General features: G+C 72.8%; 37 protein-coding genes (1 of these 37 running past the window's edge). 13 read left to right on the forward strand and 24 right to left on the reverse strand.

Features of this window, described 5'->3' with window-relative positions:
- Positions 1 to 1,397: condensation domain-containing protein (locus GA0115234_RS04455; protein WP_237541090.1), on the reverse strand; the 1,397-nt coding region annotated here is incomplete at its 3' end.
- Between the two features lie 1,140 nt (positions 1,398 to 2,537).
- On the opposite strand from GA0115234_RS04455, the gene GA0115234_RS04460 reads away from it, so the two are divergent.
- From GA0115234_RS04460 to GA0115234_RS04495, 8 genes are all read left to right on the forward strand, one after another.
- Entirely contained in the window at positions 2,538 to 3,872 is a 1,335-nt protein-coding gene (locus tag GA0115234_RS04460) for a cysteate synthase (RefSeq protein ID WP_256088606.1), read from the forward strand.
- 31 nt (positions 3,873 to 3,903) lie between these two features.
- Entirely contained in the window at positions 3,904 to 5,223 is a 1,320-nt protein-coding gene (locus GA0115234_RS04465; RefSeq protein ID WP_370803808.1) for an aminotransferase-like domain-containing protein, read from the forward strand.
- Positions 5,224 to 5,293: 70 nt separating this feature from the next.
- Positions 5,294 to 6,055 (forward strand): thioesterase II family protein, encoded by a 762-nt coding sequence (locus GA0115234_RS04470; protein WP_256088607.1) that lies wholly within the window; start codon positions 5,294 to 5,296, stop codon positions 6,053 to 6,055.
- Positions 6,056 to 6,108: 53 nt separating this feature from the next.
- A complete protein-coding gene (locus GA0115234_RS42200) occupies positions 6,109 to 6,321 on the forward strand; it encodes an MbtH family protein (RefSeq protein ID WP_093539522.1) in 213 nt (70 codons plus the stop codon).
- Between the two features lie 144 nt (positions 6,322 to 6,465).
- Positions 6,466 to 7,563 (forward strand): 4-hydroxyphenylpyruvate dioxygenase, encoded by a 1,098-nt coding sequence (gene hppD, locus GA0115234_RS04480; RefSeq protein WP_093539523.1) that lies wholly within the window; start codon positions 6,466 to 6,468, stop codon positions 7,561 to 7,563.
- On the forward strand, positions 7,560 to 8,738 hold the full coding sequence (locus tag GA0115234_RS04485) for an alpha-hydroxy acid oxidase (protein ID WP_093539524.1): 1,179 nt from the start codon (positions 7,560 to 7,562) through the stop codon (positions 8,736 to 8,738). The genes hppD and GA0115234_RS04485 overlap by 4 nt, the downstream gene beginning before the upstream one ends.
- 69 nt (positions 8,739 to 8,807) lie before the next feature.
- Positions 8,808 to 9,824, forward strand: coding sequence for an AfsA-related hotdog domain-containing protein (locus tag GA0115234_RS04490; RefSeq protein WP_093539525.1), 1,017 nt, complete (start codon positions 8,808 to 8,810; stop codon positions 9,822 to 9,824).
- Positions 9,825 to 10,085: 261 nt separating this feature from the next.
- A complete protein-coding gene (locus GA0115234_RS04495) occupies positions 10,086 to 12,800 on the forward strand; it encodes an AfsR/SARP family transcriptional regulator (RefSeq protein ID WP_093539526.1) in 2,715 nt (904 codons plus the stop codon).
- A 68-nt stretch (positions 12,801 to 12,868) separates the two neighbouring features.
- On the opposite strand, the gene GA0115234_RS04500 is transcribed toward GA0115234_RS04495, so the two are convergent.
- From GA0115234_RS04500 to GA0115234_RS04555, 12 genes are all read right to left on the reverse strand, one after another.
- Complete coding sequence (locus GA0115234_RS04500) at positions 12,869 to 13,915, reverse strand: alpha/beta hydrolase (protein ID WP_093539527.1); 1,047 nt, start codon at positions 13,913 to 13,915, stop codon at positions 12,869 to 12,871.
- A 119-nt stretch (positions 13,916 to 14,034) separates the two neighbouring features.
- Positions 14,035 to 14,865, reverse strand: a complete 831-nt coding sequence (locus GA0115234_RS04505) for a 2-oxo acid dehydrogenase subunit E2 (RefSeq protein ID WP_256088608.1) — start codon at positions 14,863 to 14,865, stop codon at positions 14,035 to 14,037.
- Complete coding sequence (locus GA0115234_RS04510) at positions 14,862 to 15,089, reverse strand: acyl carrier protein (RefSeq protein WP_093539528.1); 228 nt, start codon at positions 15,087 to 15,089, stop codon at positions 14,862 to 14,864. The genes GA0115234_RS04505 and GA0115234_RS04510 overlap by 4 nt, the downstream gene beginning before the upstream one ends.
- 27 nt (positions 15,090 to 15,116) lie before the next feature.
- On the reverse strand, positions 15,117 to 16,157 hold the full coding sequence (locus GA0115234_RS04515; RefSeq protein WP_093539529.1) for a 3-oxoacyl-ACP synthase III family protein: 1,041 nt from the start codon (positions 16,155 to 16,157) through the stop codon (positions 15,117 to 15,119).
- A 26-nt stretch (positions 16,158 to 16,183) separates the two neighbouring features.
- Positions 16,184 to 19,183 carry a type I polyketide synthase gene (locus GA0115234_RS04520; RefSeq protein ID WP_093539530.1) on the reverse strand — a complete coding sequence of 1,000 codons (3,000 nt, stop codon included), beginning with the start codon at positions 19,181 to 19,183 and terminating at the stop codon, positions 16,184 to 16,186.
- A complete protein-coding gene (locus GA0115234_RS04525; RefSeq protein WP_093539531.1) occupies positions 19,183 to 19,479 on the reverse strand; it encodes an acyl carrier protein in 297 nt (98 codons plus the stop codon). Before GA0115234_RS04525 ends, GA0115234_RS04520 begins: the two co-directional genes overlap by 1 nt.
- 42 nt (positions 19,480 to 19,521) lie before the next feature.
- Complete coding sequence (locus GA0115234_RS04530) at positions 19,522 to 21,297, reverse strand: acyl-CoA dehydrogenase (protein ID WP_093539532.1); 1,776 nt, start codon at positions 21,295 to 21,297, stop codon at positions 19,522 to 19,524.
- Positions 21,291 to 23,123, reverse strand: a complete 1,833-nt coding sequence (locus tag GA0115234_RS04535; protein WP_093539533.1) for an acyl-CoA dehydrogenase family protein — start codon at positions 23,121 to 23,123, stop codon at positions 21,291 to 21,293. Before GA0115234_RS04535 ends, GA0115234_RS04530 begins: the two co-directional genes overlap by 7 nt.
- 1 nt (position 23,124) lies before the next feature.
- The gene (locus GA0115234_RS04540; RefSeq protein WP_093539566.1) at positions 23,125 to 24,891 is read right to left on the reverse strand and encodes a fatty acyl-AMP ligase; all 1,767 of its coding nucleotides are present in this window, start codon (positions 24,889 to 24,891) and stop codon (positions 23,125 to 23,127) included.
- 106 nt (positions 24,892 to 24,997) lie between these two features.
- Positions 24,998 to 25,261 carry a DUF6059 family protein gene (locus GA0115234_RS04545; protein WP_141718394.1) on the reverse strand — a complete coding sequence of 88 codons (264 nt, stop codon included), beginning with the start codon at positions 25,259 to 25,261 and terminating at the stop codon, positions 24,998 to 25,000.
- A gap of 5 nt (positions 25,262 to 25,266) precedes the next feature.
- Positions 25,267 to 27,204, reverse strand: coding sequence for an HAD-IIIC family phosphatase (locus GA0115234_RS04550; protein ID WP_093539535.1), 1,938 nt, complete (start codon positions 27,202 to 27,204; stop codon positions 25,267 to 25,269).
- A 227-nt stretch (positions 27,205 to 27,431) separates the two neighbouring features.
- On the reverse strand, positions 27,432 to 29,624 hold the full coding sequence (locus GA0115234_RS04555; protein WP_093539536.1) for an MMPL family transporter: 2,193 nt from the start codon (positions 29,622 to 29,624) through the stop codon (positions 27,432 to 27,434).
- A 269-nt stretch (positions 29,625 to 29,893) separates the two neighbouring features.
- Here GA0115234_RS04555 and GA0115234_RS04560 point away from each other — a divergent pair, with 269 nt between their 5' ends.
- On the forward strand, positions 29,894 to 31,168 hold the full coding sequence (locus tag GA0115234_RS04560; protein ID WP_202553361.1) for an FAD-dependent monooxygenase: 1,275 nt from the start codon (positions 29,894 to 29,896) through the stop codon (positions 31,166 to 31,168).
- Positions 31,169 to 31,200: 32 nt separating this feature from the next.
- Complete coding sequence (locus tag GA0115234_RS04565) at positions 31,201 to 32,427, forward strand: cytochrome P450 (RefSeq protein ID WP_093539537.1); 1,227 nt, start codon at positions 31,201 to 31,203, stop codon at positions 32,425 to 32,427.
- Positions 32,428 to 32,675: 248 nt separating this feature from the next.
- On the opposite strand, the gene GA0115234_RS04570 is transcribed toward GA0115234_RS04565, so the two are convergent.
- The 4 genes from GA0115234_RS04570 to GA0115234_RS04585 form a co-directional block, all read right to left on the reverse strand.
- The gene (locus GA0115234_RS04570) at positions 32,676 to 32,858 is read right to left on the reverse strand and encodes a hypothetical protein (RefSeq protein ID WP_093539538.1); all 183 of its coding nucleotides are present in this window, start codon (positions 32,856 to 32,858) and stop codon (positions 32,676 to 32,678) included.
- A 76-nt stretch (positions 32,859 to 32,934) separates the two neighbouring features.
- Positions 32,935 to 33,222 (reverse strand): phosphopantetheine-binding protein, encoded by a 288-nt coding sequence (locus GA0115234_RS04575; RefSeq protein ID WP_093539539.1) that lies wholly within the window; start codon positions 33,220 to 33,222, stop codon positions 32,935 to 32,937.
- A 7-nt stretch (positions 33,223 to 33,229) separates the two neighbouring features.
- A complete protein-coding gene (locus GA0115234_RS04580) occupies positions 33,230 to 34,507 on the reverse strand; it encodes a decarboxylase (RefSeq protein ID WP_093539540.1) in 1,278 nt (425 codons plus the stop codon).
- 48 nt (positions 34,508 to 34,555) lie between these two features.
- The gene (locus GA0115234_RS04585; protein WP_093539541.1) at positions 34,556 to 35,614 is read right to left on the reverse strand and encodes a ketoacyl-ACP synthase III family protein; all 1,059 of its coding nucleotides are present in this window, start codon (positions 35,612 to 35,614) and stop codon (positions 34,556 to 34,558) included.
- 217 nt (positions 35,615 to 35,831) lie between these two features.
- On the opposite strand from GA0115234_RS04585, the gene GA0115234_RS04590 reads away from it, so the two are divergent.
- The 3 genes from GA0115234_RS04590 (at position 35,832) to GA0115234_RS04600 (ending at position 38,418) form a co-directional block, all read left to right on the forward strand.
- Positions 35,832 to 37,391: an MFS transporter gene (locus tag GA0115234_RS04590; protein ID WP_093539542.1), complete on the forward strand. Its 1,560-nt coding sequence runs from the start codon at positions 35,832 to 35,834 to the stop codon at positions 37,389 to 37,391.
- A 113-nt stretch (positions 37,392 to 37,504) separates the two neighbouring features.
- Positions 37,505 to 38,029 carry an SRPBCC family protein gene (locus tag GA0115234_RS04595; RefSeq protein ID WP_093539543.1) on the forward strand — a complete coding sequence of 175 codons (525 nt, stop codon included), beginning with the start codon at positions 37,505 to 37,507 and terminating at the stop codon, positions 38,027 to 38,029.
- Entirely contained in the window at positions 38,026 to 38,418 is a 393-nt protein-coding gene (locus tag GA0115234_RS04600; RefSeq protein ID WP_093539544.1) for a YrdB family protein, read from the forward strand. The genes GA0115234_RS04595 and GA0115234_RS04600 overlap by 4 nt, the downstream gene beginning before the upstream one ends.
- A gap of 67 nt (positions 38,419 to 38,485) precedes the next feature.
- Here GA0115234_RS04600 and GA0115234_RS04605 read toward each other — a convergent pair whose 3' ends face one another.
- From GA0115234_RS04605 to GA0115234_RS04635, 7 genes are all read right to left on the reverse strand, one after another.
- Entirely contained in the window at positions 38,486 to 40,039 is a 1,554-nt protein-coding gene (locus tag GA0115234_RS04605) for a class I adenylate-forming enzyme family protein (protein WP_370803824.1), read from the reverse strand.
- 151 nt (positions 40,040 to 40,190) lie between these two features.
- Positions 40,191 to 40,976, reverse strand: coding sequence for a thioesterase II family protein (locus GA0115234_RS04610; protein ID WP_237541092.1), 786 nt, complete (start codon positions 40,974 to 40,976; stop codon positions 40,191 to 40,193).
- Positions 40,977 to 41,235: 259 nt separating this feature from the next.
- Positions 41,236 to 42,042, reverse strand: coding sequence for a thioesterase II family protein (locus tag GA0115234_RS04615; protein WP_093539546.1), 807 nt, complete (start codon positions 42,040 to 42,042; stop codon positions 41,236 to 41,238).
- The gene (locus GA0115234_RS04620; protein ID WP_093539547.1) at positions 42,030 to 43,568 is read right to left on the reverse strand and encodes a GMC family oxidoreductase; all 1,539 of its coding nucleotides are present in this window, start codon (positions 43,566 to 43,568) and stop codon (positions 42,030 to 42,032) included. Before GA0115234_RS04620 ends, GA0115234_RS04615 begins: the two co-directional genes overlap by 13 nt.
- A gap of 4 nt (positions 43,569 to 43,572) precedes the next feature.
- Positions 43,573 to 46,944 (reverse strand): non-ribosomal peptide synthetase, encoded by a 3,372-nt coding sequence (locus tag GA0115234_RS04625; RefSeq protein ID WP_093539548.1) that lies wholly within the window; start codon positions 46,942 to 46,944, stop codon positions 43,573 to 43,575.
- Positions 46,945 to 46,963: 19 nt separating this feature from the next.
- Entirely contained in the window at positions 46,964 to 51,145 is a 4,182-nt protein-coding gene (locus tag GA0115234_RS04630; protein ID WP_093539549.1) for a non-ribosomal peptide synthetase, read from the reverse strand.
- 201 nt (positions 51,146 to 51,346) lie between these two features.
- Positions 51,347 to 57,671, reverse strand: partial view of a type I polyketide synthase gene (locus GA0115234_RS04635; RefSeq protein WP_161275570.1) — the 3' portion only. It continues 998 nt past the right edge of the window; 6,325 of the gene's 7,323 nt are visible here — the last part of the coding sequence; the start codon falls outside the window, past its right edge; its stop codon occupies positions 51,347 to 51,349.

The following is a 57,671-nucleotide window of genomic DNA, read 5'->3' on the forward strand; positions in this document are numbered from 1 at the left end:
AGATCCGGCAACGTCACCGCCGGAACCTCACGCACCGTGTCATTCCACCCCGACAACACCAACTCCCGCTCCCGCTCCCCCAACACCTCAACCCGACCGACCGGGGTGTCAGGAGTGGCCTCGGCCATCGCGATCAGGGCGTTCCGGAAGTGCTCGACCTTGCTGCGGTTCGACTCGCTGTCGTAGAGCTCGGGGTTCGCGTCCGAGGCGATTCCGATGAGGCCGTCGGAGGAGTTGTCGTAGAACGAGAGCGAGAAGTCGTTGAAGTGACTGCCCCCCAGCGGCTTCAGCTGTACGGAGCACTCCCCGAGGGCGAGGTCGTAGTCGAACGGCATGGCGCTCACCACGAGGCTGAAGAGGTTGCCCCGGCCGACGAGCTTGAGGTCCCTGAGCATGTCCTCGTAGCGGTACCGCTGGTGGCGCAGTGCGGTCCGGATGGACGATCCCACTCGGCGGACGAGTTCCTGGAGGGTGAGGTCGTCCGACACGGCCACGCGGATCGGCAGCATGTTCGCCGCCATGCCCGGGACGTCGATTTCCTTGCGGGTCCGGCCGAGGACGGGGACACCGATGATGACGTCCTCCGCGCCGGTCATGCGGTGGAAGTACAGCACGGCGCCGGCGATGGCGAGCCCCGACACCGTGGTCCGCAGTTTCCGTGCGGCGCGGCGGAGGTTCGCGGAGGTTTCGGTGTCGATGGTCTCGACGTGCCGTGCCAGGGCGTGCGGGGTGCCGGTGGGCGGTCGGCCGCCGCTGAGGCTCGGTATGTCCGGACGGTCGGCCAGTACCTCGGTCCAGTACGCGCGGTCCTCGGCGTAGTTCTCCGAGGCGCGGTACTCGACGTCCGTGTCCAGCAGGGTGGCCAGCGACGCCGTCATCTGCTCGGGCACGGGGGCGTCGGTGGCGAGGGCGGTGTAGAGGGCGGCCACGTGGGAGCTGACGATCGCCCCGCTGAATCCGTCGGCGGCGATGTGGTGGGCGCGTTGGTACCAGAAGTAGCGGTCGGCCGCGACGCGGAACAGGGCGTGGGTGAAGAGGCGGTCGCCGTCCAGGCGGATCGGCCGGGCCATGTCGGTGTGCATCCAGGCTTCGGCGGTGGCGACGGGGTCGCTCTCACCACTGACGTCGAAGGTGTGCAGGGGCCAGTCGTCCGTGACGGCCACGTACTGCCGCAGCGAGGTCCCGGAACCGGTGAAGCGCGCATGGAGGGGTTCGGTCCGGCGGATGACCTCCCGCAGGGCGGACTCGAACAGCCGCGTGTCCAGGTCGCCCGTGATCTCCAGGTACTGGGCGACGCTGTAGATGGGGTTGTCCGGGTCGATCTGCTGAGCGTTCCAGATGCCTCGCTGCGCGGCAGAGAGCTCCTTGTACACGGCGCCGACTTCTGACGTGCTCATACCGCTCCATCATCCCGTTGATAAAGAGTTTTCACGCATGCGTGAGTGCAGGGCTGGGGATTGTTCGTCCCTGAAGACCTCCCCGTGGGAGGTGGGCGTGGCCGAAGTGCGCGTGGTTGCCGAAGGGAAGTGACCGCTTGGCTTTATGAGGGGCGCACAATCCGCGAGGGACGCACAATCGTCGTGGTGAGGCGGCGCATCCGGGCCGCAGAGAATTCGATATCAGCCGTGCCGGGCTTCGGCAACGGTTTTAATGGGAGCTGTGCGGGCCGGCCGTCGCAGTCATGCCGAAAGAGGGCTTTTGTGACGGACGTTCGGGACGGCCGAGTCCCGGAACTTCCCGTGTCCGGTTTCGGCTCGACGTGGATGGCTCTTCGCACCTACGGAGCGGAATGGCGGATTCCGCCGAAGCGCAGCGCTCCTGGGTGCGGGGCATCTGTCCACTGCCCTCAACAAGACATGCCAAATTTGCTCGTGCACACATAGCTTCCCCCGTGTAGCTGTCGTGTTCGCCGTACAGAAAACCACGTCGTGAATGAAGCGTGACGATGGCCCATATCACTCCTGAACCACATAAGTGGCAGGATTCAGGCAAGTTCTGAGCAGGCGTCAGGCCAGTTAAGTTGATCGCCTCGGCGCATGCAATGTGATCTAGATCATATGAAAGCCTCTGGTGCGACGTCTATGTTGTCCACTGCACGCATGCGAACGTACATGCGGCTAGCGGGGGACAACGGGGGGAGTACGGCCATTTTTCGGTTCCTTTTCACCAGGGCTGACGTCAGGCGATCTTCTTGAGATTGCCTCGCCCGAGTACGTGTTCCAGACTCTTCTGGCGCGGCTTCGATGGTGATCAAGTGTGCTCGGTGAGCGAGCATTCGGCCGGCGCGGGAACGCGTGTGACGATTCACGGCCGAGTGTCTTTGCCATAGCTGGAACTACTCTCACTCCATAGGTCGGCGAAGGAATTATTCAGCGCCGTTTTCCCTTTTTGCATGCCGATGTCACCCCGTCATGTGGGCTTGATGCCGGTGTGCCCGTCGAGTTCGCGCCGCGGCATGTGTAATTGGCCGGGGGCGCAAACCTCCCGCAATGTGCAGGCGCCTGTCCGCGCTAAATCGGTGGACAGGTGTGTGCCCCATGGCGAGAACATCGTTCGATACGAAAGGAAAGCGCTCCGTGGACCCTGCTTGTCCCTACTTGCTCGTGTGCGCCGGCTGCGATTGGCGGAGTTCCGACGACGGGCTCTGCATGAGCTGTCCGCGATGCGGGGACGACACCCTGCTGCGTACTGAGTACATGGCGAAGCAGTTCACCGTCGCGCCGGAGAAGTCCGGGATCTTCCGCTACGGATGGCTTCCCGTACGGCGTGAGATCGACGGCTCCAGCCGGCCCGTGGTGTATCGCAGTGAAGGACTCGGGAGAGCGCTCGGTCTGACGGACCTGTGGATCTCCTTCAGCGGGTACTGGCCCGAACGGGGCTGCCGCATGGTGTCCGGTTCCTTCAAGGAGCTGGAGGCCTTCACGGTGCTGGGGCGCACTCCCCAGCGGGCCGGTGTGATGGTGGTCGCGTCGGCGGGCAACACCGCGGCGGCCTTCGCCGCCGCCGGGGGCGAAGGCATCCCGCGCCTGCTCATCGTCCCGAGCCAGGCGCTGCCCGTGGTGCTGGCCGCAGCCGACGGTGCCTCAGCCGACCTTCAGGTAATGGCACTTGAGGATGCGACGTACAACGACGTCATCGGCTTCAGCCGTAAGGTCGTCGCCTGCACCCCCGAGTTCTTCGCCGAAGGAGGCGTCCGCAACGTCGGCCGCCGGGACGGTCTGGGCGTGGTCGCCCTGGCCGCCTTCGAGGAGATGGGAACACTTCCCGAGTTCTACTTCCAGGCGGTGGGAAGCGGCGCCGGGGCGATCGCCACCCACGAGGCGTGCGAGCGCATCATCGCGTCCGGCTCGGCCGACGGTCGTTCCGTTCCGCGGATGTTCCTGTGCCAGAACGCCGACTACCCGCCCCTGAGCCGGGCGTGGAAGCGGGAGCCCGACCTCGGCGACGCCGAGGCGCCGCTCGATCTCTACGCGCCGGAGCTGGCCAACGCGACCCCTCCCTACCTCGTCGGCGGTGGTGTCCGGGACATCCTGCGGTCGAGTTCGGGCGACATGCTGGTCGCCGACCGGACGGAAGCGGCGGCCGCCCGTGCGATGTTCGAGGAGCTGGAGGGGATCGACATCGAGCCGGCCCCCGCGGTCGCCGTGGCGGCGCTGCGCAACGCCGTACGGGCGAAGCTGCTGCCGCCGGACGCGAAGTGCCTGCTCAATGTGACCGGTGGCGGCCGCAAGAAGCTGAGCACCGGCACCACGGCAGAGAAACCGCAGGTCTGGCTGGTCAAGAAGACCGACTCCCCCGACGAGGTCGCGGCGAGAGTGCTGGACGCCTTCGCGTCCGGCAGCCGACCGCACACCCTCGCCCCCGCGGGCTAGCGCGCATGTCGTCAGAAGGGAACCAGGAATCGTGAGCAACCCGGCCGTGGAACGCTCTTGCCCGCAGCTCGACGTGCGGGATCTGCACGACTCGCTGAACTCCCCGGTGAGCGCGTCCATGAACTTCCTCAACGAAGTGGCGCAGGAGTACCCGGACGCCGTGTCCTTCGCCGCGGGCCGTCCGTTCGAGGGCTACTTCGACCTCGACGACGTCCACCGCTACCTCGACCTCTACCGCCGCTGTCTGTCCGAGCGGTTCGACGGTGACGAGGCGCAGGTCCGGCGCACCGTCCTGCAGTACGGGCGCACCAAGGGAGTGATCCACGAGCTGGTCGCGGCCCACTTGGCCGTCGACGAGGGCATCACGGTGGACGCGGAGTCCATCGTGGTCACCGTCGGCTGCCAGGAAGCGCTCTATCTGACCCTCCGGGCCCTGCGTGCCACCCCCGAGGACGTGCTCCTGGCGGTGTCGCCCTGCTATGTCGGGGTGCACGGGGCGGCGCAGCTCGTGGACATGCCGCTGCTGCCGGTCGAGGAGTCCTCGACCGGTGTCGACCTGGACGATCTCGCCGCCGTGGTCCACAGGGCGAGGGCAGAGGGCCTGCGCCCGCGGGCCCTGTACCTCGTGCCGGACTTCGCCAACCCCACCGGGGTGCGGATGAGCGAGGAGGAGCGCCTGCGAACCCTGCGGGCCGCCTCGGAGCTCGGTCTCCTGGTGCTGGAGGACAATCCGTACGGTCTGCTCGGCGACGACGGGCCACCGACGATGAAGGCCCTCGACACCGAGGGACGCGTCGTCTACCTGGGCTCGTTCGCCAAGACCGGGCTGCCGGGTGCCCGGGTCGGGTACGCCGTCGCGGACCAGCGCGTCATCGACGCGCGGGGCGGGACCGGTCTGCTGGCCGACGAACTGGCGAAGATCAAGAGCATGACGACGGTGAACACCTCGCCGATCGCCCAGGCCGTCATCGCCGGGAAGCTGCTGGAGAACGGGAACAGCCTGCGGGCGGCCAACACCCGTGAGCGGGAGACGTACCGCGGGAACCTCCGGCTGATGCTGGACGGCCTGGCCGCGCGCTTCGGCGACGGGCAGGTGCCGGGCGTGTCCTGGAACACCCCGGGCGGCGGGTTCTTCCTGCTGCTGACCGTGCCCTTCGCCGCGAGCGACGAGCTGCTGGAGTTCAGCGCCGGGAAGCACCAGGTGTTGTGGACGCCGCTGCACCACTTCTACGCGGGCTCCGAGCCGCGCAATGTGATGCGGCTGTCCTTCAGCCATCTGCTTCCCGCGGAGATCGACGAGGGGCTGGACCGGCTCGCCGGTTTCGTCCGGGAGCAGACGGAGGCTCCCTGACACGACGCCGGCGCCCGCTCCACCACCGTGGGCGCCGGGGCCCATCGACACCGAGGCCGAGAGGAATGACGTGCGCCCAGCACAGCAGTGGTTACGAATAGTGAAGCCGTCGGCGAACCCCCGGACACGCATCGTCTGTTTCCCGCATGCCGGTGGCACGGCGGGTTTCTACCAGGCGTGGGGGCCGCTCGTCCCCGACGACGTGGAGTTGCGCGCGGTGCGGTACCCCGGGCGGGAGGACCGGCTGGTCGATCCGCTCGCGGAGACGATGGAGGCCCTGGTGGCGCCGACGGTCGCGGAGTGCCTGCCGCTGTTGGACCGGCCGCTGGCGCTCTTCGGCCACAGCATGGGCGCGTCGGTCGCCTTCGAGGTCGCCAGGCGGCTGTACGAGGTGCACGGCGCCCGGATCGCGGGGCTGTTCGTCTCCGGGCGGTCCGGCCCGGGGCGGGAGTCCACCCCGGAACAGGTCTACTCGACCGCATCGGACGCGGAACTAGTCGAGCATCTCAAGGAGTTGGGCGGCACGGACGCGGCCGCACTGGACCACCCCGACCTGCTGGAGCTGGTCCTTCCCGCCATCCGCTCCGACTACCGCATCGTGGAGGAGTACCGGGCCGGGCACACCGGTGCCGTCCTGGACACGCCCGTCGTCGCGTACTACGGCGATGACGACGACGAGGTCGACGCCGGTTCGGTGGCGGCATGGGCATCCGTCACCCGTGCCCGATTCACCGCACGGTCCTTCGAAGGCGGGCACTTCTACCTCTCCGACCACCGGGCCGGCCTGCTGCGGGACGTACTCTCCCGCATCGGTGCGCCGGCCGTCACCTGACCCACGGGCCGTCAATCCACGGACCGTCAACCCACACCGCAAAGGACACGACAGTGACGAACCCGTTCGAGAACAACAACGCCCCGTACTTCGTGCTGCGCAACGCGGAGGGCCAGCACTCGCTGTGGCCCGCCTCCGTGGACGTGCCCGAGGGCTGGGACACCGTATTCGGCGAGGCCGGCCGCCAGGAGTGCCTGGACTACGTGGAGAGCTCCTGGACCGACATGCGTCCCAAGAGCCTGGCCGACGCCATGGCCGACAGCTGACCGGCAGCGTTCCTGCATGCCTCGCCCGGAGGCACCGGCCCCCGGGCGGGAGGGCGTACGGCCGACGTCCCGCGTTCGGTTCCCGAGCCGGGACGTCGGCCTCGCACCGGCGGAGCACCGCGACATTTCTGAGGAGAGAAACACGTGAGTGGGTTTGCAGGTTACGGCGATCTCGGCATCGACTACGTCGAGCTCGGCGTGGAAGACCTCGACGCGAGCACGGCCGCGTGGGTCGAGCAGTACGCGTTCCAGGTGGTCGCCCGTGAGGTCTCCACCGGAAACGGCCTCAGAAGCGTTGCCCTCGCCCAGGGAGGCATCACGCTCGTCCTCACCGAGAGCCGGGCGCAGGACCATCCCATCGGCGCGTACACCCGGCGCCACGGCGACGGGGTGGCCGACATCGCCGTACAGGTCCCCGATGTGGGCGCGGCCTTCGCCGAGGCCGTCCGGCGGGGGGCGCGGCCGGTGGCAGCCCCGGCGCCGCATCCGGCGGGCGGGGAGACCGCGACCGTCAGTGGTTTCGGCGATGTCGTGCACACCCTTGTCCCGGACGGCGGCAGCGCGGCGCCGACGCTGCCCCGGGGGCTGGTCGCCGATCCGGCCGCCCTGGCGGCGGCGCGCGCCGTCACGCCGCCCGTCGGTCTCCAGGAGATCGACCACTTCGCGGTCTGTGTGAACGCGGGCGAGCTGCAGCCGACCGTGGATTACTACTGCGAGGTGCTGGGCTTCGACGCGGTCTTCGAGGAGCACATCGTCATCGGTGCCCAGGGGATGAACTCCAAGGTCGTCCAGAACGCCTCGAAGTCGGTGACCTTCACCGTCATCGAGCCCGATGTCACCGCCGAACCCGGGCAGATCGACGAGTTCCTCGCCCGTCACGGCGGCTCCGGAGTCCAGCACATCGCGTTCTCGGTGGAGGACGCCGTGCGCTCCGTCGGCGCGCTGTCCGGACGCGGAGTGCAGTTCCTGGACACCCCCGGCTCCTACTACGACCTCCTGGGTGAGCGGGTGTCGCCCAAGAACCATCCGATGGACGACCTGCGCAGGTGGAACCTCCTGGTGGACGAGGACCACGCGGGCCAGCTGTTCCAGATATTCACCCGCTCCTCGCACCCGCGCCGCTCTCTCTTCTTCGAGGTCATCGAGCGTCTGGGTGCGGAGACCTTCGGCAGTTCCAACATCAAGGCGCTGTACGAGGCGGTCGAGCTGGAGCGGGCCAGGCAGGGCGGTACCGCGCGATGACCACATCCTCCTCGTACTCCTCCGTACCCGGGCCGGTCCGGGAGGAGGACGCCGCCCGGTGGCAGCCCGAGCCCGCCTGTCTGCAGGATCTGGAGCGGGCGGCCGCCGCGGTCCTGCCGCCCGGCATCTGGGACTTCGTCACGGGCGGCAGTGGTACGGAGTCCTCGCTCCGCGCCAACCTCGCGTCCTTCGAGCAGCTCCACCTGGTGCCGCGGGTCCTGCGGGACGTCGCCGGCTGCTCGACCGTGTCCCCGCTGCTGGGCCGGGAGGCATCGGCGCCGCTGGCCATCGCCCCCATGGCCTACCACCGGCTCGTCCATCCCGACGGCGAACTGGCCGTGGCCCGCGCGGCCCGGGACTCCGGGGTGCCCTTCGTCACCGGCACACTGAGCAGTTGTCCGCTGGAGGAGATCGCCGCACAGGCCGGCCGTCTGTGGCTGCAGCTCTACTGGCTCAACGACGAGGCCCGCCTGTTCGACCTCGTGGACCGGGCCGAGGCGGCCGGCTGCGAGGCGCTGATGCTGACCGTGGACCTGCCGTGGATGGGGCGCCGCCTGCGCGACGTCCGCAACCGGTTCACGCTCCCGCCGGAGGTCCAGGCCTCGCACCTCGGTGACGGCGCCGCGTCCCGGGCCCACGCCCACCGGTCCCGGACGTCCGCGGTGGCGGAACACACCAAGGCGTTCATGACGGCATCGCTCTCCTGGGAGCACATCGAACGGCTCCGCGAGCGCACCGGCCTCCGGCTGGTCCTCAAGGGGGTCCTCGACCCCGGCGACGCACGACAGGCGGCGGACCGGGGAATCGACGCGATCGTCGTCTCCAACCACGGAGGGCGCCAACTCGACGGCGCGGTACCGCCGATGGCGGTGCTTCCGGAGATCCGGGACGCCGTGGACGGCCGCTGCGAGATCCTGGTCGACGGCGGGGTGCGCACCGGCAGCGACATCGTCAAGGCCGTGGCGCTCGGCGCCTCCGGCGCCCTCGTCGGCCGGCCCGTGTTCTGGGGGCTCGCCACGAACGGTCAGGCCGGAGTCGGCGATGTCCTGCGCATGCTGACCGAGGAGCTGCGGGACGCGCTCGGGCTGGCCGGCTGCGCTTCGGTCGAGGCCGCGCGCTCCCTGCGCGTGGTCACCTCCACGCCTTTCCGGACGGTGTCCGCGCCTCGCGGGTAGCCCCTGCGCAAAGGCCGCCGCTCCCACTCGATCCGACGCTCCGAGCGCCGCCAGTCTGAGGACCACTCCATGGATATTGCGCTCCCGTTCCCCTCCGACCGTCCGCACTCCCACGGCTCGGGCCGTGCCACCACGCAGGCCGCGCCCGCGCCGCTGCATCTGCTGCGCCGGCCGGCCACCGCCGAGGGCTTCGTCCTGGACGCCACCGCGCCCGAGGAGCAGTGCTTCGTCCTGTCCACGGAACTGCCTGACGACCATGACCTGTTCACCGACGGGCCGGGGATCTTCCACGACGTACTGTTCCCCGCGGAAACGATGCATCAGGCCGCGCACTTCGTCGCCCAGCAGTACTTCCGGGTGCCCCGCAACCGGCCCGGGGCCTTCGCCTCCAGCAGCACCGACATCCTCGACCTCACCCCGTGGCGCCGCACCGGACGCGCCGCCCACCTGGCCATGGACCTCACCCTCACCCCGAGCGACGTGGTCAACGGCGTCCCGCGCTGTCTGGAGTCGGTGGCCAGGGTGGCCATCGACGGGGTGAGCTGCGGGCTGAACCGGACCCGGCTGGTGTTCGTCATGCCGGGGGCCCTCCAGAGCCACCGCGCACGGGGCAGGCGCGAGAGTCTCAACGACACCTGCCCGATGACTCCCGCCGACGCGGGCCAGTCGCTCCGTCCGGCCCGCGTCGGCCGCGACGACCCGCGCAATGTGCTGGTCGGGCCACCGCTCCGGGTGCTGGACGGGGAGTTCATGCTGCCGGTCGACCCGGCCCCGGAGCACGAGGTCTTCCACCCGACGGCCGGGGGGCCCATTCCGGGATCGCTGTTCCTGGAGGCGTCCCGGCAGGCGTCCTTGCTGGTGGCCGCGGAACTGCACGGCTTCGAGCCGGGCCACGCCGTCCTGACGCACTGGCGGACCTCCTACCGCGGTCTCGGGGACACGGACCTGCCGCTCACCTGCACGGTCTCCTCCCGCCGCGCCAGCCGGGACGCCGTCGGCCGTCCCGTGGCCCGGATGCGGGTCATCTTCAGTCAGGGCAGCCGGATCGTGGCCAGCACCTCCGTCTCGCTCCTGCAGGACTGCTGACCCGGTCCCGCCACAGAACCACGCACCTGCCAGGACGCCGGGCCACGGCGTCCGGCTCCACCGACAAGGAGGTCAACGCGCGTTGATCGTCGAACCGCTGCCACGTCCGAGGACCTGGGGTCCGCGACGTCCCGAAGTCGCCGGAGGCGACCGGCAGTCCGTCCGGCAGCCCTGTGAACGGGCCGCCCTCGAACCGTCCGTTTCCCGAACCGCTCGCCCCCGAACCACCCACTCGCGAACCACATGCTTAGGAATCACCTGATGCGTTTCCGGATCCTGGGGCCGGTCTCCCTGTCCCCCCGCACGCCGTCCGCCGCCAAACCGCGCGCGCTGCTGGCGACCCTCCTGGTGCGAGCCGGGGAGGTCATCTCCGCGAACAGCCTGATCGACGAACTCTGGGGAACCGAGCCGCCCCGCACCGCGACCACCACCCTTCAGGTGTACGTCTCGCAGCTGCGCAAGCTCCTGGCCGAGGCCGAACACCCCCACCAGGCGACCGAAGGGCTCCTCCTCACCCGCTCGCCGGGGTACCTGCTGCGGGTGCCCGACGAGGACTTCGACCTGGCGCGCTTCGAGACACTGCGCATGGCGGGCCGTACCTCCTACGAGAAGGGCGAGTACGCCGACGCCTCCCGACTGCTGCACGACGCCCTGGGGGTGTGGACCGGACCGGCGCTCTCCGGGGTGCCGCACGGCGTACGCCTGGAGAGCACCGCCATCCGGCTGGACGAGCTGCGGATGGAGGCCCTGGAGCAGCGGATCATGGCGGATCTGCGGCTCGGGCGGCACCGGGAACTCGCCGGGGAGCTGATGGCCCTGGCCACGGAACACCCCCTGCGGGAGTCGCTGCACGGACATCTGATGGTGGTGCTGTACCGCACCGGCCGCCAGTCGGACGCCCTGCGCATCTACGCCAGGCTGCGGCGCTCGCTGGTCGAGGAGCTCGGTGTCGAACCCGGGCGCGCGGTCAGGCGGTTGCAGGACCGGATCCTGCACTCGGATCCGTCCCTGGACTGGAGACCACCCGGACCGGGCGGCGCGGCCGTCGCCCCGTCCGCCGGGCCGCTGCGGGGGCTGCCTGTCGAGACGACCGGGTTCATCGGCCGCCACGAGGCGACCGCCTCGGCCGAACGGATGCTGCGCGGCGAGGCCGGAGGGCGTCCGGTGCGGCTGCTGACCGTGGCCGGGCGGGCCGGCGTGGGCAAGACGGCGCTGGCGGTGCAGCTGAGCCGGCAGGTCGCGGACGCGTTCCCCGACGGCCAGGTGCTGCTCCGGCTGCGCGGTGCCCTCGGCCGGGCACTGACCGCCGAGGAGGCGGCGGCCTCGCTGCTGCGGCTGCTCGGTGCCGCGGGCGACCAGGGCTCGGTGGGTCCGGTCCCGGCGGACCGCGGGCGGCTCACCGCGGCCCTTCAGGATGCGGTGCGGGGCCGGCGGCTGCTGCTGGTGTTCGACGACGCCGGTTCGGAGGAGCAGGTGCGGCCGCTGCTGTCGGCGGTCGGCGACTGCTCGGTGATCGTCACCGGCCGGAGGACCCTGTCGGCCCTGGACGGTGCCAGGCACCTCATGCTGGAGCCGCTGCGCCCGGACGAGGCGATGGAGATGCTTCATGTCAACGGGGGCGAGCCGATGGCGGCCGACCCGGTGGCCGCCGCCGAGATCGCCGGGCTCTGCGGCTATCTGCCGCTGGCCCTGCGGGTCGCGGCCGCTTCGCTGGTCGCCCGTCCGCACACCACCGCCGCGGACCTGGCGGCCCGGCTGCGTGACGGGCGGACCCGGTTGCAGCGGCTGCACGAGGGTGACCTCGACCTGCGGGCCTGCCTGATGACGGCCTATCTGGAGGCGAAGCCCGAGCAGCAGCGGGCGTTCCGGCTGCTGGGGCTGGCGCCCGCGCCCGATTTCGCGCTGTGGACGGCGGCGGCGCTGCTCGGTGTCTCCCTGCCCGTCGCCGAGGAGCTGGTGGAGGGGCTGGTCCGGGCCCAGCTGCTGGAGACCAGGCCGCAGCCGGACGGGCGGCAGGTCCGCTACGGCTTCCATGAGCTGCTGCGGGTGCTGTCCGTGCAACTGCGCCAGGACGAGAGCGAGGAGTCGCTGCACGAGGCGACGAGGCGTCTGTGCGGCGCCTTCCTGACGCTCTCCCGCCGTGCCGACGCGCTGCTCGCACCCGGCCGGATCCCGCGGACCGGGGATCCGGCACCGGAGCCCTCGCCGTACGCCGCGGATCCGGTACTGGCCCGGTACTCGCCGCTCACCTGGTTCCGGGAGGAGGCCGCGGGGCTGGTGGAGTCGGTACGGCTGGCGCACACGGCCGGGCTGGGGTCCATGGTGTGGGAGCTGGCGGGCAGTGCCGCCGGGTACTTCCACACGTGTGCGGCCTGGGAGGAGTGGGAGGAGACCCACCGGCGTGCGCTGGACGCGGCGCGCCGGGCGGATTCGCGGGCGGCCGAGGCGGCGGTGCTCCGTTCGCTGGGCGATCTCGCCTGGCAGCGGAGCGAGGCGGACCGGGCGCTCGGCCGGTACGACGAGGCCCGGCGGCTGTTCGGCCTGGTCGGCGACCAGCTCGGCGCCGCGCGCTGCCGGATCGGTGAGGCCGACGTACTGCTCGGCCAGGGCCGTCTGCCGACCGCCGCCAGGCGGTACGGCAGAGCACTGGCGGTCTGCTCGGCCGGCCACGACCTGCGGGGGGTCGTGGGCGCGCTGAGCGGTCTGGCGATGGTGGATCTGCGTCAGGGGCTCCCTCAGGACGCCTTGCGGCAGCTCGCGGAGTGCGGTCGGGCGGCGCGGCGGCTCGGTGACCGCAGGTGGGCGGAGTACGCGCGCCGCACGGCGGAACGGATCACCGCTCCGCAGGAGCGGGTGGCGGCCGTCGAGGTCGGGCCGGGCATGTGGCTGCTCGACCCGGGCCGGCTGTCGTTCGCTCCGGCGGCCGCGGACCGCACCGTCGGCGTCCCCGCCCAGCGGCTCCCGCAGCGCCTCTGATCTCCGGCCGGCCGCGCGGCGGGGCGCCCGTCAGGGCGGTTCCCCGCCGCGCGGCCTCTCCTCTTCCCTCAGCCGGTCCGGGATGCCCGTCGTCCGCCGAGGCGGGCGCGCAGCAGGGAGAGGACCAGCCAGCGGCGCATCGCGCCCACGTGCTCCGGGGAGCCGTGGACGTCGTCGAACACCTTGAACCGGGCCTGCGGCAGCAGCAGGGCGAGCAGGCGGTGTTCGGTCTGCGGGATGATCTCGTCGCGCGAGCTGGCGACGTATCCGACGGGGATGTCCAGCGAGCCGAGCCGGGGCGGGGTGAGCGGGAAGTCGGCGAGCACGCCCCGGAGTTCGTCGTCGTCCCCGGTACGGGTGAGGCGGCGCAGGGTCTCCACGGTGATCCCGGGCACCGCCGGCCACCAGGCGGGGTCGGTGAAGAAGTCGGAGACGGGGGCTCCGACCGTGTGGATGCTGCGGATGCGGGGGTCCTCGGCGGCGGCGCCCAGGGCCAGGTGCCCGCTGAAGCTGAGGGCGAGCATCGCCGTCTCGGCGACCCGTGCCCGGCCCGCCAGTTCGTCGAGCAGATGGGGCAGCAGGCGCCAGGAGTCGGCCCGGTACGGGAGTGTGTTCTCGCCGACCCCGGGCATCTCGGTGGCCACGGCGGCGAAGCCGAGCCGGGCGAACAGCGGGAGCAGTGGCGCCCACTGCTCCTTGACGCTGACGATGCCTCCCATGATCAGCAGCAGGGGGCGCGGCCGGTCGGCCGAGAGTCCGGCCGCCCAGGCGGCCACGGTGCCGTCCGGGTGGTCGAACTCCAGCCGCTCGATGCCGCCCCGGGCGCCGCGCCGCCAGGTGTCGAAGGCCTCGACGCAGCGGCGCTGGGCCAGCAGGCGGTCCTCGTCGCCGTGGTGGGGGAACCGGGCGAGCGCGTAGTGGCGGCAGGCGTCGAGCGGATGGCCGCCCTGCATCAGGGCGTCGCCCTCGGTGGTCCACACCTGTGCCCAGGAGTGGGGGTCGCCGGGGCGGTCGCCGGTGATCCGGGACAGTACGGCCTGGACATGCTGCTCCGTCAGGCCTTGGCCGCGTCCGTGCAGCCGGGCGAACTCCTTGAGTTCTGCCAGATGGTCCATGGTGCGTCCGTCTCCGAGTGGGCGGGGGGCGAGCGGGGTCCGGTGGACGGGGCCGTGCCGGGTGCGGGGCAGGGCAGCCCGGCACGGCGCCCGTCGGGAGCGATGGTGCGGGTGGGGGCTTAAGCCGTCCTTGCAGCCGTCGTCCCGTCCGGGGCCCGGTGCTCGGCCTGCCGTCCGGGGCCGTTGTCGAAGGTCTCCATGGTCTGCTTGAGATCGGCGAGGACGTCGGCGGCGGCCGCGCCGTCGATGACCCGGTGGTCGAAGGTGAGGCCGAGCCGCATCAGTGGGGCCGCCACGATCCGGCCGTCCCGGACGACGGGGCGGTCGAGCACCTGTCCGGCGTTGAGCGTCACCGCGGTGCCGCCGCCGGCGTGGAAGCCGTCGACCGGGCGGTGCCCGAGCGAGCTGACCGCGACGGTGCCCAGCACGGTGGGGCGGCGCCGGGGGTCGCGCAGTGCGGCGGCGAAGGCCGTCCGGCCGAGCGGGACCGGCAGCCGGCCCAGCATCCGCACGCCGCGGAATTCGGGGAGATCGGCCGCGGCCGGGTCCCGGTAGCGGTCGATCCGCTCCTGGATGGCGGCCAGGTCGGCGCTCTCCAGGCCGGGCAGCAGGGCGGAGAGTACGGTGCGTTCGCCGTCCACGGTGCGGTCGAGGGCGAGTTTGGCGGTGACGCCGGTGAAGCGGACCGTTCGGGGGCCCCGCAGGCCGGGCCAGCCCGGGGCCAGTACGGCATTGGCCTCGGGGTGGCGGTCCAGCACGCGGCCGGCGGCGTGCAGCAGGTAGGCGACCACGGAGAAGCGGCGCCCGGACTCCCCGGCCTCGGCGCGGTGGTGCTGGATGCGGGTCATGTCGACCTCGGTGTCCAGGTGCACCAGTCGCTGCCGGGCGGCGTACTCCAGGAAGTAGAGGGTGTGCCGACGACGGCGTTCGGGGTGCGGGCGGGCGGTCACGGCTTGACCGCCAGCTGGTAGATCGCTTCCAGGCTGCGGACCTCCAGCACCCGCCCCACCGGCAGTTTCCGGCCCGTGGTGCGTTCGAGGGCGGTGACCAGCTTGAGCATGTAGAGGGAGTCCCACTCGGGGAGCCGGTCGAGGTCGGCGGCCAGGTCCCCGTCCGCCAGGGGGATGCCCAGTTCCTCGCGGACCAGGCGGGCGAACTCGTCGATGGTCTGCATCAGCGTTTTCCAATCAGTGACGGTGTGTCAGATCTTTTCGAGGGCGAAACCCGCCTTGATCCACTTACTGGACTCCACGGCCACCGCGAGCGCCTTCTGGCCGCTGGACATCTGCCCCAGCAGCCGCTCCAGTTGGAGGAACGGCAGCGCGTTGCCGTTGTTGCCGGTGTCGGCGACGCAGGACACCTCGATGGCGCCGGGCACGTCGAGTTCCTCGTGGATGCGACGGGTCATCCGGCCCGAGAGCTGCGGCGGCAGCAGGTAGTCGAGCTCCTCGGCGGACCAGTCGAGATCGCCGAGCATCTCCCAGAGGATCTCCACCGCCATCACGGGGACGAACTCCTCGATGGCCTTGTAGTCCTCCCGGACCGCCTGCCGGTCCTCGTACCGGTCGGCGAGACCGAACCAGTCGATGACCTGGCCGGGCTCCCGGCCGAGACCGGTGAACCGGTTGAGCACCCGGCGCAGGGCCACCGCCTCCGCCGCGGGCTCTGCGGTGAGCACCGCGGCCCCGGCGCCGTCGCCGAACAGGACGTAGTTGACCAGGTCGCTGGGCGCGGCGTCGGCGAGGTCCCGGTTGAGGTCGAGGTGCTTGCTGCAGACGTCGCCGCCGATGACCAGACCGGCCCGGTGCCCGTCACCGGCGATCAGCGTCCGGCCGAGGCCGAGTGCCTGGACGGCGCCGGCGCAGCCGGACTGGAGCTGGTACGTGGGCACCTGGTCCAGGCCGAGCTGGTCGGCGATGTGATTGACGGTGGCGGGCATCAGGTTGTCCGGGGTGGCGGTGCCGAGCACCACGAAGCCGATCTCCGCCGGGTCGACCCCGGAGGCGGCGAGTGCCCGCGCACCGGCCTGGGCGCACAGGTCGGCCAGTGACCAGCGCACCGTCCCGGTCCCGAGGTCCCGGGCGAAGTGGCGGGTGCGGGTGCCGATGAAGTGGTCGATCCACTCCTCGTTGACTTTCAGCACCTTGGCGAGGGTGGCGTTGTCGACCGGGTCGCCGGGCAGGGCGGTGCCGACCGAGGCGAGGTACACCTGGGCGGGATCGCGGTCGGGCGGTGACTGCATGGTGGGGTCCTTTCCACGGGACGGGTTCAGGCGGCGGCGGAGCGTCGTTCGCCCACGTAGCCGATCAGGTCGCCGATCGAGGAGAGCCGGGGCAGCAGCTCCTCCACGCTCAGCGGTTCGAGGTCGGGCAACCGCTCCTCGATCCGTTTCTTGAGCTCCATCACCATCACCGAGTCGAAGCCGAGGTCCTCGTAGAGCCTCGAACGCGGGGTGATCGCCCCGGGCGCGTAGCTGCCCACCTGGGCGACGGCGTCCAGTACGGCCTCGGCCACCGGATCGGCGGCGGTCCGGCGGCCCTGGGAGAGCACGACGGGCCGCGCCGCTTCCGGCCGTTGGCCGGCCGTCTGCACGCCCTCCTGCTGCGGGGCCGTGGCGGGCGGGGCGGCGGAGACCGGCCGGCGGGCCCAGAACCGGTGGTCGTCCGAGAAGGCGTACGGGGCCAGCCGGTGCGCCACCCGGTCCTGATCGGCGTAGACCGCGTCCCAGGCGATGTCGACACCGCCGCGGAACAGTTCGGCGACCGCCTCGGCCAGCTCCCGGCCACCGGCCTGTTCGCCGGGGACCGGGTGGACGCTGCGCACCCCGGCCCCGTCGGGGGCGGTGAGCAGCCGGCGCGTCATGGGAGCGAGCACCGGCCGCGGGCCGATCTCCAGCAGATGGGTCGGTGCCTCGTCCAGCAACTGCCGTGCGGCGTCGGCGAACAGCACGGGGGCCCTGACGTGCTCCACCCAGTACGCGGCGTCCATCGGCTCGTCCCGCAGCAGCCTGCCGCGCAGCGTGGAGTGGACCGGCAGGGCGGGAACGGTGCCACCGGCCTGCTCCGCCACCGCGGCGAAGCGTTCCAGCATGGGGTCCATCAGCGGTGAGTGGAACGCGTGCGAGACCTCCAGGCGGCGGGACCGCACTCCGGCACGGGTCAGCTCCTCCTCGATCCGGGCCAGCGCCGTCAGGTCGCCGGAGAGCACGGTGGACGCCGGTCCGTTGACCGCGGCGATCCCGACCAGAGGCTCGGCGTCGACCCGCTCGGCCAGCTCGGTGGCGTCGGCCCGGACGGCCAGCATCCCGCCGCCCTCGGGGAGTTCCTGCATCAGCCGCCCGCGAGCGGCGATCAGCCGGGCGGCCTCCTCCAGGGGGAGCGCCTCGGCGACCACCGCGGCCGCGTACTCCCCGACGCTGTGACCGAGCAGCAGCGCGGGGCGCACCCCGAGTTCGGTGAGGGTGGCGGCCAGTGCGTAGCCGACGGCGAACAGGGCGGGCTGCGCCCAGCCGGTGCGGTGCACCGCCGGGTCCGCGGAGAGCAGCAGTTCGCGCACCGAACCGCCGGTGTGCGGGAGCAGCGCCTCGTCCGCCCGGTCGAGGAACCGCCGGAAGAGCGGGGCGTCGCGGTAGAGACCGGCGGCCATGCCCGGGTACTGCGAGCCCTGGCCGGTGAAGAGCAGTGCGGGCCGCACCGGCCCGGCGGACTCCGCGGTGAGGCCCGCCGGCTGGTCCTCGTCCCCGGCGGCCCGGCGCAGTGCGGTCACCAGGTCGCCGGTGCTGTCGGCCGGTACGGCGAACCGGAACCGGTGTCCGGTCTTGAGCCGGTTGCTGCTCCAGCCCACCGCACCGGCCGGCACCACCCGGTGGCGCTGGAGGGCGTCGGCCTGTGCCACGAGGTTGCGGCGCAGCGCCTGGGCGGTGGGGGCGGTCAGGGTGAACACCGCGGTGCCGATTCCGGTGGACCCGGCAGCGGCCCCGGCCTTGGGGCGGGCGGCGTGCGCGGGCGCGGATTCCAGTACCGCGTGGGCGTTGGTGCCTCCCATGCCGAAGCTGCTGAGGCCTCCGACGGTGGCTCCGGCGGCCAGCCGCAGTGGTGCCTTGAGCAGCCGCAGGCCGTACCGGGAGAGCTTCAGTGCCGGGTTCTCCCGGGCGGCGAACCGGCTGGTGGGCACCACGCGGTGGTGCAGGGAGAGGGCGACCTTGATGAGCCCGGCGACCCCGGCTGCGCCTTCGGTGTGGCCGAGGTTGCCCTTGACCGAGCCGAGTGCCATCGGTTTGCCGGTCCGGTCGGCGTGCAGTCCGCCGAGCGCCTTGACCTCGATCATGTCGCCCAGCACGGTGCCGGTGCCGTGGCCTTCGGTGAACGCCACGTCGGACGGTTCCACTCCGGCCCGCCGGTAGGCCGCGGTCAGCACCTCCTGCTGGGACCAGCGGTTGGGTGCGGTGAGGCCGTTGCTGCGGCCGTCCTGGTTGACGGCGGTCCCGCGGATCACCGCGTAGACCGGCTGCCCGTCGGCGATCGCGTCCTCCAGTCGGCGCAGGACCACCGCGCCGACGCCCTCGCCGCGGCCGATTCCGTTCGCGTCGCTGCTGAAGGGTTTGCACCGGCCGTCGGGCGCGGAGAGCCCGGCCTGGGTGTAGAAGATGCCCAGGGCGGGGGTGAGGGCCACGTTCACACCGGCCGCGATGGCGGTGTCGCACTCCCCCGCCAGCAGGGCGTTGCAGGCCAGGTGGACGGCGACCAGCGAGGAGGAGCAGGCGGTGTCCACCGCGAGGCTCGGGCCCTTCAGGTCGAGGTGGTAGGAGATCCGGTTCGCGGTCATGCAGTAGCCGTTGCCGGAGCCGACCTGTGCGGTGACCCGTGCGTAGTCGGTGAGGTGGAGGTGGGCCCACTCGTTGCCCATGACGCCGACGAAGACGCCGGTGGCGGTTCCGGCCAGGCTCCGCGGCGCGACTCCGGTGTCCTCGACCGCGCGCCAGGCGCACTGCAGCAGCAGCCGCTGCTGCGGGTCCATCGCGGCGGCCTCGCGGGGCGAGATCGCGAAGAACTCGTGGTCGAAGGCGTCGGCGTCGGTGATGAAGCCGCCGCTGGTGGTGTTGGAGTGCCCGTCGGCCCCCGCGGCCGAGTAGAAGTCGTCGGCGTTCCACCGCTGTTCGGGCACCGGTCCGACGCCGTCGCCGGACCGCATCAGCAGGTCCCAGTACGCGGCGGGGTCCGGGGCCCCGGGGAAGCGGCAGTCGATGCCGACGATGGCGACGGGCTGCATCACGCCTCTCCCACGGTGGCGCGCAGCTCCTCCACCAGGTATCCGGCGAGCGCGTCGATCGTCGGGTAGTCCCAGGCCACGGTGGGCTCCAGGACGAGGTCGAAGTCCTCCTCGATGTCGCCGCACAGGCTCAGTGCGGCGACCGAGTCCAGGCCGTACTCGGCCAGGGGCACGTTGGACGCGATCTCGTCGGCCGGGCGCTTCAGATAGAGCGAGATCCGGTTGGCGATCCACTCGCTCAGCGTCTCGACGGTGTGCTCGCGGACGGTGGCCGGGCGGCCGGTGGGGACAGTCATGGCGTACTCCTCGCTGCGTTGGGACGTCTGGCCGGCGGCTGATCAGCCGGCGAGTGGGGTGTCGTACAGGTCGTAGCTGCGGTGTTCGTGGAAGCGCCGCAGCACTTCCCGGTGGACCCGTTCCGCGCAGCCGGCGGGCAGCTCGGCCGGGTGCTGTCCGAGTCGTCGGGCGAGCCGGTGCAGCGCGGCCGCGGCCCAGGCGGGGTCGGCCAGGAACGGGTCGGTGCCGTCGGCCCGTGCCGCGCGCCGGACGCCCAGGACGGCGGCCGCGGCGAGGAGCACCGCGTAGCGGTCCACGAGGGCGAAGGCGGTGGGGGCGGCGAGGGCGGTGCGGTCCTGCGGGGAGAGCGCGAGGCTGTCCTGCTGGATCCGCCGCAGCTCGTCCGCCATCCGCAGGGTCAGGGTGCGGACGGCCTGTTCCTCGGGGGAGCCGTCCGCCGGGTCGTCGCAGGCCGCGACCAGCGAGGCGCTGAGGCTGTCCCGCCCGCTCGCCAGGGTGAGCCGCTCGAAGGGGATGGCGGGCAGGGCGGTGCGGGGCTCGAAGAGTTCCGCCGGAGCCTGGTCGCCGGAGAACCAGGACCGCCGGGCCAGCCGGGCCAGTTGCGGGATGACGGTGGCCTGGCAGGCCGCCGATCCGGCGTGGCCGAGGCTGAGCACCGGCAGGTCCCTGACGTGCTTCTGGAAGATGCCGAACTCGCCCTCGCGGACGTAGAAGCGGGCGCCGAGCACGATCGACAGGTCGTGCATGGTCTCCGTCAGCATCCTGGGCACCAGGTACTTCACGACGGCCGCGTAGACGCTGGTCTCCTCCGGCAGCAGGTGCACCGCGCGGGTGGCGGCCAGCGAGAGGCTGTCGCAGATCAGCAGGTCCAGGAAGGCGTCGGAGAGGGTGTCGCGGGCGTGCGGGATCTCCATCACCGAGCGCCGGTAGAGCTGTCGTCCCCGCGCGAAGCCGACGACGGTGCGCAGGCTGGTGTCGGCGGCTCCGAGTGCCATGCCGGGCAGGGCGCTGCGGGTGATCTGGAAGGAGCGCAGGGCCAGCTCCACGCCTTGGCCCCGCTCGCCGACGAGGGCTCCGGCCGGGACGTGGCAGTCGTCGAACTCCAGCCCGGAGATCCGGCAGCCGCGTACCCCGGCGGTGGTGTACCGGGGCAGGGTGCGGAAGCGGGCCGGGTCGAGCGCGTCGCGCTCGGCCAGCAGGACGGAGTGGCTGCGCGAGCCGGGCGCGTCGTCGGTGCGGGCGAACAGTGCGAAGGCGGCGGCCCGTTCGGCGTTGTTGATGACCTCCTTGCGGCCGTGCAGCCGGTAGCCGCCGGGCTCCGGGCGGGCCAGGAAGCCGTTGCGGACGAAGTCGTTGCCGTGCGCCAGCTCGTGGTAGGCGACCGATACCCTGGCGCCGCCCAGCAGCAGATCGGCCAGCCTGCGCCGCTGCTCCTCGCTTCCCGCGGTCCACACGTTGACGGCCGCCATGAACGAGGTGACGCCGTAGCCGAGGCCGAGCGCGACATCACGGCGGAAGACCGGTCGCAGGACCCGGGTGAGGGTGTCGATCCGGGTGAGCCGTCCGCCGAGGTCGGCGGGGACGAAGTCGGCGGTCAGCACCGCGTCGTCGAGCAGGTGCTCACCGTCCCGGGACAGTTCGCCGGCCTCGTCGGCGGCGAGCAGCCGTTGGGTGCCGACCGGGTTGGCCGGGTCGCCGGGATCGCCGAAGCGGCGCTCCAGTTCGGCGACCCGGGTCTGCGCGGCCGCTTCCTGGGCGGTGTCCGGGGCCGGGGCCGCGGGGCGGCGGGCCCCGGGGACCGCGGAGTTGGTCAGCATGGCGCCCCCTCGGCTGGACGGGTGTCGGTGGGTACGGCCTGTTGGGCGGCGTCGTGGTGGGCGGGGTGCCCGGCGGCGTCGTGGTGAGCCCCGCTGTGCAGCTTCAGCGGGAGCAGCGAGAACAGCTCCCCGGCCGCGCGGGCCTCGCGCAGCTGTGCCAGCAGCTCCGGGTAGGCCTCCGGTTCCGGGCCGTCCTGCTCGCCGAGCCGGACCAGCAGCCGGTCCAGGGCGGGCCAGAGCCAGGTGCCGTCGCGCCAGAGCCCGCCGGTGCGGCCCCCGAGGGCCTCCCGGTGGTTCTGCGCCCACAGGCCCAGGCAGGCGGCGCCCGCCAGGCAGAGGGAGTACCGCCGGGCGACGTCGAACGCGGCGGTCGGTACGTCGGAGACCAGTGCGCGGTACGGCGCCATGTCGGCGTGGACGCGGTGGGTAGCGGCGAGCAGTCGTTCGGCAGCGGCGAGGGCGCCGTTCAGCGCGGGGTGGTGCCCGGCCTCGGTGCGCAGCTCGGCCAGGGAGGCCGGGAGGGTGGCGAGGATGCCGCTGCCGCCCTTGGCGACCAGGGAGAGCCGGGACGGGTCCAGCGGCGGCAGCGGTACGGCGAGGTCGAAGGCGGCGGTGGCCCCGGCGGTGTCCCCGGTGCCCCGGTCCCATCCTCGGGAGAGCGAACGGAACTGGTTGATGAGGGAGTTGAGGTTGACCAGGGTGTTGCCGTCGAAGAGTCCGACGACCCGGTGGTCCCGGTCGACCTTCTGGAACATGCCTCCGGCGTGCACCCCCTTGAGGAAGGCGCGCGCGCCCAGCAGCCGGGTCAGCTCGGCGATCACCTGCTCGGTGCCGGTGGGCACCAGGTATTTGGTGGCGGCGGCGGCCACGCCGAGCTCGGCGGTGAGGGTGTGGACCGAGCGGATGGCCACCGTCGCCAGCGCCTCGCCGACCAGTACGTCGGCGGCCGCGGCGGCGAGCGACTGCCGTGCCTGGGGCAGGTCCACCAGCCGCCGGGCGTAGAGCTCGCGCTCCTCGGCGAAGTCCAGGGCCAGCCGCAGCGCGTGGTCGGCGGCGCCCAACGACAGGGCGGCGCACATGGTGCGGGTCAGCTGGAGCGCCTTGAGCACCGTCTCCAGGCCGCCGCCCTCGGTTCCGACCAGGGTGGTGGCGGGCACCGGGGCCCGGTCGAAGGCGATGCCGCTGATGTCGGCGCCCCGGATGCCGTGGGTACGGATCTTGTCGAGGCAGCGGTAGTGGTCCGGGCCCAGTTCGCGCTTGTCGATCAGCAGCACGCTGAACCCGCGCGGCCCGCCCGCCGGGTCGGTCCGGGTCAGCACGGACAGCAGGCTGCCCCGGGTGGCGTTGTTGATCAGCCATTTCTCGCCGCTGACCAGCCATCCTCCGGCGCCGTCGGGCTCGCCGCGCACCTCGTCGGCGAGCAGGTCGCTGCCGTGTGCCCGTTCGGTGAGGCCCAGCGACACGGGGACCCCGTTCCGGATGTCCGCGGCCAGCCGGGCGGCCTGCTCGGCGGTGCCCGACACCCAGACGCAGACCCCGCCCAGATAGGTCTTGCCGTGCCCGACGGCCACGGTGAGGTCGCGGCGGGCGACCGTCCGCATGACCTGCATGACGGTCTCGTAGTCGGTCAGCCGGCCGCCGTGCTCGACCGGCACGTAGAAGTCCTGCAGGTGCCAGTCCTCCAGGACCCGGCAGATGTCGGCCGGGAACGCCTCGGTCTCGTCCAGCTCCAGACTGCGGGCGTGGGAGAACACGGTGCCGGGGTCGTCGGGGTCGCCCAGGAACTGCTCCAGTTCCTCGGCGCGCAGGTAGGGCGGATGGTCCATGTCAGCCCACCGGTTCCAGCTCGAAGGACCCGACGAGTTCGCGAACCGCCGGGTCGAGTACGGCGTGCAGCGGGGTGACCGCGCCGTCCAGGAAGAGCTTGCGCATCAGGGTCCGCTGGATCTTGCCGCTGGTCGTCCGGCGGACGGTACCCGGGCGCACCAGCAGGACGTTGCCCGCGGGGACGGCGAACTCGCGGCTGATCAGTGCCTGGACGGTGGAGGTGGCGCTCTTGAGGTCCTGACCGGCGAGGGCGCTCGGGCGGACCTCGTGGATCACCACCAGGTGTTCCTGGTCGGTGTCGACGGCGAAGACGGCTCCGGAGCCGAAGGCCGGGTCCAGTGCGCGCACCGCGCTCTCCACGTCGTAGGGGTAGATGTTGCGCCCGTTGATCAGGACCATCTCCTTCAGACGGCCCGTCACGAACAGTTCGTCGCGCTCCATCGCCCCCAGGTCGCCGGTCCGCAGCCAGGGCCCGAGCTCCTCGGCACCGGCGATCCGGGCGCCGAAGATCTCGGCGTTGGTCTCGGGGCGCCTCCAGTAGCCGACGGACACGCTGGCGCCGCGCACCCAGATCTCGCCGACCTCGCCCTCGGGGCGCTCCTCGCGGGTCTCCGGGTCGACGATGCGTACCTCGAAGTCCTCCGGGTGCACCATGCCGCTCGATGCCAGGGTCCGTGTCGGTGCCTGGAGGAACGGCCCCTCCAGTCGGCCGGCCTCCAGCCCGGCGGAGTCCACCTCGCGCAGCACCGCCGGGCGGCCGGGCCGCTTGCCGGAGACCAGCAGTGTGGTCTCGGCCATGCCGTAGCAGGGGAAGGAGGTGTCGGCGCGGAAGCCGTACGGTGCGAACCGCTCGGCGAACGCCCGCAGGGTGTCGGCCCGGACCGGCTCCGCGCCGTTGCAGGCGACCCGCCAGCTGGACAGGTCGATGCCTTCCAGATGCGCATCGGAGACCCGTCGGACGCACATGTCGTAGGCGAAGTTGGGGGCGGCGGAGACGGTCACCCGGTGCTCGCTTAGCAGTTCCAGCCAGCGCTCGGGGCGGCGGAGGAAGGAGGTGGGTGACATCAGCACGGCGCTGGAGCCCAGCCAGAGCGGCTGCAGCACATGACCGATCAGGCCCATGTCGTGGTAGAAGGGCAGCCAGCCGCCGAGGACCGTGTTCCGGTCGCCGCTGGTGGCGCGCTGGATGGCGGCCTCGTTGGCCAGCAGATTGCCGTGCGAGACCATCACGCCCTTGGGCTCGCTGGTCGACCCGGAGGTGTACTGGAGGAACGCCAGGTCGTCGGTGCGCAGCCCCGGGTCGCCCCAGGCGGCGGGGTCGCCCGCGAAACCGTCCGTCGCGAGGCAGAGCACGTCGGAGAAGCCCTCCTCCGCCAGCCATGCCTCCACCTCCGGCGCGTGCTTCCCGAGGGTCAGCACCGCACCGACCCGGGCGTCCCGGACGATCCCGGACACCCGCTGGAAGTGCCGCCCCTGCTCGGTGGGCAGCGGCGCCGGAACGGCCACCGCGCCCGCGTAGAGGCACCCCACGAACGCCTGCAGGAAGTCCAGCCCCGACGGGTACAGCAGCAGGACCTGACGACCAGTCAGCCCCCGGTCCTGCAACCATGCCGCCAGCCCCTTCGCCGCCCGGTCGAGACCGGCGTACGAGAGCCGCTCCGGTTCCACCCCCCGTACCCCGTTCTCCAGGAACAGGTAGGCGTCCGCATCCCCACGCTCTTCCGCCCGCGCGAGCACCAGCTCCGCGAACGATCGGAACTCCGCCACCGTCAATCCCCCTCGTTCGGCCGACACGTCCGTACCGATCATCAGTTCGAGCACTAAAGCCGTCATTGCGCTCAGGTCTGTCCCGTCAGGGATGACGGGACAGACCTCAGGCACGCTTGTCGATCCCGTCCAGCTGCGCCCACAGTTCCCGCTCCCGCGCCGAGAGCGGGACTCCTCGCGGCAGGCGCTCGGGGTGGTCCGCCGGCGGCTCGTCCAGCGGTACCCCGGCCGGTTGCGGCTTCCGGCCGGCGGCCAGGTGGTTCTCGGTGACCACGCCGAACATCACGCCGAGATCGGCCAGGGCCCGTACACAGCCGGCGGCCGCGCGGCGCACCGCGGACCTCCACCACTCCCCCGGTCCCATCGCCACGCCCCTCAGTCCGTGTCCCGGGCGAGGTCCGCGGTCAGGCGGACGTGCCCCGGCACCTCGGGCAGGGCGCGCAGGTCGTGCCGGAACGTCACCTCGCCGGTGGCGTCCTCGCCGGTCTCCGTGAAGCCCAGCGACGGGCAGAGGCCGCGCACCTTGCGGTTCTTGGCGGTCGGCCGGTAGCGGGCGTGCACGGCCGGTGCCCCGGCCTCGCGGGCACGGCCCAGCACGGCCGCCAGCGCGGCCTGCTCGATGCCCCGGGCGAAGACCCGGCAACTGAGCAGCGCGTTGTCGATGTGCCAGCCGTCCCCGGCGGTCCGCGCCAGCACCAGGCCCACCAGCCCGTTGTCGCCGAACCGGTCGGTGGAGCGGACGGCGAGCACCAGGTGTTCGGCGGAGTCCAGCCGGGTCCGGATGTCGGCCGGCTGCAGCCGCTCGGTGGTGAGGTTGAACTGGTTGGTGCGCAGGGTGATCTGGGAGGCCCTGGCCACCTCGTGGTCCCGCACCGGGGAGAGCGCGACCCGCACGTCGAGCCGGGCCAGGTACTCCTCCATCGAACCGGCGCTGTCCAGCAGGTCCTGGCGGGCGGCCTCGGTCCGGTACTGGCCCGCGCGGGCCCGGTCCTCCGTGGTCAGCGCGGCCACGTCGAACCAGCCGTCCGCGAGCAGCCGCTCCACGTGCAGGGCGGGTTCCTCGTCCAGCCGTACGACGGCCACCTGGGGCAGACTGCTGGCGACCAGCCCGCACTCGAAGGGGGAGTCGTCGGCGAAGACGAAGCTGTCCACGCCGAGGTTGAGCTTCCCGGCGATGTCCAGCAGATTGCCGTCCTTGGGCTCCCAGTTGGCGTTCACCCGGACGAAGTCGCCCTCCCGGAGCACCATGTCGGGGTGGTCGCGCAGCACTTCCAGCACCGGTTCCTGGTCGTTCTTGCTGGCCACGGCCAGCAGCACGCCCTGGGCACCGAGCTGCGCCACCACCCGCTGGAAGCGGCCGAACGCCTCTCCCCGGTACGTGGTGGCCGCGGCGATGCCCTCGGGGCCGTCGTCGCCCAGGATGCCGTCCCACAGGGTGTTGTCGAGGTCGACCACCAGTACCTTCTTGGCCCGCCCGCGCAGACCGCGGGCCAGGTGGCCGATCTCGCGGGCGTACGCCGCGAGCAGTTCCTCGCCGAGGTGGGCCTTGGCGTATCCGGCCAGCCGGGGCTCGTTGACCGGGCCGCCTGCGGCGACCAGCGGGTCCAGGTCGACCACGCGCACCCGCTCGTGGGCGGCGGCGATGCGCAGCAGACCGGCGTTGAACTCCCGCCACGCGATCCCGAGGCGGGCCCGGGACCGGGCGTCGACCAGCTGACGGGTATGGGTGGGCAGCAGCGGCAGGGTGTTGAGCACCAGGGTGCCGGTGCCGTGCTCGACGTAACGGGCGGCCAGCGACTCCAGCAGGCGCAGCTTGGCGGCGACGGCCTGTTCCAGGTCCTCCACCCGCCAGGGGTGCGGCAGTTCGTCGAAGACCACCTGGGCGTCCAGAACGCACAGCGCGAGGTCGGTGCCCGTGGCGTACAGGTCGCTGCCGGTGTCCTGGAGGTCACGCAGCCAGGAGTCGTAATCCCCGGAGCGCAGCTTCGGTACGAAGCCGTGGCGCGCGAGTTCGGCGGCGAGAGGGGCGGTGAGGGCACCCAGGGTGGAGTGCCCGGTCACCGCCACGGTGACCGCCTCCAGCCCCTCGCCGCCGTCCAGCACCTCCGCCGGGTCGAGCCGGGCCAGCAACTGCCCGGCCCGGACCAGGTCGCCCCCGGGCGCCCCGGCCGGTTCGGCCGCCGTCGCCAGTTCGGCCAGCAACCCGGGCACCTGCCGGAACTCCTTGGCCAGCCGCCCCTCGTCGTACAGGACGCGCAGCCGGTCCAGCGGTCCGGTCCGTTCGCCGGTGACGGTGTTCACAACCGCGGTCACAGCCTCTCCTTCGCCGCCCCTGATGAGCCGCGCCGAGCCTGCGGGGCGCCTCTTAAGGCTTCCTTGCGTGCCCCCGGACCACGTTGTGCAGCAGGCTCTCGGAGAGGGCGGGAAGGGGCCCCGTACCGGTTCCGACATGCCGTCCCACTCCCCCGTACCGGTTCCGGACATGCCGAACGGCCCGCTCCGCCACTTGACTTGGGGGAGACGGGCCGCTCCGGCGTGCGTCAGGCCGTCGGCCCGGCCACCGGCTCGCGGGCTCCCTTCGTGGCGGGTGCGGCGGCCTCCGTCCCGGCGGGCGGGCCCTCCATGCGGTCCAGGCGCAGCGCCGAGTGCAGCCTGCGCAACGGTGCGGGCGCCCACCAGGTGGCCGCGCCGAGCAGCGCCATCAGCGAGGGCACCAGCAGCGCCCGCACCACGGTGGCGTCCAGCAGGACCGAGAACGCGGCACCGATCCCCAGCTCCTGGACGAACACCAGCCGGGACATCGCCAGCGCGCCCACCGCGATGCAGAACAGCACGGCGGCGCTGGTGACGGTGGCCCCGATGCTCGCCAGACCGTCGGCCACCGCCTCCCGGTCGTTCCGGCCCGCGGCCCGCGCCTCCTTGATCCGCCCCAGCAGGAAGACGTTGTAGTCGGTGGAGAGGCCGAAGGCGAGGGCGAAGACCAGCACGGGCGTGGTGGTCTCCAGGCCGCTGTGGGCGGCGAAACCGAGGTTGCCGTCCTGGAAGGCCCACACCAGGAACCCGAACGCGGCACCGGTGGAGAGCAGGTTCATCACCAGGGCCATGAAGGGCAGCAGTACCGATCCGGAGAAGGCGAACAGCAGCAGCACCGTCACGAGTGCGAGTACGCCGAAGGCCTCGGGCAGCCGGTCGGCGATACTGCCCCGCTGTGCGAGGAAGTCCGCCGTCGTGCCGGTGTACCGGGCGGTGACGGGAGCGTCCAGGTCCACGATCCGCTGGCCGGCCTTCAGTGCCGCCGTGTCGAGGGGGTTGCCGGTGAGGATCGCGTCGATCTCCCAGTGTCCCGCGTCCAGGCGCTGCGGCGAGCCCACCGACTCCACGCCCGGCACGGCGGCGATCCGCCGGGCGTACGCGTCGAGCCCGGACCCGTCCGAGGTGTCGGCGACGATCTGGAAGGGGCTGGCGGCGAGTTCGTCGAAGTCGGCGGAGAGCCGGGCGGCGACCTGTCCGGCGCTGATGTCCTTGGGCAGCGAGGTCGGGTCGACACCGGTGAACCGCACCCCGACGAGCGGGGAGGCGATGAGCAGCAGGACGGCGGTGGCGAGCAGCGCGGAGACCGACGGCCTGCGCATCACCGCCGAGGCCAGCCGGTGCCAGCGCCCGGCGGTGGCGCGTCCGGCCCCCGCCGTCCGCTGCCAGCGGCGCGGGGCCAGCGCGTTGATCCTCGTGCCCAGCACGGCGAGCAGCGCGGGCAGCCCGAGGAGCGCGAACAGGGCGGCCGAGACCACGGTGATGACGCCGGCCAATCCCATGGAGCGCAGGTACGGGTGGGGGAAGACCATGATCGCGAGCAGTGCCGCCGCCACCGTGAGCGCGCTGAACAGGACGGTGCGGCCGGCCGTGGCGACCGTCCGCCGCAGCGCGTCGGCCCCTGGGCCGTGTGCGGCCAGCTCCTCCCGGTAGCGGGTGACGATCAGCAGGCCGAAGTCGATGGACAGGCCCAGCCCCAGGGCGAAGGCGAGGCTCATCGCCCCGGTGGAGACGTCCATCATGGTGGTGGCGATCCGCAGGCCGGCCATGGTGAGCAGCAGGGAGACGATGGCCCCGAGCAAGGGCACGAGGGCCGCCACCAGACCGCGGAAGACCAGGAACAGCGCGATCAGGATGATCGGTGTCGCCATCCCCTCGGCCTTGGCCAGGTCGGTGTCGGAGACCTGGGCCACCTGGACGTGGCCGGGTGTGGCGCCGCCGAGCCAGGTCCGGTCGCGGAGGGCCGGGTCGTCCTTGATGGCCTGCTGGAGCTCCTCCTCGGCCGTCCTGGTCTCGGACTCGGCCATCGGGCGCACGGCACCGACGATCACGGTGCTGTGCCCGTCGCGGGAGATCAGCGCGGGGTCGGCCGAGTAGTCGAGGACCTGCTTGACCTCGGGCCGGGACTTCAGCAGCCGGCCGGCCGCGGTCACGGCGGCCGGCGGTGTGCCGGTGCCGGACAGTCGCTCGTCGGTGCGGACCAGCAGCAGATAGCCCTGCTGGGAGTCGATTCCGGTGGCCCGGGTGATGATGTCGCGCGCGACGACGTTGCCACCGCCCGGGTCGTCGTAGTCGGACAGCCCGTTGGTGAGCTCATTCTGCACGGAACCGCCGAAGACCGCGGCCAGCACGGTGATCAGCAGCGTCAATAACAGCGCGACTCGCCGTCGGGCGTGGAGAGCCGAGCTCAGAGCGGAGAACATCGATCATTCCTTCCGTCGCGCAGCCGTCGGCACGGCCAGCGCGGGCGCAGAACAGACACGTGCGCCCCAGCCTGGGCCAGGGCCCTTGGCTCTCGCTAAGGGCTGCCCCATGAGGCGTGTCGTACCGGCCTCATGACGATCCGTCACTTACCCGAAGGACCCCGTGTTCTCGTCCCCGGGCCGTGTCGCAAGTCGGGCTTTAGGGGGTGGGCGAAGGGTGGGGGCCAGACCGTTTCCGCGGACTTCACCGAACACGCGAGGAGCAAGCCATGACAGACACGGCCGGGCCCGGATCGGTGAGTACGCAGGTGTGCATCGTCGGCGCCGGCCCCGCCGGGCTGACGCTGGCGCTGGAGCTGGCCCGCCGGTCCGTGGCGGTCACCGTGGTGGAGCAGAGTGCCCACTTCAACCGCTCGTTCCGGGGCGAGTCGATCTCGCCGGACTCGGTGTGGCTGCTGGAGCGGCTCGGGATCCTGGACAAGGTCCGCGACAGCACCCTGGAAACCCACCGGATGGAGATCCGGGACGGCGGCCGGCTGGTGCTGAACGCCGAATTCTCGGCCTTCGACCAGCCCTGCCCGTTCCCGATGGAGCTGCCGCAGCCTCCGCTGCTGGCCGCGCTGGCCGAGGAGGCCGCCGCGCTGCCGGGCTTCACCCTGCTGCGCCGGTCCACGGCGGTGGAGCTGCTGCGGGAGGGCGAGACCGTGACGGGCGTCCGGGTCCGTGGCCCCGAGGGCGAGACGGAGGTGCGAGCCGCGCTCACGGTGGCGGCGGACGGCCGGTTCAGCAAGGTCCGCGAGATGGCGGGGCTGCCGTACGAGAAGATCCCGCTGGAACGGGACTTCGTCTGGTTCAAGGTGCCGCAGCCCGAGGTCTGGGACCCGCACACCTACCGGGTCCGCATCAACGGCGACCGGCACGGGCTGTTCATCCCGACCGTGCCCGACCTGGTGCGGGTGGGTTTCAACATCCCCAAGGGCGGGCTGCGGGAGATGCGCAAGCAGGGCATCGATTCGCTGTACGCCCGGGTCGACGAACTCGCCCCGGAGGTCTCCGAGGGTGTGCGGACGTCCGTCACCAGCTGGTCCGACACCTCCATGCTGGACATCTTCACGACCGTGGTGCCGCGTTGGTCGCTGCCCGGCCTGGTGCTGGTGGGCGACGCCGCGCACACCCTGACCCCGGTACTGGGGCAGGGCGTCAACCATGCGATCGCCGATGCGGTGGTGCTGGCGCCGCTGGCCGCCAAGGCCCTCGCCGGTGGCGGCCCCGACTCGCTGCTCGTCGCCTGCCGGCGGTTCCAGCAGGCCCGGGAGGAGCATGTGGCCCGTTCCCGGGGCCTGCAGATGCGCCAGGAACGGGCGTTCGCGCTCGGCGATCCCGCAAAGGTGGCGCTGCGCCGGCTGGCCTACCGCCTGGTGAGCTCCAACGGCTTCCTCAAACGCAAGATCGTGGCGGGCATCTACTACCCGCTCCAGGAAGCACACCGCAGCGGGCGCGCCGTGCTGCCCGTGGCTCCCCGTCCCACCAGCTCCCTGAGCTGACCGTCATTCACCGAATCGGAGAGGAACGACCGATGACCGCACAGCCCGACGCAGCACCTTCCCCGGACAGCCAGGAGGTGCTCGCCTACCCGTTCGAGCGCGAGTCCGCGATGCAGGCCTGCCCGGTCTACGGCCACCTGCGGGAGAACCAGCCGGTCGCCGAGGTGCGCATGCCCAGCGGCGACCACGCCTACCTGGCCACTCGCTACGACGACGTGCGCACCGTGTTCTCGGACCCGCGGTTCAGCCGCGCCGCCACCCTGGAGGACGGCGCGCCCCGGCTCGCGGCGGCGCCGCAGAAGTTCAAGAGCCTGCTGAACATGGATCCGCCGGAGCACACCCGCGTCCGCAGGCTGGTCTCCCGGGAGTTCACCGTCCGACGTGTGGCCGCCCTCCGGCCGCGGATCCAGGAGCACACCGACGCGCTGCTGGACGCCATGGCGAAGAGCGAGGGGCCGGTGGACCTCATCCCGGCGCTGGCCTTCCCGCTGCCGGTGACCGTGATCTGCGAGCTGCTCGGGGTGCCGTTCGAGGACCGGGACAAGTTCTCCGCCTGGTCCAGCGCGTTCCTGGCGACCACGTCGCGGACCAAGGAGGAGATGCTGGCGGCCCAGACCGGCCTGGTCACCTACCTGTCCGAGCTGGTCGCGTCCAAGCGGGAGCAGCCGGACGAGGGCCTGCTGTCCGCCCTGGTCTCCATCCACGACGAGGACGGTGACCGGCTCAGCCACGAGGAGCTGATCTTCCTCGGGATCAGCCTGCTGGTGGCGGGTCACGAGACCACCGTCAACCAGATCGCCAACAGTGTGGTCGCGCTGCTCACCAGCCCGGAGCGCCTGGCCGAGCTCCAGGCGGACCCGTCGCTGATCGACGCCGCGGTGGAGGAGCTGCTGCGCGCCTACCCGCCGGGCGACGAGGGGCTGCTGCGGATCACCACCGAGGAGGTCGAGCTGGGCGGCGTGGTGATCCCGAAGGGCTGCGCGGTCCTGCCCGGTCTGGCGTCGGCCAACCGCGACCACCGTCAGTTCACCGACCCGGACGAGCTCGACTTCCACCGCCCCAGCAACGCGCACTTCGCGTTCAGCCACGGCACGCACTACTGCATCGGTGCGGGGCTCGCCCGGCTGGAGCTGCAGATCGCGATCGGCACGCTGTTCCAGCGCTTCCCCACCCTGAAGCTGGCCGTGGCGCCCGAGGACCTGCCGCGTCCCTCGGGGATGCTGGTGCACGGCATCACCTCGCTGCCCGTGGAATGGTGACCTCCGCCCTCCCGCCGTCCTGACAGCGAGAAGCCCCCGGTCCCCCGGGGGCTTCTCGCCGTCGGTGCGCCGGGCCACCGGCCCGCGGCGGCGGCGCGGTCGCGGTCGCGGACGCAGTCGCAGTCGCAGTCGCAGTCGCGTGCAGGAGATCCGATCACGCCGGGGTACCCCCGGTACGCGAGAAGCTCCCGGGCCGACGAGGGGATCTCGTCGGCCCGGGAGCTCTCTGCGGCGCGGAGGGCGGCGGCTCAGTGGTCGGCTTCCGCCTTGGTCCGGTGCGGTTCCTCCGGTCCGGGGTCCGTGGTGGCCTCGGTCGTGGCGGCCACGGCCTCGTCGGCGGGCTGTTCCCCGGCGGCCTGCCGCCGGCGTCTGCGGGAGCGGAACCAGAACGCCAGGCGGACCGCGATCGCGGCGATCGCCGCGGAGATCACCGCCTGCTCCGGAACTGGATGGGGCGCATGGGGACTCCTGTACTGGCGCGGGAACGGGAGAACGGTCGGGGCGGCGTCAGGCCGCGTCGACCGACCGCCCCGCGCGCAGCGCGGAGACCACGTCCCACAGCTGTGCCGGGGTGGCGAAGGTGTCCGCCACCAGGTTCTCGTCGGGGATGCTGATCCCGTACGCCTGCTCCACCTGTACCAGGAGCTCGACCATGGCGAGCGAGTCCAGGCCCGCGGCGCGGAGACTGGCGTCGGCCGCGAGCGGGCCCCGGGCCGCGAGCCGGGGCAGGGTCTGGTGCAGCAGGTCCTCGAAGGCCGGGTCCCAGGGGCCGGCCTGCCGGTTCTCGTCGGTCATGACGGTTCTACCTCCGTACGGTGGGGGGTTCGGGTCGGTGCGCGGATGCGCCGGTGGCGGGCTCCAGGGCGTGGCGCCGCAGCGCCAGCCGGGTGGCCGAGACCACGCGGTCGCCGTCGGTGAGCACCTCGGCCGGGGCCGGGTGGCCGAGGAAGCCGAGCAGGCTCGCGCTGAGGCCGTACGCGCCCGCGTTGGGCACGGCGAGCAGGTCCCCGGAGCGGACCCCGGGCAGCTCCACCGCGCGGGCCAGGATGTCGGCCGGTGTGCACAGCGGACCGGCCAGGGTCACCGGTGCGGCCGGTTCGGGCTCCTCGGGCCGGGCCGGGCCGGTGGGCTGGGCCCGCAGGGGCAGCAGCCTGCCGAGACCGGACAGTCCCCCGAGGTGGTTGATCCCGGCGTCGAGCACCGCGTAGGTGCTGCCCCGGCTCGGCTTGACGTCGGTCACGGTGCACAGCAGCCGCCCGCTGTCGCCGACCAGGTACCGGCCGGACTCGAAGGCCACCACCGGCTCCCCGTCGCGCCAGCCGGGCAGGCTCTCGTCCAGCACCTCGGCCAGCGCCTCGCGCAGCCGCCGGTACACCGGTCGCTCACCCGCCGTCGCGTACGGGCAGGCGAAGCCGCCGCCGAGGTCCAGCAGCCTGAGCTGGATGCCCAGTTGGTCACGGAGCTGGGCGGCGGTGCGCACGCTCTGGGCCAGTTCGGCGATCAGGCCGTCCTCGTCGGCGGCGTTGGTCAGCGGGAAGAAGTGCAGCCCGACGACGCGGGTGCCGGGGACCAGCAGCCGGTGCGCGTCCTTCGCGAGCCAGTCCAGGTCGAAGCCGAACTGGGAGGGCCCGCCGGTCATCCGCAGCCCGGCGGTGCCCGGTGCCCCGGCGGCGTTGATGCGCAGCACACAGTCCGCGACCGCGCCGTGGGCGGCCGCCGCCGCGCCGATCCGCTCCAGATCGCCGAAGGACTCGGTGGAGAAGGCCCGCACTCCGGCGCGGATCGCCTCGTCCAGTTCGACCGGCACCTTCCCCGGCCCGGAGTACAGCAGCTCCCCCGCCGGGTGTCCGGCCTCCAGCGCGGCGGCCAGTTCGCCCCGCGAGGTGACCTCGGCGTGCACCCCGCCGCGGCGCAGCTCGGCGACCAGTCCGGGGTGCGGGTTGGCCTTGAGGGAGTAGTAGACCCGGGAGGGCTGCGGCAGGGCTTCGCGCAGATCCTGGGCCGCCGCCCGGACCCGGGCCAGGTCGTAGACGTAGAGCGGACTGCCGTACGCCGAGACGAGCTCAGGATCCGTGACCATGGAGGTCCTTCCGTGACAGCGCGCGGGCGGCGGGAGTGAGCGGCCGGGTCACGGACCCACCTCGGTGCCGGGGCCGCCGGCGGCCTGCCAGTCGGGCTCCGCCACGATCTCCAGCACCGCGCAGGTGCAGGTGAAGCCGGAACCGCTGCCGACCAGCAGCACCTTGTCGCCGACGCGCAGCGCGCCGGTCTCGGCCAGGTCGTTGAGTCCGGCGAACTGGTCGGCGGCGCCGAGGTGGCCGGCGCGGCGGGCGAACTCCCAGGTGGTGCGCTCCTCGGTGACGCCGAGCATCTTCTGTACCTGCCACTCCATCTTGCTGCGCCCGGTCGCCGGGATGACCGTCCAGGCCAGGCCCTGCCGGTCGGTGCCGGCGTCGGTGAGGGCGGTGTCGATGGCCTCGCCGACCACGGCGACGAGGCGCTCGGTCGCCTCCCGCAGGCTGCCGTGCTTCTGTATGTAGTGACCGACCCGCTCGCTGAGGGTCTCCTGCTCGCCCTGCGGCAGCGGCTCGAAGCCCTTGCCCCGGACGACCGCTTCCAGGGAGTTGTTCGAGACCGTCGCGGTCGACACCAGCTTGGCGAAGCCGCGCTGGTTGGACAGCACCACCGCGGCGGCGCCGTCACCGTAGACGATGCCCTGCTCCTGCCGCCACCGGCGCATCAGCGGCGCGCCGAACCGGTCGGCGGTGCTGAGCACCGCGCTGGTGCCCGGCGCGGCCGACTCCAGCCGGTGGGCGGCGAGTTCGAGTCCGGCGAGACCGGCATTGCACTCCTGCTTCAGCTCCACCGCCGTCACACGGGTGCCGACGGCGTGGTTGGCCACGTAGGAGGCCACCGGCCAGCCCTCGATGCCCTGGAAGTAGATGTAGCTGTGCACCAGGAGCGGGACGTCCTCGGGCGAGGCCCCGGACCGCTTGAGCGCGGTGGTCACGGCCTGCACGGCCATGTCGGGCGGTGCGACGTCGTCGGGGGCCACCCGGACCGACAGCAGCCCGTCGGCCTCGAACTGCTCGGGGTCGTACTCTCCCGAGTCGACGGCGGAGCGCGCGGATACTGCCGGAGGCAGCCAGGCCCCGGTCCCCGACACGTACATGTTTTGCCAGCGCATTGGGCCTCCATTCCTCGTGACGGCTCGCCAGGCAATGGAGCTTCGCCCCACCCCGCCGTCACCGGCATCCTCCAAGCGCCGACTTGGGCGACGCTAAAACGAACGCCCGGATCCGCGGGTGGCCGCGGGCGCACAAGCCCGGCTTCAGCCCGGCGGCCGATTCTGGGGGCGCGGCGGCCGCGATCGCGAGCCGCCCCGCCTACGACAGGAGCCGAGCATGGAGGAATCCCCCCAGGACGGAGCGGCCCCGGACCCCCGCCGGTGGTGGGTGCTCGCGGTGCTGTCCGCCGCGCTGTTCGCGATCCTGCTCAACAACAGCCTGCTCAACGTCGCGATCCCGCAGATCGTCCGCAGCACCGGCGCGTCCATCTCGCAGATCCAGTGGATCGTCGACGCCTACATGCTGGTGTTCGCCGGGGCGCTGCTCACGGCCGGGACGCTCGGCGACCGTTACGGCCGCAAGCGGGCCACCCTGGCCGGCACCGCGACGTTCGGGGCCGGTTCCGTGGTGGCGCTGCTCGCCGACGGTCCGTCCCAACTCCTGGTCGCCCGCGCCGTGATGGGTCTCGGTGCGGCGTTCGTGATGCCGGGCACCCTGGCGATCCTGGTGGATGTCTTCCCGGCCCCCGAGCGGGCGCGGGCGATCGGTGTGTGGGGCGCCGTCTCCGCGTTCAGTGTGGCGGCCGGTCCCGTGCTGGGCGGCACACTGGTCGGCCACTTCTGGTGGGGGTCGGTGTTCCTGGTGAACCTGGTGCCGGTGGCGCTGGTGCTGGTGGCCGGTGCGGTGCTGCTGCCGGAGTCGGCCGATCCGGTGCCGCGCGCCGCCGATCCGGTGGGGGCGCTGCTGGGCGCCGGCACGATGGCCGCGCTGGTCTACGGGGTGATCCAGGTCTCCGGGCACGGCTGGTCCTCGCCGAGCGTGCTGGGGGCGTTGGGAGGCAGTGCGGTCGCCGCGGTGGCGTTCGTCGCCTGGGAACGGCGGCACCCGCACCCGATGATGGATCTGGCCCTGTTGCGCAAGCCCGCCTTCATGGGGGCGGGGGCCGGGAACATGCTGCTGATGGTCGGCCTGGCCGGGACGTTCTTCGTGCTCACCCAGCGGTTGCAGTTCGGCCTGGGCTACAGCCCGTTGAAGGCCGGGCTCGGGATCATGCCGAGCGCGTTCGCGGTGGCGCTGGGCTCGGTGCTCTCGCCGCGGCTGACCGCCCGTCTCGGTGTACGTGGCGGTGTCACCGGAGGGATGGCGCTGGCCGCCGTGGGTGTCCTGGTGGTGGGTGTGGTGGACGGTGGGTACCCGCCGGTGCTGGCCGGTCTGGTGCTCGCGGGAATCGGCTTCGGGCTGGCGATGGCACCGGCGACCGAGACGGCCATGTCCCTGGTCCACCCGGACCGTTCGGGCTCCGCGGCGGCCCTCACCGACACCATGCAGGAGCTGGGCAACGCGTTGGGGGTGGCGGTGGTGGGCACCGTGCTCGCCCGCCGTTACGCGACGGGGACGGCCGATCTGCCGGGGACGGCCGGCCGCTCGCTGCACGACGCCCTGGAGCTCGCGGACCGTACCGGTGGGCAGGCCGGGACCGCGCTCGCGTCCGCCGCCCGGCAGGCCTTCGACCACGCCGCCGCGGCCGGACTGGGGGTCGCCGCAGCCGTAGTGGCGGCGGGTGCCCTGCTCGCCGCCTTCCTGCTGCCCGGCCGCACACCGCCACCGGCCGGACCCGGGTCCGCGCACGAAGTCGAAACAGTCCCGGCGGACCGCCGATCGAGCCCCGTAGAGTGACGATCAAGGGGCGCGGTCCGTGACGGGGGGCACGCTGCATCGGCCCCAACACCCCCGTACGCACCCGCCCCTCTCCCTGTCCATATCCCCATCCACCAGCAGGAGGTGTCCCCATGACCGGGTCCAAGGGCTCGTTACTCAGCAGGGCGGCGTACGTCGGCCCATCCATGCAGACACTGCACACGGAGTACGCGAAGAGCGGGCGGATCGACGACCGGGCACCGGTCGTCGCGGCGTGCGAGGTGACGGTCGACGCACCGCCGGACGTCATCTGGCAGGTGCTCACCGACATTCCACGATGGCCGGTCTGGGTTCCCGGTGTCCGGGAGGCGGAGCTGAGCGGTGATTCCCCGGCTCCGGACCTGGCCTTCCGCTGGGTGCTGAACGGCATGCGGATCCGCTCCACACTGGCGGTCGTGACGCCCGGGGAGGAGATCGCCTGGACAGGCCGGCTGGCCGGCTCACGGGGGGTCCACCGCTTTCTGCTGCGACCGGGGCCGGACGGCCGCACGATCGTGCGGTCCGAGGAGTCGATCGGCGGCGCGCTGATCGGCCTGTACTACAGCAGCGCGAAGCTGACCACGGTCCTGCGGGGCTGGCTGGGCGCGCTGAAGAACACGGTGGAGGAGGGGAAATGAGCACGACGACCAACCTGGCTCTGGCCTACAACCCGGTATTCCTGGGCATCCGATTCCTTCTTGAGCTCTTCGCCCTGTACTGCTTCGGGCTGTGGGGCTGGCGACGGGTGCCGGGCCCGCTGCGCTACGTGGCGGTGGTCGCGATACCCGTGGTGGTGGCCATCGTCTGGGGCGACTTCGCCACCGCGGGCGACGAGGCCCGCTCGGGCGAGACGACGTTCGACACCCCCGGGCCGCTGCGCCTGCTGCTGGAGGTGGCCGTGTTCGGCGGCGGCGCCGCGGCGCTGTGGCACGCGGGCATGCAGAAGGCCGCCCGCTGGTTCCTGATCGTGCTGGTCCTCTACCACGTGGCGGCGTACGACCGGATCTGGTGGCTGCTCCAGCACTGAACGCAACGGCACACGGCCCGTCCCCCCGGGGGGACGGGCCGTGTGCCGTACGTCCGCGGTCAGAGCCTCACGGCTGGCTCTGCGCCGCCGGGTCGGCTGCCAGCAGGGCGCGCAGCGCCTTGCTGTCGGTCTTGCCGTTGGCGGTGAGCGGCAGGGCGGGCAGCACCTGGCAGAGCTCCGGCACCTTGGCGGCCTCCAGCCGGTCGGCGAGCTTCGCCAGCACCTGCTCCGCGGTGAGTTCGCCGACGACGAAGAGCACCATGTCCCGGCCCTCCTCCGGAGCCAGCAGGGCCGACTCGCGGACCCCGTCGATGTCCAGGACCGCGGCCTCGATCTCCACCGTGCTCATCCGCGAGCCGCGCCGCTTGAACAGGTCGTCCCGCCGCCCCTGGAAGTACAGGTACCCGTCCTCGTCCAGCCAGCCGTAGTCACCGGTGTGGAGCGTCACCCGGCCGTCCTCCGGGCTCGGCCGGAACCGCAGCGCGGTGGGCTCCGGGGCCTGCCAGTACCCCGCCATCACATGCGGTCCGCACACCGCGATCTCGCCGATCTCGAACGGGGGCAGCCGCCGCCCGTCCTCGTCCACGACCAGGACCTCGGTGCCGGGCAGCGCCCGCCCCACCGAGGTCGGCCGCGCCAGGTCCCCGTCGGGTTCCAGGACGGTGATCCGCTTGCATTCGGTGGTGCCGTACATCGGAGCCACCGCCGCACCGGGGAAGGCGTCCCGCAACGAGGTGATCAGCGAGGTGTTGAGCGCCGCGCCGGTGTTGGTGAACAGCCGGATCCGGGTCGGCCGCGGATCGCGGGAGGCCAGGCGCACCAGCAGTTCACCCAGCGAGGGCACCAGCGGCACCACGGTGGCACCGTGGTCGCGGGCGAACCCCAGCAGCCGGGCGTGGCTCTCCGGGCCCGACAGCAGCAGCTCGGCGCCGGCCAGCGCGGAGAGCAGGACCTGGTAGAGGCCGTAGTCGAAGGAGAGCGGTACCGCGGTGAGCACGACGTCGTCCGGGCGGTAGTTCAGCCGCTGCGCGACCGCTCGGGCGGCGAAGACGACCTGTGCGTGCGGGCAGGCCACGGCCTTGGGTGCGGCGGTGCTGCCGGAGGTGTAGATCAGCAGTGCCAGGCGGTCGGCGGGCACCTCGGCCTCGGTGCGCCCCGCCGGGTCGGCGGGCCCGGACAGGTCCAGCTCGGAGACGACGGCGACGGGCACCCCGGACGGCCAGCGCTGCCCGTCGGCCTCCTCGCGCTCCGCCGCCTCCGCCACGATCAGCGCCGGTGTCGAGTCGGCCAGCACCGGCTGCAGGTGAAAGGCCTTCATCGCCGGGTTGATCGGGACGAGGACCGCGCCGCGCCGCCAGGTCCCGAAGAGCAGCGCGGTGAACTCGCGGATGCTGCCCACCCGGGCCAGCACCCGGTCGCCGGGCCGGATGCCGTAGCCGTCCAGGATCCGGGCGAAGGAGTCGGCCGCGGCGTCCAGCTCCGCGTACGTCCAGGCACCGTAGCGGTCCCGCACGGCGGGTGCGCCGGGACGCGCGGTGGCGGCCGCGCCGAGGAACGCCTCGGCCGCGTTGGCGATCCGATCGGCGTGCTCGGAGCCGGCGGCGTTGGCGGCCCCGGCCACGGTTACGGAGTCGAGCGTGCGCGTGGTCAATGGTCCCCCTAGTCGATGACAGCCTGTCGGGGCGGCGGACCGCCGGAGCGGTCCCACCCCTTGTCCGCATGGTCGGAGAGCCTGCTTTGGCACCGCTAAAAGCGGCCGGTCCGCCGGGCGTTCAGCCCTGCCGGGCATCCGTCGGACCGGCTCCGGCCAGGTCGGGCCGGGACTCGTAGCGGCGCAGCAGGGCGGAGAGCCGGTCGAGGAACGAGTCCTCCTCGCGGATGAAGAAGTGACCGCCGGGCACCACCAGGGTCTCGCCGTACGCCGTGGAGTACCGCGTCCATTCCCGTACCTCGTCCACCGTGACCAGCCGGTCCTCGGACCCGCCGAAGACGTGCAGCGGCACGGGCAGCGGGGTCCGGTCGACCGTTCCGGCGGCGGCGCACAGCCGCAGGTCGTCGCGGACGGTCGGCAGGAGCGCGGACAGCCACTCCGGATGGTCCAGCAGCACGCGGGGCAGACCGCCGTGGCCGTCCAGGAGCCGCACCAGTTCCTCGTCACGGATGCCGGGGTCGTCGGGCAGCGGAGCCGGCAGGTGCGGGGCCCGGTGGCCGCCGAGGACGAGGGCCGCGGGCAGCCGGCTGCCGCGGACGTACCGGTGCTGGGCGAGCGCGTACGCGATCAGGGCGCCCATGCTGTGCCCGTAGAGCACGTGCGGGTGGTCGAGCTCCGGCCCGATCTCCTCGTCGAGCTCGGCCACCAGCGCGTGCAGGTCGGTGAAGCGCGGTTCGTTCATCCGCCCTTCCCTGCCCGGCAGTTGCACCGGAAGGACCTCGATGTCCGCGGTGAGTCGGCTCTGCCAGCCGGCGTACGCCGAGGCTCCTCCGCCCGCGTAGGGGAAGCAGAACATGCGCATGCGTCCCGGGGAGGGCTGTGACGCGCGGGTGAGATAGCGCTTCATCGTGCGGGGTCTCCTCTCGGTGGGCGGTGACCGCCGGCACCGAGGGCGCCCCCGCACGGCCCGTCCGGTGGCCGGAGAGCCTGCCGAGGCGCTCCGCCTGCCCGGAGAGAGCAACGGGGGATGCCGGGCCGGGCGGGCGGAGCGGCGGGCACGGCCGGAGCGGGGCACCGGCCGGCACGGCGTCAGTTTCGGCCCGGCCGCTAAAGCATCGGCTGCGCTCCGCCGCCTCGCCCGTCGCCCCCGTCCCTCGTCAGCGGCCTTACGACCCGCTGCTCACGGCCCGGTGCTGCGACCGCCGCCCGAGCAGGTCGTCCGCCAGGACCGGCAGGAACCGGTCCGGGTCGTCGTGCGGGAAGAAGTGCCCGCCGGGGAAGAGCCGGACGGTGGTGGAGGCGGCGGAGTGCCGGGACCAGGCGTCGAGTTCCTCCTCGGTGGTGGAGGCGTCCGACCGGCCGCCGTAGACGGTGACCGGGCAGTCCAGCGGCGGGCCGGGGCGGTGGGTGCGGGTCTCGGCCACCGCGAAGTCGGCCCGCAGGGTGGGCAGCATGACGTTCAGCATCGGGTTGTCGGCGTGGGCCTCGGCCGATGTTCCGTTCAACTCACCCAGTCTGGCGAAGAGTTCGTCCGGGGGTGCGTCGTGCACCGGGGTCGCCCGGCGCGGCAGGTGCGGCGCGGGCAGTCCGGCGACGAGCAGCCGGTCCGGTTCGGGCAGCCCGAGCCGGCGCTGTGCCCGGCAGAGCTCGAAGGCGATGCCGGCGCCCATGCTGTGGCCGAACCAGGCGTGCGGCCGGTCGAGCAGCGGGGCGATGTCCCGCAGGAGCGGCGGCAGCAGGTCGTCGAGCCGCTCGTAGGGGCGTTCCCGGAAGCGGGACTCACGCCCCGGCAGCCGGATCGGCACGACCTCGATCTCCGGCTCCAGGCGCTGCCCCCAGGCGCGGAAGGCGGCCGCGCCCCCACCGGCGTGCGGCAGACAGAGGAGCCGGAGCCGGGCCTGTGGCAGCGGCTTGCGGCGGACGGCCCAGGCGCCGGTCCGGGCGAGGGTCGGGGTACGGGTCAGCTCATCCATCGGGCCACCCTTTCGGCGAGTGCGAGGCAGGTCAGGTTGGGCGGGGCGCTGGTCATCGTGGGGAACACCGAGGCGTCGACGACGTACAGCCCCTCGGCGCCGTGGACCGCGCAGCGCTGGTCCACCACGGAGCCCGGGTCGTCCACCGGTCCCATCCGGGCCGTGCCGACGGCGTGCCAGCTGGGCGAGACGAACCGGGTGACCGCTCCGCGCAGCAGCCGGTCCTCGCCCACCATCCGGTCGGTCCAGACCAGCACCCGTTCCAGCAGCCCGGCCATCGGCGCCGACCGCAGCAGCTCCCAGGCCTGCCGGACGGCGGCCATCAGCAGCTCGACATCGGCCGGGTCGGTGGCCAGGCCGAGCACGATCTCCGGCGCGGCCCCGGCGTCCGTGTCCCGGATCGTGACCCGGCCCCGGGAGGCGGGCCGCAGCACCATGGCGGACAGCCCCACGGCGAGCTCGGCCCTGAGCATGCCGCCGATCAGCGGATTCGCCGCCGTGGGCACCGCGTCCAGCAGGAACAGCCCGATGTCCGCCGCGCCGCCCGCCGGGACGGACGCGCAGCGCGCGGTGACCTGGTGCCAGCTGTCCCCCGCCCGGCAGACGCCGGGGCGGGGTTCGGACCAGAGCACGACCGCGGGATGGTCGGCGAGGTTCTGTCCCACCCCGGGCAGGTCCAGGGCGGGGGTGATGCCCAGCCCGGCCAGGAGCCCGGGGTCACCGATGCCCGAACGCTGGAGCAGCGCGGGCGTGTTGACCGCTCCGGCGGCCAGGGTCACCCGTCCGGCCGCCACTCGCTGGAGCCGCCCGTCGCGCCGTACCTCGACGCCGGTGGCCCTGTTCCGTCCGTCCAGCAGCACCCGGGCCGCCAGGGTGCCGGTCCAGAGCGTCAGGCCGGTCCGTTCCCGGGCCGCCGCGAGATGGCTCTCGGCCGACGAGATCCGGCGGCCGCCGACGGCGTTGGCCGGGGTGACCCCGGCCCCGAGGGCGGCGCCGGAATTCAGGTCCCCGAGGACGGGCAGCCCGAGGCGCGCACAGCCGTGGAGAAAGGCCTCGGCCGTGGTGGCGAGCGAATCCGCGGCGGCCCGGCGGATCGGTACCGGCCCGTCCGTGCCGTGCGCCGGCCCCTTGAAGTCCTCGTCCGTCTCCAGGCCGATCAGGTACGGCCGCAGCTGCTCCCAGTCCCACTCGGTGTTGCCCGCGGCCGCCCAGGCGTCGAGGTCCGCGGGCAGGGGGCGCAGCGCGAGCGCGCCGTTGACGGCGGAGGAGCCGCCGACGGCCTTGCCGACCCCGTACGGGAACTCCCGTCTGCCGCCTGCCGTGGGCAGCGCGGTGTAATCCCAGTTGCGGCCGGTGAGGACCGGCACCCCGGCCTGCTCGTCCGTACCGTCCGGGAGTTCCCCGGCCTCGATCAGCAGGACCCGGCGTCCGGGCCGCTCGGACAGGCGGGCGGCGAGCACCGCGCCGGCCGAGCCCGCGCCGACGACCACGTCGTCCCAGTACGGGATTCCCGTTTCCGCACTCACCGGGTCAGGCCTCCTGCCGGGCCTTGAGCAGGGCGGCCAGTCCGGCCACCGTGGGGTTCTCGAAGAGCAGTTGGAGTCCTTCCTCGGTGTCGCCCTCCCAGTGGAACTCCTCCCGCACCCGGGTCAGGATCTGCACGGCGTGCAGGGAGTCGCCGCCGATCTCGAAGAAGTTGTCCTCCACTCCGAAGCCGTCGAACTCCATGGCCTGTGCCCAGATGGCTGCCACGGCCGCCTCGGTCTCGTCGCGGGGAGCGACGATCTCGTAGGCGTCCAGCTCGCTCCAGGGCACCGGCAGTCCGGCGGCGTCGACCTTGCCGTTGGCGCTGAGCGGGATGGCGTCGATGAACAGGCAGTGCTTGGGGACCATGTAGTCGGGGAGCAGTCCGGCCAGCTCCGCGAGCAGCTCCGCGCTCTCCGGCGCCCCGGTCCCGGCCGGGACGGCGTAGGCGACGAGCTGGCGGCGGCCGGTGGCGGGGTTGGTGTCCACCCGGGCGATCGCCCGGCTCACGCCGGGGAGCCGTTCCAGGGTGGCGGCGATCTCGCCGAGCTCCACCCGGTAGCCGTTGATCTTCACCTGGAAGTCGCGGCGGCCGAGGAACTCGATGTCCCCGTCGGGCAGGTAGCGGCCCAGGTCGCCGGTGCGGTAGAGCAGTTCGCCGGTCTCCGGGTGGGGTACGAAGCGTTCCGCCGTGCGTTCCCGGTCGGCCCAGTAGCCCTTGGCCACGCCGGTGCCACCGATCCAGATCTCGCCGGTCGCCCACACCGGCCGTGCCTCGAACCGGTCGTCGAGGACGTGCAGGGTCTGGTTGGCCAGCGGCTTGCCGTACGGGATCCGGGTCCACGCCGGCGGGACCTCGCCGATCGGGTGGTGCACCGACCAGATGGACGCCTCGGTGGCGCCGCCCAGGCTGATCACCTCGGCCCGCGGGTGCCGGGCGCGGACCGCGTCGGGCAGCGCCACCGGGATCCAGTCGCCGCTGAGCAGCACGAGCCGCAGGTCACCGGCCCTTTCCTCGGACGGGCGGGCGGACGAGTCGGCCCACAGCTGCATCAGGGCGGGCACCGAGTTCCACACGGTGATGCCGTGGCGCTCCACCAGCTCGGCCCAGCAGACGGGGTCGTAGGAGCGTTCGGCGCTCGGCAGGACGAGGGTGCCGCCGGCCGCGAGGGTGCCGAAGACGTCGTAGACGGAGAGGTCGAAGGTCAGCGCGGAGAGGCCGAGCACCCGGTCCGTCGGGCCCACCGAGAAACGCCGGTTGAGGTCCTGGATGGTGTTCACGGCTCCGCGGTGGTCGATCATCACGCCCTTGGGGACGCCGGTGGAGCCGGAGGTGAAGATGACGTAGGCGAGGTCCTCGGGCGCCGGTGCGGTGTCCGGCGCCGAGTCCGGCTGCGCCAGGGTCTCGGCGTCGTCCAGGGCCACCAGGACCGTCCCGTCGGGCCAGTCCAGCTCGTCGCGGTACCGGGACGACGTGACCACGACGCCCACCCGGCCGGACTCCATCAGCTGCCGACGGCGGGCCGCGGGCCACTGCGGATCGACCGGGAGGTAGGCCGCGCCGGAGGCCACCACCCCGAGAACCGCCGGGACCTGCTCCGGGCTCTTGTCCAGCACGACGCCGACCAGCGTGCCGGGCGTCGCACCGAGCCCCGCGAGCCGGTGCGCGAGCCGGTACGCCGAGGCCATCACCTCGCCGTAGCCGAGCCGGCCGCTGTCGGACAGCACGGCCGTGGCGTCCGGGGTGCGGAGCGCCTGCTCGGCGACGATGCCGAGCAGTGTCCCGCCGGGCAGGTCGAGGCCGGTGGCGTTGACTCCGTCGCGCTGTTCGAGCTGCGGGCGCGGGGCCGAGACCGTCGGGCCCAGGGCGTCCCAGAGGCCCGGCTCGCTGCTCAGCCGGTCCAGCAGGGCCTGGAAGGTGGCGAACATGTCGTCGAGCAGGCCCTCGGGGAACAGGGCCTCCACCGCGTCCCAGTTGAAGACCAGCTCCCCGTTCTCCTCCAGCACCTGGTGGTCGAGCCAGACCTGGGGGGTCTGGCTCACCCCGTGCCGGTACTCGCCGAAGAAGGCCATGCCGTCCATCGCGTCGGCGTCGCCCGAGAAGCCGAGCGCGCTGGTGAAGACGATCGGCATCCCGGCCCCGGGTCCGCTGCCGAGCCGCCGCGCCCGCTCCCGCAGGACCCGGACACCGCTGTACGACAGGTGTTCCAGGTCCTTCATCAGCTGTTGCTGGAAGCCCGCGGTCCGCCGGGCGAAGGTCTGGTCCTGGCCGCCGCTCACCTGGAGCAGGGTCAGCGAGGTGAAGTCGCCGATGATCTCGCCGAGCTGCGGGTGGACCTCGGCGGGCCGGTTGAAGAGCGTCAGGTTGAGGGTGAAGTCGCTCTGCAGCGTCCAGAGGCGCAGCACGTCGGTGAAGGCCGCCAGCAGGACGGAGGACGGGGTGAGGCCGCGTTCCCGGGCGTTCTTCTTGACCAGCTCCCACTGCTCGCGGGGCAGGCCGGCCCGGCGCCGGGTGAAGACGGTGCGGTCCGCCGAACCGGGCTGGATCGCCAGGGGCAGGTCGGGGGCGGGGGCCAGTTCGTCGAGGCGGTCCAGCCAGTATTTCTCGGCGGCCCGGTAGCGGGCTCCGTCGCGCTTCTCCTCCTCGGCGAGGACGAAGTCCCGGTAGCCGATCGCGAACGGCTCCGGCTGCCAGGTCTCGTCCTCGTAGTGACGCTGCCAGTCACGGAAGAGGAGGTCGAAGCTGTAGGCGTCCATGATGAGCAGGTCGAGGCTGATGTGCAGACGGAGCCCGTCGCGGTGCCGGGTCGCGCGGATGTCGAACAGCGGCCAGGTGTCGGGGGCGAGGACCTGGTGGTCGAGTTCGGCCCGCAGGGTCCGCAGGTGTTCCTCGAAGGCGTCCTCGGTCGCGTCGCCCTGGTCGTAGAACCGGATCCCGTACTCCGGGACCTCGGAGAGCACCCGCTGGCGGCCGTCCGGCCCGATCACGGCTCGGAGCATGTCGTGCCGGGCGATCACCTTCCGCAGGGCCCTCTCCAGGCGTGCCACGTCGAGGCCGTCGCGGTCGAGCTCGAAGTAGAAGTGTGTCGCCACCCCGCCCAGTTCCAGGGCACGGTTGTGGCCGATCCAGTAGGCGTGCTGAATGTCCGTCAGGACGAACGGCTCGTGCCGCTCGTCCGGCCGCGCGGTGAGCGCCGTCGGCTCGGCACCCTTCTCGGTGGCGCGCAGCAGGGTGATCAACTCGTCGCGCCGTGCCCGTAGTTCGTCCCGGAGCCGGGCGGTGAGCGCACCGGGCGGCGCGATCACGTCGAGACTGTCGCCGGAGAGCCTCAGCTTGATGCCGAGCTGCTGGAGCTCCGATATCAGATCGTGGTCCATCGCGGGTCCTCCCCTGGGGTCAGTGCTGAGCGGGACAGGTGGTCATGAGTGCGGCGACGGCCGCGACATGGGCGTCGGTGAGCAGTGTGTGGTGGGTGCCGTCGGTCCGCTCGGCGGTGGTCCGGCCGCTGGTGAGCGAGGACCAGCCCCACTCCGCGGAGTCCGTGTGCGGGTGGTCCGCGAACTCGGTCACGCTCCCGTGCGCCGCCCGGACCACGGTGATGTCGGCCGCGACCGTGGACGCGCGATAGCGGTGGCACGCGGTGATGATGCCCCGGAACACCGGCCAGCTCAGGGCCAGGTCGGCGGCGTCGGGGAGGTCGAGGCCCTGTTCCCGGGCCAGTGCCACGGTCCGGGTGAGCCGCTCCGGCGCCGGGGAGGCGGCCAGTTCGGCCGCGTCGGCGGGGCGGACCGCCGCAGGGTCGAAGCCGACGTCCAGGTCCTCCAGGAACCACAGGAGCATAGCCGCCTCGCCGGGCTCGGCCGCCTCGGGGGTCCCCTGGTCCGGGGCCGGTGAGTCGATCACCACGAGCCGCTCCACGGTCTCGCCCCGCTGCTCCAGCAGCCGGGCCAGCTCGAAGGCGATCACCGAGCCGGACGACCAGCCGGCCAGCCGGTAGGGGCCGTGCGGGCGGGCCGCGAGCAGCGCCCGGACGTAGCACTCGGCCAGTGCCTCCACGGAGTCCAGCGGCTCCCTGCCCACCCCCGGGCCGGGTGCCTGGCAGGCGTACGCGGGCCCGTCGAGCAGTTCCGCCAGTCCCCGGTAGCAGAGCACGTTCCCTCCGGCCGGGTGCACCAGCACCCAGGGGGTCCCGTCGCCCGTGTCGTCGAGCGCCACCAGCGGGGACCACTCGTCCTGTCCGGTCTCCAGCAGCGCGGCGAGCGCGGCGACGGTCCGATGCTCCAGCAGCGCGCCGAGCGGGGCGCGCAGGCCCAGCCGTGTGCCGACCAGGCCGATGACGCGCAGCGCGGCGAAGGACTGTCCGCCGAGGTCGAAGAAGTCGTCGTGGACGCCGACCGGTTCGACCCCGAGGACCGATTCCCAGATCTCCACGAGGACCTTCTCGGTCTCCGTCCGGGGCGCCGTGTACGTACGGGTCCGGCCGTCCTGCGCGGGGCCCATGGCCTCCAGGGCGCGGCGGTCCAGTTTGCCGTTGGCCGTGAGCGGCAGGCCGTCGACGACGACGACGAAACTCGGTACGAGGTGGCCGGGCAGCCGGTCGGCCAGGTAGGCGCGCAGCTCCTCCGGTTCCGGGCGCGGTACGTCCGGCTCGGCGACGGCGTAACCGGCGAGCTGCCGTCCCGAGCCGGAGGCGCGGGCGACGACGACCGCGTGCCGCACGGCCGGATGCTGGGCCAGCGCGTGCTCGATCTCGCCCGGCTCCACCCGGAACCCCTGGATCTTGACCTGGAAGTCGGCGCGTCCCAGGAACTCGATGTCCCCGTCGGGCAGATAGCGGCCGTGGTCGCCGGTCCGGTACAGCCGCTCGCCGGTGACCGGGTCGGTGATGAAGGAGGCCGCCGTCCGGTCGGGGTCGTCGAGGTAGCCGAGTGCGACGCCGGTACCGCCGATGAACAGGTCGCCGGTGACCCAGTCGGGGGCGTCCCGGCCCACCGCGTCCAGCACCCGCCAGGTCTGGTTTCCCAGCGGACGGCCGTAGGGGATGCTCGACCAGGCCGGGTCGACCCGGTCGATCGGGTGGTGGATGGACCAGATCGAGGCCTCGGTCGCGCCGCCGAGGCTCACCACCCGCGCGTGGGGTGCGATCCGGGCGATCAGGTCCGGGAGCCGGACCGGGATCCAGTCACCGCTCAGCAGGACCACGCGGAGTGCGGGGAAGGTCAGACCGGCCTGCTCGGCGGCCTCCGCGAACAGCTGCATGATCGCCGGTACCGAGTTCCAGACCGTGACGCCGTGTTCCCGCACCAGGTCGGCCCACTGTCCCGGGCTCGCGGCTCCGGCCGGGGGCAGCAGCAGGGTCGCACCGGCCTCGGCGGTGCCGAAGACGTCGTAGACGGAGAGGTCGAAGCAGAGCGAGGAGACGCCGAAGACCACGTCGTCCTGGCCGATGCCGAACCTGCGGTTGATGTCGACCACGGTGTTCAGCGGTCCTCGGTGGTCGAGTACCGCGCCCTTGGGCTTGCCGCTGGACCCCGAGGTGTAGATGACGTAGGCGGTGTCGCCGGGGTCGCCCTCGTGCACGGGTGCCGGGCCCTTCACCGGCTCCGCTTCCGCGACCGTCAGCACCGGGCGGCCGGTGGCCGGGGCGAGGGAGTCCCGCTCGTCCGCCGAGGTGATCACGGCGGCGACCCGGGCGTCCACGAGGAGCTCGCCCACGCGTTCTCGGGGCCAGCCGGGGTCGATGGGCACATAGGCGGCCCCGGCCGCGAGCACGCCGTGGACGGCGGCGATCTGTTCACCGCCCTTCGGCAGGACGACGGCGACCTTGTCGCCGGGCCTGACACCGTTGCGGTGCAGGAGGGCGGCGACGTCCTGGGCGCGGGCGTGCAGTTCCGCGTAGTCCATGGCGCCGTCCGCCGCCACCACGGCCGGCGCCCCGGGGCGCCGGCCGGCCTGCCGGGCCAGCGCGCGGCCGAGCAGGCCCTCGGGGATGTCGCAGGCCGTGTCGTTGACCGCGGCGCGGCGTGCGCGCTGTCCGTCCGGCAGCAGGCCGAAGGAGCCTCGCGTCCAGGCCGCCGGGTCGTCCGCGAGCAGCAGGAGCAGGTCCCGGTAGGCCGTGTGCATGGCGTCGACCAGACCGGCCGGGAACATGGTCTCGACCAGGTCCCAGACCACCCAGAGGCCGCCGTCGCTCTGCTCCCAGAACTGGTTGTCGAGCAGCACCTGTGGCGTCTCCAGGTGGCTGAAGACCGGCTGGTCGAGGTGGCCCATGAACAGTCCGCTGCCGACCACGAACGGGCAGGCCGCGCGGCCGGGCGTACGCCGTACCTGGTTGAGCGTCTGGAGGACCTTCACCCCGCTCCAGTAGGTGTGTTCCATGTCGGTCATGACCTGGCTCTGCAGCCGTCGGGCCCGGTCGCGGAAGGTCTCGTCGTGCCGCCAGTCGACCTCCAGCGGGTACAGCGAGGCGAAGTTGCCGACCACCTCCGAGATCTGCGGATGGATCGGCAGCCGGTGGGTCATCATGTTGTTCAGCAGGAAGTGCCGGGAGCCGCTCCAGTACGCCACGAGTTCGGCGTAGACCGCGTACACGGCGTTGGTCGTGGTGACACCGTTGTCCGTCGCCCGCTGCTTGAAGCGGGTCCACTGGTCGGCGGTCAGGGTGAATTCGCGCCGGGTGAGCTGGACCCGGGTGCGGGTGTCCGTACCGCTCACCAGCGGCAGGTTCGGTGCTTCCGGCCAGGCGGCCATCCGGTCGCACCAGTACTTCCGGGAGGCTTCGCCGCGCTCCGACTCCTCCAGGGCGGCCAGTGCCAGCACACAGTCGCGGTAGGCCAGATCCAGTTCCGGCAGGGTCTCGGACGGGTCGTGGTAGCTGCGCAGCACGCTGTCGAGGAAGCGGCCGGTGCCGGGGCCGTCGCTGAAGAAGTTGTTGTTGTTGTAGTGCAGCCTCGCCCGGCCGTCGCCGTAGCGGGTGATCCGCACGTCCATCCAGGGCCAGGTGTCCAGCGGGAGTTCGGCGGCCTGCATCTCGTCCCGGGTCCGCTCGACGACGGCCCGTGCCTCGGCCTCGGGGGCCTGCCGGACATCCGCGACCCGGACCTTCACCGGTGCGGGGTCACGGACGGTCTCCAGCTGGAGGTCGTCGCGCACCACCACCAGACTGTCGCGCTGGCGGTGCAGCATGCGGTTGAGCGCGGCCTCGAAGCGCTCGGGGTCGAGTTCCTCGAAGTCGAACTCCATGTACTGGTGCGGCCGGACGTGGTACTCGAACTGGGCGGTGCTGCCGACCAGGAACGACATCTGGAGGTCGGACGGCGGGAACGGCTCGTGGCGCCGTTGCTCGTCGCGGACGACCTGCGGGAGCGCGCCGGTCTGCCGGGCGGCGTCGCCCTGTTTGAGCAGGGCGACCAGCTCCGCCTTGCGTTCGGTGAGTTCCTGCCGGATCTGGTCGGGGAGCGAGCCGGCGGTGGCGCGCACCTCGATGCGGTCGCCGTCGACCAGCCGCAGGCGGACGCCGTGCTGGGCGAGCCGGCCGAGCAGCTCGGCCGGGTCGGCGTGGCCTCCGTGTGCTGTCATTCCGGGAACTCCATTTCGGACGGTCGGGAGCGCCGGACCCGGTCGGGCCGACGCCGCCACGGGGAAGTGGTACGAAGTCGGGGGCCGGGGCGTGGGGGCCCCGGGGCACGGCACCACGGGGCCGGGGCGCGCCCGTGCGTCCGCCGGCCGGTGGACCGGCGGACGAGGGGGCGTGGATCGGCGGCGCGGTGTGCGCGTGGATCAGATGGTGAGGACCTCGACGTCGTCGGCCCCGGCGTCGTCGGCCTCCGAGTCGTCGGCGACCAGACTGCGGAGCGTGATCTGTCGGTGGATCAGGTCGACCACGTCGGCGACGGTGTTGCCGCCGAACACGAACGAGGGCGGGACGTCCGCCGAGAAGTCGGCCAGCAGCCGGTTGCGCAGCCGTACGGCGCTCAGTGAGTCCAGGCCGAGTTCGCTCAGTCGGCGGTGCCCGAAGGTGGGCCGCAGCTCGTCCCGCTGCCGCGTCGTGAGGCCGAGCAGCTCACCGGCGGCGTCGAGGAGTTCCTCGCCGATCGCGGCCTTCCCGGCCTGCGGGTCCCGGAGCGCGAGCTCGGCCACCCGGTCGGCCGCGCGGCCCTCCTGGCCCTCCCGGCCCTCGGACGGTTCCACCGGGGTGTCGGGCAGCTGCCCGTCCGGGGTGCGGTCCGGGGCCAGGTCGCTCAGCAGGGTGTACGGCAGCCGCCGGTTGTCCGTGGCGGTGAACCGGGCCCAGTCGACCGCCGCGAGCCCGGCCGCCGGGAGGCCGTCGTCCAGCAGGCCGCCGAGCGCCGCCAGGGCCTCTGCGGAGCCGATCCCGGTGATGCCGGTACGGGCGAGCCGGGCGAGCAGCTCGGGACGGGCGGCCATGCCGGCCTGGGCCCAGGGGCCCCAGTTGACGCCGAGGGCCACCTGTCCCTCGTGGCAGCGCTGTTCGGCGAGCCCGTCCAGGAAGGCGTTGGCGGTGACATAGGCGGCCTGTCCGGCCGAGCCGGTCAGGGAGGCGAGCGACGAGAAGAGCACGAGGAAGTCGAGCTCGACACCGGCGGTCAGGGTGTGGAGGTTGCGCGCGCCCTGGACCTTCGGCCTGAGGACGGCCTCGAAGCGTGCGCGGTCGAGGTCGACCAGCGGGGCGTCGTCGGTGACGCCGGCGGCGTGGACGACACCGCGCAGCGGGGGCAGCTCCCGGTCGATCCGCCGGAACAGGCCGGTCGTCGCCGGAAGGTCGGCCACATCGGCCGGCCAGAGCTCGACCCGCACCCCGGCGGCCCGCAGCTCCTGGACCTCGCGCGGGGTTCCGGCCGGTACGGAGCGGCTGGTCAGCACCAGGCAGCGCGCGCCCCGGTCGGCCAGCCACCGTGCGGTGGCCAGGCCCAGGGCACCGAGCCCGCCGGTCACCAGATAGCTGCCGTCCGGACGGACGGGTGCCGTCGCCGCGTCGCCGCGCCCGGATTCCCGCAGTCGGGCGGTGAACCACCGGCCGTCACGCACCGCCAGATGGCCGCGCCCCGGCAGTCCCGCGACGCGGGCGAGCACCCCGGACAGCGGCGGCTGTGTCCCGCCCGGCTCGAAGTCGACCTGGACGCATTTGAGTTCGGGGTACTCGGCGATGACCGCCCTGGCCAGTCCGGTGAGCATCGCCTGTCCGGCGTCCGGACGCGTCGGCAGCTGCGGGACCCGGACCGCGCCGGTCGAGCAGACGACGACCTCGGGGCGGTCCGCGGCGAACTCCCGCAGGAACTGCCGGAGGATCGCGAAGGCCGTACCGGCGGGCCCGGAGGGATCGCCGTCGGCTGCCGCCGGGGCCATCCGGAGGACCAGTCCGGCGACCGTGTCCGCCCGGTGACGGGCCTCGGTGAACAGCAGGGCCAGTTCCTCGTCCGAGGCGTCCGGGGCGACCACCAGTGCCTGGGCCGTGGTTCCGGCCCCGGCGCACCAGTCGTCGGCCGGTGACGCGTCGGTCCCGCAGACCAGCCAGGTGCCCGGCCGCCCGTCGGTGGCCTCCGGCGGGGCCGGGACCCAGTCGGTCCGGAGCGTCCGCACCCCGGCCCCGGCCGCCGCGGCGATCCGGTCCGGTGCGACCGGCCGGAGCCGCAGCGCCTCGACGGCCGCCAGCGGTTCGCCGTCGTCGGACAGCAGATCCAGGTCGAAGGCGCGTGTGCCGTCGGCCCCGGGTCCGGCGTCGCGGACCACGCACCACACGTGTGCGGGCAGTCGGCGGTGGACGGTGATCCGGTCGATGCCGACCGGGAGGAGGAGTTCCTCCGTATCGCCGAGGAAGGCGGCGGTCACGTGGAAGCAGGCGTCGAGCACCACGGGGTGCGCGTGGTGGGCCGCATGGTCCTCGGCCGGGAGCGTCACCTCGACCCGGCCGACGGCCCGCGTCCGGTCCGCCCAGAGCCGGCGCAGTCCGCGGAAGGCCGGGCCGTAGTCGAGTCCGCGTCCGCGCAGCGTCTTGTACAGCGTCTCGACGTCCAGTTCGGTCAGGCCGTCGCGGAGCCGGTCGAGGTCGGCCCGGGTGTCCGGGGCAGGTTCCGCCGCCTGTGCGGCGGCCACCGTGACGTGCTCCGTCCACTCGTCCCGCCCGGACACCCGGCTGAAGCCGCGGATCCGGTGCCCGGCCTCGACCACCGTCTGGGTGGTGACCGGTGCGTCGTCGGGCAGCGGCAGGAAGGCGGTGAAGGACACTCCGCGGAGCGACCACGGCCCGTCACCGGCGACCGCGCGGGCGGCCGCGTCGGCCCACTCCGTCATCGCGGCCCCGGGCAGCACCGGACGGCCCGCCACCCGGTGCTGGTCGAGGTACCAGGGCTGTTCGGCGGTCAGGGTGCGGGAGAACCAGTGGGCCTCGGCACCGGCGAGTTCGACGGGGGCGCCGAGCAGCGGGTGTCGCCCGTCTCCGCCGTCGGTGAACCAGTGCCGGGTCGGTTCGAGCGGGTGGCCCGGCAGGCGGACCGGCAGCGGCAGCCGTCCGTACGCCCCGTCCCGGTCCCGCAGCACCCCCGTCCAGTCGACCCGCCCGCCCCGGACGTACCACTGCGCCAGTCCCTCGGCGAAGCGCCGGTCGTCGGTGTCGTCGCGGTGCAGACTCGGCAGGCTGACCGCCTCGGTCAGCGCGGCCTCGATGAGCGGGCCGAGCACCGGGTGCGGTCCGCACTCCACGACGGTGGTGCAGCCGAGCGCGGCCAGGGCGTCCAGGCAGTCACCGAACCGCACCGGCTCCCGCGCGTGCCGGGCGAGGTGACCGGCCGAGAGCTCCGGTACGGCGGCGCCGGTCAGGTTGGACACCAGCGGGATCTCGGGGGCATGGAAGGTGATCGTCGCGGCGAAGCGCTCGAACTGTGCGACGGCGTCCGCCATCAGCGGGGAGTGGAAGGCGCGGGTGCCGTGCAGCCGGGTGATCCGGGCACCCCGCTCCGCCCAGCGGGCGGCGAGCCCGGCCGTCGCCTCCTCACCGCCGGAGATCACCAGGTCCTCCGGCCCGTTGAGGGCGGCGACCACCACCGAACGGTCCGCGGGAAGCTCCGCGCGCACCGCCGCGAGCAGTTCACGGTCCGTGTGGACCGCGTACATCGCTCCGGGCCCGGCGAGGTCCTGCATGGCACTCGCGCGGGCGACGACCAGCCGTACGGCGTCCGGGAGGCTCAGGGCGCCCGCGACGCAGGCCGCCACGTACTCGCCGAGGCTGTGCCCGGCCACGGCGTCGGGTTCCACCCCGCTCGCGCGCCACAGGGCGGCCAGCGCGTAGTCCACGGCGAAGAGGGCCGGCTGGGCGAAGCGGGTCTGTTCGAGGTCCACCTTCGGGCCCGGGGCGTCGCACAGCGTCGGCAGCAGGGAGACGCCGAGCTCGGCGCGGACCACCGCGTCCACCCGGTCGAGCGTCTCGCGGAAGGCGGCGTGCCGGAAGTACAGCGCCTTCGCCATGCCGGGGTACTGCGCGCCCTGGCCGGTGAACACGAAGGCCACCGGGCCGTCCCCGCCGCGGCCCGCGACGCCGGACACCACCGCGTCGGTCGGCAGGCCGTTCCGGTACGCGGTCAGTGCCTCCGCCGCGTCCTGGTGCGACCGGGCCAGCACGGCGAGGCGGTGGTCGTGGTGGGAGCGCCGGGCTCCGGCGGTGTGGACCAGCGCGTTCGAGGCCGGCGCGGCACCGTCCTCCGCTCCGACGAACCGTGCGTAGTCACCGGCGAGTCGGCGCAGGGCGGGCCCGCTCTTCGCGGAGACCGGCAGGAGAAACCATTCACCGCTCTCGGTCGTCTCCACGGCGGGCTGCCGGGCCGGTGCGCCGGAGAGGATCACATGTGCGTTGGTGCCGCCGAAGCCGAACGAGCTGACGGCCGCCGCCTGTCCGGGGCCCTCGGGCCAGTCCGTCACCGAGCGCGGGATCCGCAGGCGGGAGCCCTCCAGGTCGATCAGCGGGTTGACCGTGCCGACGTGCAGCGAGGCCGGGATCCGGCGGTGCTCCAGGCAGAGCACCGTCTTGATCAGACCGGCCATTCCGGCCGCGGCCTCCAGGTGGCCGATGTTGCTCTTCACCGAGCCGACATGGAGGTCGGTGCCGGCCGGTTCCCCGTAGACGGCGCGCAGTGCGCCCATCTCGATCGGATCGCCGAGCCTGGTGCCGGTGCCGTGGGCCTCCACGTAACCGATCTGTCCGGGCGTCAGGCCACCGGCGGTGAGGGCCGCGCGCAGTGCGGCCTCCTGGGCCGGTCCGTTCGGCGCGGTCAGAGTGCTGCTGCGTCCGTCGGAGGAGACCGCCGAGCCCTGGACCAGGGCGCGGATCCGGTCGTCGTCGGCGAGCGCGTCCGTGCTGCGGCGGAGCACCACCACACCACAGCCCTCGCCGCGCACATAGCCGTCCGCCGCGGCGTCGAAGGTCTTGCACCGGCCGTCCGGGGCCAGCATGCCGGCCTGGGTGAAGCCGGTGGTCAGCGCGGGGTCCAGGAGCAGGTTGACGCCGCCGACGACGGCGACGTCGCACGCGCCGCGCCGAAGGTCGTCGCACGCCTGGTGGAGGGCCACCAGGGAGGACGAGCAGGCCGTGTCCACCACCTGGCTGGGGCCCCGCAGGTCCCAGAGGTAGGAGATGCGGTTGGCCGCGATGCTGGACGCGTTGCCGGTGCCGTCGTGGGCGGTGGCGGGGCGGTGGGCGCGGTCCTGGAGGCGGCCGTAGTCGTGGGTGCTGATGCCCACGTAGACGCCGGTCCTGCCCCCGGCGAGCGCCGCCGGGTCCGTCCCGGCGTCCTCCAGGGCCCGCCATACGGTGGTCAGCAGCAGGCGCTGCTGCGGATCCATGTGCCGGGCCTCGTCGCGGGAGATGCCGAAGAACGCGGCGTCGAACTCGTCGACGCCGTCGATGAATCCGCCCCATGCCGGTTCGCCGTGCTCCAGCCTGTAGCCGAGCAGTCTGCGGCGCGGCGGCACCTCGGTCACCGCGTCCCGCCCGTCGAGGAGCAGCTGCCAGAAGGCGTCGACGTCCTCGGCGCCCGGCAGGCGGCAGGCCATGCCGATGACGGCGACCGGCTCGTGGTCGTCCGGCGGTCGCGGCGCGGCCGTCTCGGGCTGCTGCCGGGGCCGGGGGGCGTCGCCGCCGGTGAGCGCGTCGGCCAGTGCCGCGACGGTGGGGTGGTTGTAGAGGGCCTTGGCGTCGACCGGGGCGCCGAGCCAGGCGCGGAGGTCACCGGCGAGTCCGGCGAGCCCCGCCGAGTCGAGTCCGAAGGAGCCGAAGGGCGTGTTCGCCGGGATCTCGTGGGGGTCGAGCCCCCGGAGGTGGGCGATCCGGCCGGTCAGCCAGTCGGCCACCTCCTTCCGGGTGCGGCCCGGTCCGGCCGGGGCGGGAGCCGGCCGGGCGGCCGCCGCGGAGGAGGTGTGCACGGGCTTGAGCTCGCCCGCCAGATGGAGGCGCTTGCACTCCTGGCGGCGGACCTTGCCGCTCGATGTCAGCGGGAGCTGGGCCGGCCGGATCAGTACGACGGTCCGCGGGTCGATCTGGTGCTCGTCGACGACGGCGAGCCGGATGCTCTGCACGACCTCGTCGCGGTCGGCGTCGCGGAAGCCGCTGCGCGTCAGTTCGCTGACCACGACCAGCTGTTCCGTGCCCTCGGCGTCCTCCACCGAGAAGGCGACGCCCTTGTCCCGTTCGAGGGCCGGGTGGGAGTCGGCGACGGTGAGCTCGATGTCCTGCGGGTAGTGGTTGACACCGCGGACCACGATGAGGTCCTTGCGCCGCCCGGTGATGTAGGTGTCCGCGCCGAGGCGCCCGCCGAGGTCGCCGGTGCGCAGATACGGGCCGCTGCCGTCGGCCAGGCGGGCCCCGAAGGTGGTTTCGGTGGCCTCGGGGTTCTGCCAGTAGCCGGGGCTCACGGTGTCGCCGCGCAGCCAGATCTCGCCGCACTCGCCGTCCGGCAGCGGGGTGTGCGTCTCCGGGTCCACGATCAGCAGTCCGGTGTCCAGCAGGACGTCGCCGTTGCTCGGGAGCCTGCGGCTGCCGGGGGCGCCGTCGGGCACGCGTCGCAGCCGGCCGTGTCCCAGCTCGTCGCTGTCGAAG

Origin of the sequence: Streptomyces sp. DvalAA-43 (assembly GCF_900091725.1) — a bacterium.
Classification (GTDB): Bacteria; Actinomycetota; Actinomycetes; order Streptomycetales; family Streptomycetaceae; genus Streptomyces; species Streptomyces pulveraceus.

What these genes read in the sequence shown, in the direction of transcription:
- GA0115234_RS04580 (WP_093539540.1), bottom strand. Translation starts at nt 34,507, where the DNA reads ATGGTCACGGATCCTGAGCTCGTCTCGGCGTACGGCAGTCCGCTCTAC.
- GA0115234_RS04595 (WP_093539543.1), top strand. Translation starts at nt 37,505, where the DNA reads ATGACCGGGTCCAAGGGCTCGTTACTCAGCAGGGCGGCGTACGTCGGC.
- GA0115234_RS04585 (WP_093539541.1), bottom strand. Translation starts at nt 35,614, where the DNA reads ATGCGCTGGCAAAACATGTACGTGTCGGGGACCGGGGCCTGGCTGCCT.
- GA0115234_RS04510 (WP_093539528.1), bottom strand. Translation starts at nt 15,089, where the DNA reads ATGCAGACCATCGACGAGTTCGCCCGCCTGGTCCGCGAGGAACTGGGC.
- GA0115234_RS04535 (WP_093539533.1), bottom strand. Translation starts at nt 23,123, where the DNA reads ATGGACCATCCGCCCTACCTGCGCGCCGAGGAACTGGAGCAGTTCCTG.
- GA0115234_RS04630 (WP_093539549.1), bottom strand. Translation starts at nt 51,145, where the DNA reads ATGACAGCACACGGAGGCCACGCCGACCCGGCCGAGCTGCTCGGCCGG.
- GA0115234_RS04615 (WP_093539546.1), bottom strand. Translation starts at nt 42,042, where the DNA reads ATGGATGAGCTGACCCGTACCCCGACCCTCGCCCGGACCGGCGCCTGG.
- GA0115234_RS04590 (WP_093539542.1), top strand. Translation starts at nt 35,832, where the DNA reads ATGGAGGAATCCCCCCAGGACGGAGCGGCCCCGGACCCCCGCCGGTGG.
- GA0115234_RS04515 (WP_093539529.1), bottom strand. Translation starts at nt 16,157, where the DNA reads ATGCAGTCACCGCCCGACCGCGATCCCGCCCAGGTGTACCTCGCCTCG.
- GA0115234_RS04500 (WP_093539527.1), bottom strand. Translation starts at nt 13,915, where the DNA reads ATGGACCATCTGGCAGAACTCAAGGAGTTCGCCCGGCTGCACGGACGC.
- GA0115234_RS04610 (WP_237541092.1), bottom strand. Translation starts at nt 40,976, where the DNA reads ATGAAGCGCTATCTCACCCGCGCGTCACAGCCCTCCCCGGGACGCATG.
- GA0115234_RS04555 (WP_093539536.1), bottom strand. Translation starts at nt 29,624, where the DNA reads ATGTTCTCCGCTCTGAGCTCGGCTCTCCACGCCCGACGGCGAGTCGCG.
- GA0115234_RS04495 (WP_093539526.1), top strand. Translation starts at nt 10,086, where the DNA reads ATGCGTTTCCGGATCCTGGGGCCGGTCTCCCTGTCCCCCCGCACGCCG.
- GA0115234_RS04460 (WP_256088606.1), top strand. Translation starts at nt 2,538, where the DNA reads ATGGCGAGAACATCGTTCGATACGAAAGGAAAGCGCTCCGTGGACCCT.
- GA0115234_RS04575 (WP_093539539.1), bottom strand. Translation starts at nt 33,222, where the DNA reads ATGACCGACGAGAACCGGCAGGCCGGCCCCTGGGACCCGGCCTTCGAG.
- GA0115234_RS04520 (WP_093539530.1), bottom strand. Translation starts at nt 19,183, where the DNA reads ATGCAGCCCGTCGCCATCGTCGGCATCGACTGCCGCTTCCCCGGGGCC.
- GA0115234_RS04485 (WP_093539524.1), top strand. Translation starts at nt 7,560, where the DNA reads ATGACCACATCCTCCTCGTACTCCTCCGTACCCGGGCCGGTCCGGGAG.
- GA0115234_RS04600 (WP_093539544.1), top strand. Translation starts at nt 38,026, where the DNA reads ATGAGCACGACGACCAACCTGGCTCTGGCCTACAACCCGGTATTCCTG.
- GA0115234_RS04560 (WP_202553361.1), top strand. Translation starts at nt 29,894, where the DNA reads ATGACAGACACGGCCGGGCCCGGATCGGTGAGTACGCAGGTGTGCATC.
- GA0115234_RS04565 (WP_093539537.1), top strand. Translation starts at nt 31,201, where the DNA reads ATGACCGCACAGCCCGACGCAGCACCTTCCCCGGACAGCCAGGAGGTG.
- GA0115234_RS04530 (WP_093539532.1), bottom strand. Translation starts at nt 21,297, where the DNA reads ATGCTGACCAACTCCGCGGTCCCCGGGGCCCGCCGCCCCGCGGCCCCG.
- GA0115234_RS04490 (WP_093539525.1), top strand. Translation starts at nt 8,808, where the DNA reads ATGGATATTGCGCTCCCGTTCCCCTCCGACCGTCCGCACTCCCACGGC.
- GA0115234_RS04625 (WP_093539548.1), bottom strand. Translation starts at nt 46,944, where the DNA reads ATGGACCACGATCTGATATCGGAGCTCCAGCAGCTCGGCATCAAGCTG.
- GA0115234_RS04525 (WP_093539531.1), bottom strand. Translation starts at nt 19,479, where the DNA reads ATGACTGTCCCCACCGGCCGCCCGGCCACCGTCCGCGAGCACACCGTC.